The following is a 57,671-nucleotide window of genomic DNA, read 5'->3' as shown; positions in this document are numbered from 1 at the left end:
CTCTGTTTATATAGGTCACATTGGAACGATACATGTTAAAGCCACAAGACATCGTGATACTGTTAAAAATATTAGCTAGTGAGCGACCTGAGCAATTACTTCAAAAAGATTTGGCAACTTATCTTTGCATGAGTGCTTCTGAAGTTCATGAAGGGATGAAGCGATTGGAATTATCTGGATTGATTGCACCTGTATATCGCAAATCTGAAGATTCTAATTCAAGTAAAACTATTCGGATGCCCATACAAGCCGCTTGTGAGGAATGCTTGATTTACGGTGTAAAATACTTCTTTCCGGTGCAACTAGGAGTATATACACGGGGTATTCCTACAAGCTATGCAGCCCCCTCATTTAAAAAACATATCGTGTTAGGAGATGATCCCATACCTGTATGGCCTTATGCTGAGGGCGATCAGCGAGGGTTAGCTTTGGAACCATTGTATCGATCGGTGCCGGAGGCGTTAGCAAAACACCCGGATCAATCTTTTTACGAGCTACTGGTTCTCATTGATGCGATTCGTTCAGGGCGAGCAAGAGAGCGTAAGATAGCAATAGAGTTATTAAGGGAGTTTTATGCATCAAAGAAACGAAAGAGCGACATCCAATTTAAGAATGCTGGAGTTGGTTGCGAGGAAACTCGGGGAATTGAACGATGAAGTGGTCTATCTTGGTGGCTGTACCACGGCTTTGTTTATCAATGATCCATTATCATTAGATGTTCGCACAACATTGGATGTGGACTGCATCATCGATGTTTTGTCGTTAGGCCAGTATTATAAGTTTGAGGAAAAACTAAAAGAGAAAGGCTTTTATCGTTCGATGCAAGATGAGATCACTTGTCGTTGGCATCTTGATGACATCATATTGGATGTAATGCCTACAGATCAAAAAATTTTGGGTTGGGGAAATGAGTGGTATAAAGAAGCAATCAAACATGCTGTTGATCATCAGATTACAGAGGACATTACCATCAAATCTGTAACAGCCCCCTATTTTTTAGTGACAAAAATAGAGGCTTTTAAATCAAGAGGGAACTATGATTTTCTTGGAAGTCATGACTTTGAAGACATGATTACGGTGATCGCAGGATGTATTGATATTGCGGAGCAAGTGTACACTTCAAGTGAAGATTTAAAGAAGCACTTAAGGTTGGTATTCAATGATTTCTTAAAAAATGATGAATTCATGCAGTCACTCCCTGGCCATCTTAATGATGGGCCAGTGACAGCGCAACGAGTTCAAACTGTCATAAAACGAATAGAACAATTTGCTCAAAAAGAATAGGGTACATACAAATGAAACTGGCTTGGTTAACGGATATCCACCTCAATTTTCTAGAGGTTGAGTCTCGCCAAAAATACTATAAGGACATTCTAGCTACTGGCTGCGATGCAACATTGATTAGTGGTGACATCGCCGAAGCTCCTTCTCTAATCAATCTTTTAAATGAAATGGTTGGGCAAATCAAAATGCCCATATATTTTATTGTCGGAAACCATGATTATTATCGTGGAATTATTTCGGATGTACGTAAGGCATTGACTGAATTAAGCGCGGCTCATGCTGACTTATTTTGGTTGCCTGCGACCGGTTTGCAACACCTTCCTAATAACACAATTGTACTAGGTCAAGACGGATGGGCAGATGGACGATTAGGTGATTATCAAAACAGTCCAGTTTCACTTAATGACAGCCGAATGATTGCGGATTTGTTTCAGGAAAAAATGCTAAGTCGACAGCATCTGCTACAAAAAATGCAAGAGTTAGCCGATCTGGACGCTAATGCATTGGAAAATGACTTATTACAAGGAGTAAGGCTACAACCCAGAAAAATAATAGTTTTAACTCATGTTCCGCCCTTCAAGGAGGCTTGTCAGCATATGGGGCAGGTCAGTGATGATAATTATCTACCTTATTTCAGCTCTAAAGCGATCGGTGATGTACTGATGCCTTTTGCTCTTGAGAATCCTTTAATCGATTTTTTGGTGCTTTGTGGGCACACGCATAGTGATGCTGAATATCAGCCTACAAATAACTTAATAGTAAAGGCTGGCGCAGCAGAATACTACAAACCTACGATACAAGAATTAATAACACTTTAGCATCTTGAAGGCGGTAGTTCTATTTGGCTTCGTCCAATATGGATTATAAGTTCGTCTATTATGGATTATAGAAATGAGAAGGACGAAAGGGACAAGTGGGGCATCCGCGTTAATACTGGGCTAGACACGTCCCTACCTTATTTTTCAACCATGGGACGCATGGGACACCTTCATTTTTAAAGAGATTTTTAGTATCAATCAATATCATTTGATAACACCTCTTTTAATTCGAGCTTTTTTGCTTGACAGAGTTTTAGCCAACCAGCAATACTCTGGTCGAGCTTTAAGTTAAAGCCAGACCTGCTAACCATTCCTAATGGGCAGGAAATAGTCGCAAGCATCGCTCAACTGTTTAATACAGTGTGCTGTGTTTGTTAAATAATATTAATCAAAGGATTGCATAATGAAAAATACATTAAAAAGTCAGCTTTATGCTGAATGTATTATGAAACGGAGGTATTCATGTCTTCACCAAAAACATCTCGGTTACACCTATTAAATGAATTTGAGTTAGCCCCCCAATCAGCTCTCTTTAATCAACACACCATTGCCGCAGTTCTTAGTTGTTCTACTCACTTGCTTGAACGTAATCGTTGGGCTGGTGGCGGTGTCCCCTACATCAAAATTGGTCGTAAAGTTCTATATCGCAAAAGCGATGTACTCGAATATATTCAACAGAAAATTTATAGCTCAACAAGTCAACAAAGCTATTCATAGCACACATCAACTTGTCTGGAAGTAAATATCAGCAAAGGTTGCCTTGTGTCGTCTTTGCAAGCATATGTTGGAGAATATTATGAGCAACAATCAAATCATCGCCTTTGATGTAAAAGTCAAACAAGCCGACCACCAATCGCAAATAACCTACTGTGACTATGCCGGTGGCAAGTTTCAGATAAACAATAAAGGCGTATTTTATTTGGGTAGGGATAAAGATAGCAATGAACTTGCACCACGGTGGATCTGTTCGCCACTGCACGTAACTGCAAAAACGCGTGATGCGCATAATGGCGAATGGGGTCGCTTATTAGAATGGCAGGATGATGATGGTATAACACACCAATGGGCAATGCCACTGGCCTTATTGCAAGGGGATGCCTCAGAAGTACGGCGAGAGTTAGTTCGATTAGGTTTAACCATTTCGCCAGGTCATCATGCACGGGATTTATTAACATCATATGTGCAAGTCTTTCCTGTAGAAGCGCGAGCACGTTGTGTAGATAAGCTAGGTTGGCATAACAAAGTATTCGTTACACCTAAGCAGGCTATTGGCCAATCGGAAGAAAAAATTGTTTTTCAAAATACCAATGCAATTGAATCATCACTATCAACATCAGGAAGTGCCGAAGAATGGAAAAACTCTATCGCCAAGCTTGCCATAGGTAATTCAAGACTGGTATTTGCTATTGCCAGTGCCTTTGCTCCAACCATTGCACGACTTGCTGGTGAAGACTCTGGTGGTTTTCATTTTCGGGGTGCTTCATCTTCTGGCAAAAGCACGGCACTGAATGTGGCTGCATCGGTATGGGGTAAACCTAATTCATATATACGCTTATGGCGTGCCACTGCTAATGGCTTAGAGGGATTGGCAGCAATGCATAACGATGGTTTATTGATTCTTGATGAGCTTAGTCAGCTCGATCCTCGTGAGGCGGGTGAAGCGGCTTATCTGCTTGCAAATGGCCAAGGTAAAAATAGAGCTTCAAAGTTAGGTATGATCAAAGCAGCGAATAAATGGGCTTTGATATTTCTATCAGCAGGTGAAGAGTCTCTTGCTACCTTAATGGCACGAATTGGCCAGCGTTGTAATGCAGGGCAAGAAATTCGCTTAGCGGATATTGAAGCTGACGCGGGTTGCGGCATGGGATTATTTGAAACCTTACATCAACAACTAAGCCCAGCTAGCCTTGCGCTAACGCTTAAGAATTATTCAAGCAAGTATTACGGGGCAGTTGGGGATGCATGGCTACAGCAAGTAGTCACAAACCAAGATGTTCTTGCTCGGTTGCTTAACCAAGGGATTCAGCAGTTTGTCGATACGGTTATTGATTCGGATGTAACCGGTCAAGTTATCCGCGTTGCTAGACGTTTTGCTTTGGTGGGCGCGGCAGGTGAGCTTGCTACTCAATTTAATCTGACTGGTTGGCAGAAAGGTGAATCCTACGCCGCGGCAAAGAAATGCTTTAAAGCATGGTTGCTTGCTTTTGGTGATAAGGGTAATCGAGAAGACCGTGCCATTAAAGCGCAGGTAAGGGCATTCTTTGAGCTACATGGTGCCAGCCGGTTTGATAACGCTAACGCTCCTAATAATGAGAAAGTAGTTAATCGAGCAGGCTTTTATAGAACTGATGATGAAGGTTTTCGCCGCTTTATGGTATTGACTGAAGTGTATAAAAATGAGCTTTGTCAGGGCTTTGATCAACGCACAGTAACCAAAATATTATTAGAGTGTGGTTGGCTGATTCCAACCAATGATGGTAAGGCATCCCACAAACCAAGAATCAAAGGGGTAGGTACGCCACGATTGTACGTCTTTTCTAAAAAAGTATTGGATGCTGAATAGTTAATTATATGGGCACTTTTTGGGAGGATTTTATGTTTTATACATTGAGAACCGCAGGTGCGAATAAGCTAAGTGAATTAGGTAACTTGCTTGCAGGTTAGCTAACTTCACCTATCTTGCCCGGTATTTTGAAAATTATTTTGGAACACGATTTGGTAATTATTCGTAATTGTTCGTTATATAACGATTAGTCACGAAAATAATCAAGAATAAACAGAAATAAATAATAAATTACCAAAAGTTACCAAAAAGGGCGTTACATATGACCTAAAAAGTCGAAAATAAATAGAAATAAACGATAAAACTCAAAGGATTGGACAACCAGCAATATGGAGACAACGCCATGAAAAAATCCTTAACAGAAAACATAATGATTTCTAAACAGAGCCAACAAAGAACGAACGCCAGAAAAAATAAAGTGGCATTCCTGGCTATGCGCGAAGACATTTCCGAAGCCTTGGAAAAGGGGTGGTCGATTACTATCATATGGGAAACGCTTAGAGATGAGGGTAGCTTCACAGCAACGTACAATACATTCAGGTTATACGTATTGAAATATTTGAATGGTCAAAAGCCTGGGTATTCACAAAAGGATGCCAACGTTCAGCAACCGAAGAGGCTGGCCGAAAATCAGGATAAAGAGAAAAAGCCAACCATCATGCCTTCATTTAATTTTAATCCTATACCCAATTTAAAGGAATTATTATGATGAAATGCATTTTTATTGGTAGATATAGTATTCAATAAGTCCCACATGCCCCACCTTAATTGCAAGGGGTGGGGACGGCTAAAACCTAGTAGTGACGCTCCTGCCCCAAATGTCCCCTTTGTCCCCGAGATATTGGACAACATGCTTATGTGAATTTACGTTCAAAAATTATATATGATTTCAATCGAGACCCCATTGGTTACACTCTCAGCTAATTCATTCCAAAATCCTACAGTAACCATGGAGTTGAGATGGCATTGCTCCGATAATTGGAGCATAAATGTGACGAGAGGTGACCGCAATATAGGCTTTTTGAAAAAGAAATGTATCTTTTTGAGGTTCAGAATTAATTTTTTTATCACCCAAATATGATGGGAAAACAGTTGTGTATATAAAATTTCCTGTATCAGTAACTTCAATAAAAGTAATTCCAGATGGTGACATAAAAGCTCGAACATCCGTAGCACCTAACTTCGCTATCATCCTAGCTTGTTTTTTATTAGAAGTATCAATATTGTCAAAATGAATCGCATTCGACATATGATCTTCTTCAAGTTTCATTGATTGTCCTCGCCAATTTGCAAACGAGCCTTGAGGGAAATAGCATTCTATACTTTTTGCAGATTTGAGTTCATAGAAGGCTGCGTCGTTTTCTATGGATTGTTTCCCAAGACCAGGTTCCTCAGCTATAGCTAATACTGGTGCAATTAAAATAAAAAATAGAATACTCAATGCGGGCTTAATCACAAGCTCTCCTTAGCTTTAATACTTTTAAATATAGCATAAGAGCATAAGGATCGGGGCTTGAGTTGTGAGTTAATGGAACCAATGCGCGCTAATTCACAATTAAAGCCCTGACCCATCCCTGTTAATAAATAATTAGAAAGAATTAGGCAGTTTAAAGTTGCCCCATCTGTCCCATCTTGATTTTTTAGGGTGGGGGCGCTTTTAGACCAGTAATGATGAGGGTGCTCACTTGGTCCCCTATGTCCCAGTCATTTTATAAGTTTGTAAACAATCAATTTTGTCGTTTAGGAATTACGAGTTAGGTAAGCAGCCGGGCAGTATAATTTAGCAGTGGCTAAGAAAAATAGAGACTTATTCTATACTTAAATAACGTGTTATGGATAGATAGGAAGATAAGATGGAAAATAAAACACGAAACCCATTTGAGCTGGTTATTGCGCTTGTTGGAGGAGTCGGGACTGATTTTCAAATGGTATTTCATGAGCTTCAGTCATCCTTTAAATTAGCTGGATGTAATGTAGAGAAAGTCAAAATTACGGAATATTTGAAACGAGAAAAAAAAACTGATTTTTTGTCGGACTTAGATGAAAAAATTCATAAAATGAATGGAGCCAGAGAAAATGGTAATAAGGGTATTGCGGCATTTTTCTCAATGATGTTTATATTTAACAAAAGAATAAAGATTGTAGGTAATAAAGCATTGTGCCCAACAGTATACATTATCGATTCATTAAAAAGTCCTTATGAATGCGATGTATTACGTAATGTTTATGGAAGAAATTTTATATTGCTATCGATTTACGATACAAAAGACTCAAGAAAAAGTAATTTGTTGTCACTTCAATTAAACTCTCTTACATCTTGTGAAAACTTAACTGCCCCTGAAAGAAAACATATTGATGAGATAATGGATACAGATGAGAATGAAGGAAAAAGTCATGGGAGAGACACAAAAGGAACATATCATAAAGCTCACTATTTTATCAATATGGTTTCGTTAAAAGATGAAGTTAGAAGGTTAGTAAATTTATTATTTAATGAGCCTTTTGCTACTCCGACAAGAGATGAAACTGGTATGTTATATGCCTATTTTTCTTCTTTACGGTCAAGTGATCCCTCTAGACAAGTAGGTGCTGTTATTATGGATAATGATGGTAATATTCTTTCATCAGGATGTAATGAAGTTCCAAAATTTGGAGGTGGTCTTCATTGGCATGATACACACCCGGATCTTCGAGAGTATAAAACGATTGATGAAAATCGTATCCCACTTGGCGAACAAATAAAAATTAATCGAATAGAAGAGGAGAAAATTAATATTCTGGAAGATTCTTTAGAATTTATCCGTGCTGTACATGCAGAGGAGGCAGCAATTTGTGATGCTGCACGGAGAGGAATTTCTACACAAGACGCAATTCTATATTGTACGACTTTTCCTTGTCATCTGTGTATTAAACATATTATTGCAGCGGGGATAAAAGAAGTTGTTTATATTGAGCCTTATATTAAAAGCATGGCAAAGGAGTTATTTAATGGTCTTATAAAAGATAAGGCTACTTCTGATGATTCAAGAATAGTTAAACTAAGACCGTTTACCGGGGTATCACCTAAAAGATATAGATATGTTTTTGCTAAATCAAAACAAGATAGAAAGGACAAAATTTGTAAGTCAAGGATAATTAACTGGTGCTTACAAAATTCTTCCCCAGTCTATCTTAGTCATTCAACACCTATTTCATATTTCTGGACTGAATTTTATATTTTTGAAAAATTTAAAAATTCCTTAGAAAGATATTTTAATATTAGTGAGTTTACTAATATTAGTTATGATCAAGATAAAAACAATCATCATTTTTCGAAACTTGTTGATAAATACAAGGAATATTTAGTCAATGAAGAGTAATTTTGAAATTATAGGAAAAGAATTAGTGCGTTATTTCCTTCAATAGTATTCTTTTAATATCATTAGAATTTTTATTGTTGAATGATGAAGGATGAGTTTCAATTTAGCTTTGTGACTTATAATTGTATGGATTATGTTGTTAGAATAGTTTTTAGACGTTTAAAGAGCTCATTACTTAGCTCTCGATAACCTTCTTCATTAGGGAGATATTTCAATGCTCGATGATGACCCAAGTCTGAAGGTATATCATCAAGAGATTGTATAATTGGAATTACTATTTTCCCTAAGGTATGTGCAATTCCTGTTTCATACATGACATTTGAATTTCTGCCTGTAAAGTCAACTATTACAACCTTTGCACAAAATATAAGATCGAATATATCCTGTATGAATGTTGAATTATCCCAGATATCATCTGCTCGTAAACAATCGAGTTTTCATATCCAGCTGTGCGCTTAATTGCATTATATGTTTCAGAAAATGCTGTATTGAAAGGCATCATTACTGAAATTAATTTTTCATTTAAAGGCTTATTTGGCACTTGAAAGATACTAGGTGTAAAAGTAATTAATTTTTCAGTAGGTGGAATAATTTCATGTGATGTTGATACAAATTCTCCATGAATCGGGCGCATTTCCACTTGACCTTTTTCATTTCAATTAAAGTAAGGTTATTATTTTTTAAAAGAGTTCGTATGGTATCCAGGGCGCGGTTGCGATCCGATTTATCGGTTTGTATAAAATGATCAGGATGAAGCAAATATTCTACAACTTTGATTACTTGTGGAGAAGGCATTTGTGGCGTAAGAGGTGGATTATTATTTAATTCTTTTAAAACCTCAAATACCCAATAGCGCCTTGTAGAACCATCATGAACATAATCAAGATCAAGATCGACAAAAAAATTTGTTAGGTTTGATGAGCTTCTATAAGGGAAGAATGAAAAAGGCTCATCTCCACATATCATTTGAGAAAGCTTTGTTAATCCAGCTGTACCAATTTGCATTCTCTATACCTCAAGAACTATTACTATCATTGATGATAGCCGAAGATACTGTCTACATTGCGTCTACATGACTTTTTCGATTTTTCTGAAAACTACCGTAACTACTTGATTTTATTGGTGGGCCCACTAGGACTTGAACCTAGGACCAACGGATTATGAGTCCGCTGCTCTGACCAACTGAGCTATGGGCCCGGAGAGGTGGTCATTTTAAACTTAATTGGTTTAATGTGCTAGTTTTTTTTGTTTTTTTTTAGAGATTTTTATCTGTGTTTGAGGAAAAGGGGAGGAAATTCTTTTATCTTTGGGGATAGGAAGAAACCCGCATTATGCATTGCGCAAATGCGGGCTTTGTTTCGTGATAGGCTTTTAGCCTTCATCGCCTTCTAAGAAGCTTCTCAGTTTCTCTGAGCGAGAAGGGTGTCGCAGTTTGCGGAGCGCTTTGGCTTCGATCTGACGAATTCTCTCGCGAGTTACGTCAAATTGTTTGCCCACTTCTTCCAGGGTATGGTCGGTATTCATTTCGATACCAAAACGCATACGCAGTACCTTGGCTTCTCTTGGGGTTAAAGTTTCCAAGATTTCCAGAGTTGCTTCGCGTAAACCTTCAGCGGTTGCCATATCAATTGGCGATTCGATGTTGTTGTCTTCAATAAAGTCACCTAAGTGCGAATCGTCATCGTCACCGACTGGGGTTTCCATGGAAATAGGTTCTTTGGCTATTTTTAAAACTTTGCGAATCTTGTCTTCGCTCAATTCCATCTTTTCCGCGAGTTCTTCAGGGGTGGCTTCACGGCCAGTTTCTTGAAGAATTTGTCTGGAAATGCGGTTGAGCTTATTGATCGTTTCGATCATGTGTACCGGAATACGGATGGTACGTGCTTGATCGGCGATGGAGCGGGTAATTGCCTGTCTAATCCACCAGGTTGCATAGGTAGAGAATTTGTAACCACGACGGTATTCAAATTTGTCTACTGCTTTCATGAGACCGATGTTACCTTCCTGAATCAAATCAAGGAATTGTAAACCACGGTTGGTGTATTTTTTCGCGATGGAAATAACCAAACGTAAGTTGGCTTCAACCATTTCCTTTTTGGCGCGACGTGCTTTGGCTTCACCAATAGACATTTTGCGATTGATGTCTTTAATTTCTCCGATCGTCAAACCATATTCCACTTCGAATGCGACCAAACGAGATTGGATGCGCAAAATTTCGTCGGTGTTTTCCTGGATACGAACCAAATCGAGTTTTTTGCCGTGTTTGGCAATAATGCCATTGAGCCACTCCATGTCGGTTTCTTGACCTGGGAATGTATCAATAAACAGTTTACGTGGGATACGCGCTCTTTCAATACAAAGACGCATAATACCGCGCTCGAATTCTCTAATGTGGTTACGCAATTGACGGAAATGACGCGTTAAGCGATCAACTTGTCTGGAGGTGAGCTTAAGCTTTAAGAACGATTCAGACATTTTCTCCATAGCTTTAAGCGTTTTGGCATGTTCTCTCCCATGCTCTTTTAAGGCCGCAATGGCCTCTTCAAACGTATCGCGTAAGTCATCAAAATAAATTTTGGCTTGCTCTGGATTGGGACCATCATCGACTTCGCCAATACCGCCTTCGCCATCTTCATCTTCTTCATCAGACAACAGTAAGTCATCGATTTGTTGCTCTTCCAGCATGGAGCCAATGCTTGCAGCGGGAGCTACTTCATCTTCAACGTCAGAGAAGCCACTAATAATTTCATTGAGGCGAATTTCTTGGGCATTAAAGCGCTCGTAATCATCAAGTACTAATTGAATCGTCTCTGGGTAACTTGCCAAAGATTTAAGTACTTGGTAAATCCCTTCTTCAATGCGTTTCGCAATGCGGATTTCACCTTCGCGGGTTAACAGCTCTACTGTACCCATTTCACGCATATACATGCGAACTGGATCCGTTGTGCGTCCAGTTTCTTTGTCCACAGAAGCAAGTACCATTGCGGCTTCTTCGATATCAGGTACTTCTTCTGTATTAAGCAGAAGTGCCAGTTCATCATCACCGGGGGGTAACTCAAATACCTTGATGTTCATGCCTTCCAGCATGCTGATAATGACATCAAAATGTTCTGTGTCGACTATATTAGGCAATAGGTCATTGATTTGGCTGTAAGTCAAGTAACCCTGCTCTTTTCCCAAGCTAATGACTTTGGTTATCTGTGAGCTTTGCTGTTCTTGATCGTTCATGGTCATAGGCACTTCTCTAGGGACAATTAGACACAATCCTAAAAAACAAACAAACCATGTAGTATTTAAAACACCAGTTTGAAATGATTGCTTCTTTAGGATTACAAAATCTTACAATTATAGACCGGTAGTTTGCAACATACTAGTAATTTTTCACTGCTTTTTTTAGAACATCCTATTTATGGGGCTTGGGTTCATTATGATCAAGCGTCGCATTATCATATTTTATACAAAATGCGCAATAAAATCCATTTCGGTGGTTGTTGACAGATCAATTGTCAGCATTTAGAACCCAGGTGCAAGAGAGAAGATAGCGAAATATTTACACGCCTCTGTTTCAAATATGTCGTTCTTTTAACATCTCTTGCAATTGTATTTTTTCTTCCTCATTTAACCCTTGCTGGCGTGATTTATTAATTAGCTGGCGGATGGTTAATTCACGATTTTGTTTTTGTAGAAACAGGATAATATCAATGAATTCTTTGACTAATTCTTGTTCGGGAACCAGATGATCCCAGGCCGCAAGTTTGTTCATGGACTCAAAATAAGGATGATTACGCCACGATTCAATTAATGTTGCCGTAGTGGCTTGCGGGTTTGCTTCCAGTTGTTCTAACACGCTCAGTAAAATTTCATGTTCTTTAGCATCGAAAAGCTCAAGGTTGATTTGTTGTTTAATCTGGGTATAAATTTCCGGATGTTGTAGGAGGAGGGCAACTGCAATACGCATCGGTGTACGGGCAATGGTCATGGCCTGTTCTTGCAGGGGTGTTTTAGACTCCTCAGTAACTAACTGAGTTAATCGGTGGGTTTCGATATGAGTTAAACGCGCCAGATCTTCAATGAGGAGTTGTTTATATGAACCCTCATCCATTTTTTGTAAAAATGGTTTGGCCAAATTAATGAGCTGGGTTTTGCCTGCGGGTCGTAGCAAATTGAGGTCTTTGGCTAAGTTATCAAAAAGAAATCGATGCAATGGGGTAGCTTGCTTGAGTCGTTTTAAAAAATTATCTTTACCTTCCTCACGAACCAAACTGTCCGGATCATGCCCATCGGGTAAAAACATAAAACTGGCATCCAGCCCTAAATTTAAATGCGGCAAGCTGCTTTCAAGGGCACGCCATGCTGCTTGTCTTCCGGCATTATCGCCATCAAAACAAAAAATTAATGACTTGGTATGTTTGGCAAGCAGTTGAATGTGATAGGTACTGGTCGCAGTACCTAAGGTGGCTACCGCATTCATAATTCCATGTTGGGCTAATGCAATCACATCCATGTAGCCTTCAACCACAATAATGTACTCTACTGCTTTTTGTTGGCTTAGAATTTGATGTAAGCCATACAATTCTCTGCTTTTTTGAAAAATGACGGTTTCAGGAGAGTTAAGGTATTTGGGTTTTTGTTCCTTATCCAGCACCCGTCCACCAAAGCCTATAATGCGCCCATGGCGGTCATGAATAGGGAACATGACGCGGTTACGGTACCGATCATAGATTTTTCCGTCTTCATTTTTAATCAACATTCCTGTGGCAAGCAATTCACGTTGATTACGGGGGAAAGCTTTTTCAAGATGGTGCCATCCTTCGCTTGCATAACCTAATTGATACAGTTTGGCGATTTCTCCGCTTAAGCCTCTACCACGCAAATAATCAACGGCAGGTTGCCCCTCATGCTTTAATTTTTTTTGATAATGCAGGCTTACTGCCGACAAGAGCTTATAAAGATCCTGAGAGGGATTATTTTTCTCAGTTTGTTTGTCCCGCGGAATTGTTAAGCCTGCCCGAGTAGCCAGAGTGTCCACTGCATCAACAAATCCCAGATTGAGGTAGTTCATAACAAAACTGATGGCATTTCCTGAGGCACCGCAACCAAAGCAGTGATAAAATTGCTTTTTGGCAACCACATTAAATGAAGGGGATTTTTCATTATGAAAAGGACAGCAAGCAAGATGGCTGTTCCCTCGTTTTTTCAAGGGAACATAGCTGTCAATTAATTCAACCAGATCCGTGCGGTGGAGAAGATCATCAATGAATGGCTGCGGGATTAAGCCAGACATAGGGATCCTTAGCTTAGCTTAGCCTTAATCATGGCACTGACTTGCGCCATATCAGCACGTCCTTGCAAGCTGGGCTTTAATATTGCCATAACTTTTCCCATGTCTGCCATCTTTTCAGCGCCAGTTGAAGCAATCGCCTCTTGCACCATATTGTCAATTTCTGCAGCAGATAAAGGCTCAGGCAAATATTTCTTCAGGATATCCAGTTCAAATTGTTCTTGGGCAACCAGATCATCACGGTTGGCTTTTTCATATTGCGCAATCGATTCTTTACGTTGCTTACTCATTTTATCTAAAATAACCAACATACGCTCATCATCTACTTCAATACGTTCATCGACTTCAACTTGTTTGACGGCAGCAGTAATTAAACGAAGTGCGGCTAACAATTCTTTTTCTTTAGCTCGCATTGCATCTTTAACATCATTATTGAGACGTTCTTTAATAGTCATTTTTTATTCCTTAAAATCGAATGAGCGGCTCGGCCCTATGTAAGGAAACCTCTCTCCTCACTACAATGAGTTTTGGAAGAAGTTTAATCTATTCTAAAAAGCGAAAGGCCACTAAATACAACATCATAATCATCTATCAAATTGTGACTATGCGAAGTACATGTGGCCTAGTAAAAAATACAGGACAGGCAAAAATCCTATTTACGTCGGCGTTTGCCGCCTTGTTGTTTTGCTGTCATATCACGAGAAATTTTCTTCAGATGACGTTTTACTGCAGCAGCTTGCTTGCGCTTACGTTCAGCAGTTGGTTTTTCATAAAATTCACGACGGCGTAACTCGGTTAAAATACCGGCTTTTTCACAAGAGCGCTTAAAACGGCGCAGTGCGTATTCTGGATTTTCGCCTTCTTTGACGCGAACTGTAGGCATTAAATAGTCCTCTGGTTATTTGATCTTAATAGGTGGGCAATTCTAGTGCTAGTTGAAGCACTCGTCAAGTTTTAAATCAACAATTTTATTTTTTAATAAGTACAGCTTGAATATTGGGTAATCTGACGAAAGCACCGCTCTTAGGCTACCCCCCGGTAAGCGCGGACATAGAAGATTCGGGAGAAGTCAGCTGCAACGAGTATCGAGCAGTGAATTTCCGTCTCCGCTGCGTTTCACCCAGTCTCTATGATATATGGTACAATGACTGAATTTTTTTATCAGGTTCTTTTTATGTTGGTTTTGGGTATTGAATCCTCTTGTGATGAAACGGGAGTAGCGATTTATGATTCCGATGCTGGTTTGTTAGCGCATGCGTTGCATTCGCAAATTGATACCCATCGAGTTCATGGTGGTGTGGTACCTGAGCTGGCTTCCCGGGATCACATTAATTATTTGGTGCCTTTACTCGATAAAGTATTACAACAGGCAGGTCTTGATAAAAAAGCATTGGATGGAATTGCTTATACAGCAGGACCAGGGCTAATTGGCGCATTACTGGTTGGTTCCTGTTTTGCCAAAAGCCTGGCCTATGCATTACAAATTCCTGCGTTAGCCATTCATCATTTGGAAGCCCATCTTTTGGCGGCAAAAATGGAAACTCCTTCACTAGAATTTCCTTTTATTGCGCTTTTGGTATCCGGTGGCCATTGCCAATTAGTTGAAGTCAGCGATTTGGGGAAATACAGTATACTCGGCGATACTCTCGATGATGCTGTGGGTGAGGCGTTTGATAAAACCGCCAAGTTAATGGGAATACCCTATCCTGGAGGTCCGGTACTCGCAGCGCTTGCAGATCAATGTGAATCAACTCCATATCGCTTTCCACGTCCTATGACCGACCGCCCCGGCCTTGAGTTTAGCTTTAGCGGCTTAAAAACATTTGCCTTAAATACTTGGAATCAAAGCGCAAAAGATGAACGGGCACGCGCTGAAATTGCCAAGGCATTTCAGCAAGCTGTTGTAGACACCTTAATGATTAAATGCAAGCGCGCGGTACAAGAATCTGGGTGTAAGCAATTGGTGGTTGCAGGGGGAGTTGGAGCGAACAAAGCGTTACGTTCAGGCTTAAGTGAATGGATTCAGAGTATTGGCGGGACGATTTATTTTCCAGCTTTGGAATATTGTACCGATAATGGTGCGATGATTGCTTATGCCGGGTGTTTGCGGATGTTAAGGGGGGAAAAGGATTCAAGTACTGGAGTAGAAGTTAAGGCACGATGGCCTTTGGCTTAATTTGTTTTTCTATTTTCCAATTGGGTTCGTCCATTCTTTAATCTCATGGACGAACTTTAATGAGCATTTCTTTATTATTCGTCTTTTGGCGTCTTGGTTTTTGTTTTGGACGCAGTTGCTTTTTTAGTCGTCTTGGTTTTCTTTTCAGGTGACTCGGCCTTTTTGCTGGTTGTTTTTGTAGTTTTAGGTGTTTTTGTTGCTTTAGGTGGAGTCACTACGGTTTCGGTAATGGTGATGGTTTCTACTTCAATCTCTACTTCTGGGGCAGATGGCTCTGCTGTTCTAGCTGGTGTCGCAGCCTCTGGCGGCTCATCCTGCATAATCTCGTTAATCACATTATTCTTTAATTTAATTTTTGGTTCTTTTTTATCAATAAGTCGCACAATATTGTCTTTGTGCTTGTAGAGAACTAAGAGGGCCATGATGAAAATAGGGGGGAAAATATCCAAACGTTGGATAAGTAACAGCGAATAAAATGGAGAAAAGCCTATAGCTGTAATGGATGCTAAAGAGGAATAGCGGGAGAATTTAGCAACCAACAACCAAGTTGCTGCGACTAAAACACCGACAAGAAAATGAAAACCCAAGAGCGCTCCAATTGCCGTTGCAACCCCTTTTCCTCCTTTGAAGTCGAAGAAAACCGGGTACATATGGCCGATAACTGCTGCTAAAGCAGTAAACCCTACTGTAGCAGGGCTGGCATCCAAGAGTTTGGCGATGAGTACGGGGATAGTACCTTTGAGTATATCGGTAACCATAACCAAGGCTGCATATTTTTTTCCTGCAAGCCGCAAAACATTGGTGGCGCCAGGATTTTTTGAACCCTCAATCCGTGGGTCAGGTAAAGAAAACGTTTTACTCACTATGACTGCAGAGCAAAAAGATCCCATTAAATAAGCAAGAACTACCAAGAATATGAACAATATCACCGATTGCTCCTTTTTCGGAAAGTCACTTATTATTGAATAATCTTTATTTTCAAGCAAGTGGCTGCGTTATAGTATGAGTGTAATTCGTGGAGTTATGAGTTTAGAGTACAGTTGCCCTCACCCCTGTCCCTCTCCCAAAAGAGGGACAGGGGTGAGGGCAACTTGAGTTAAAGAATATCTTCTCTCTACCAGGGAGAGGGTGCCCGTAGGAGGGATGAGTGAACTTATGCGGGATATACTCTTTATAAGTACAGAGCCTGTAAATCATTGGTGTAACGTCTTCCTAAAGCAGTTACTTGCCAGTGGGTGTCTGTTAACGTGATGAGTTTCTTATTTGCCGCAATTTGGAGTTTAGGGAGCAGATGACTCAGTGGCAACCCCGTGGTTTGAGTAAAGAGTGCTAAAGGAATGGCTTGTTCCAAACGCGTTGTGTTGAGCATAAATTCAAAAAGAAGATCGGGAGTGTTCACTTCTTCTAGACTGGCTAAAAAGGGTTTTTCAGAGTCGAGATACTCTCTGGGTTGACGGTGCTTGCGCGTTCTTATTATTTGCTCTTTCGTAGTGATTTTGCCGTGGGCTCCGGCACCTATGCCTAAGTAATCGCCAAATAACCAATAATTTAAATTATGTCGGGCTTGTCGATCTGGTTTAGCAAAGGCAGAAATTTCATAGCGTGAAAAACCAGATTCTTTAAGTAAAGCGAGTCCTTCTTCCTCGAGAAGCCACGCTTCATCTTCAGAAGGTAATGGAGGTTTTACTTTGTAAAATACCGTATTTGGTTCTATGGTTAATTGATACCAGGATAAATGTTCGGGTTGATGCGCGATTGCCGTACGTAAATCATCGATTCCTTGAGCTACACTTTGTTTGGGCAAACCGTGCATAATGTCTAAATTGATATTATTGAAGCCGGCATTACGGGCGGATTCAATTGCACGATGAGCTTGTTGGGCATCATGAATCCGGCCTAAGGCGTGTAGATGCTCTGGGTTGAAGCTTTGAATGCCCAAGGAAAGCCGATTAATACCAATTTGTCGGTATTCAGTAAAGCGTTGTTGCTCTACAGTACCTGGATTGGCTTCCATGGTGATTTCTATGTCCTTGGCAAACGACAAAAGACGCCTCAATTCACTAAATAAGATGTCGTAGGCTTGAGCAGAAAAAAGGCTCGGGGTGCCACCGCCAATGAAAATAGAGTAAATCTCACGTGCTTGAATGTGTTGCAAATCAGTTTCTAAGTCAGCAATAAGCGCTTGAATATAATTTTGTTCTGGCAAAGTTTCAGGACTTTTGTGGGAATTAAAATCACAATAAGGGCATTTGCGGATACACCATGGAATGTGAATGTACAACGATAAAGGGATCATTACTCTTTTATACTGGCTTGTTTGGGAATGCAATAGTATCATGTTGCGAGTTTTGTAACAAAAAATGTAATCATGCATTGAGCTTTCTTTCCCGCTTCGTAAGAAAGACTGTGCAGCGGTTACCTAAAAAATAAGAGGAAATCACATGGCAAATAAACGAGTTAGAGTTGCTATTACTGGGGCAGCTGGACAAATTGGTTATGCATTATTGTTTCGTATTGCTTCCGGACAAATGTTTGGTGCAAACACGGAAGTAGAATTAAATCTGCTTGAGCTTGAAGCAGCGCTTCCTTCTCTGGAAGGAGTTGCAATGGAGCTTGATGATTGTGCCTTTCCTTTATTGAAGCGTGTTGTGTGTACTGCAGATATGAATAAGGCAATGGACGGCGTGAACTGGGCATTACTGGTTGGTTCTGTGCCACGTAAACAAGGGATGGAGCGCGCTGATTTATTGGAAATTAACGGCGGCATATTCACCAAACAAGGCCAGGCAATTAATGATCATGCAAGCGATGATGTGCGCGTTTTTGTAGTAGGTAATCCTTGCAATACAAACTGCTTGATTGCAATGCATCATGCCAAAGATGTACCTAATGATCGTTTTTATGCCATGACTACTTTAGATGAATTAAGATCACGTACTCAGTTGGCTAAAAAAGCAGGTGTTGATATCACTGCAGTCACTCAAATGACCATTTGGGGGAACCATTCTTCGACTCAATATCCTGATTTTTATAATGCGAAGATTAATGGCGTTTCTGCAGCTCAAGTGATTGATGAGTCTTGGTTGCAAGATACTTTTGTTTCTACGGTACAACAACGCGGTGCAGCAGTAATCAAAGCACGTGGTTCTTCATCTGCTGCTTCAGCAGCTAATGCCATCATCACCGGTGTGAATCATTTGGTTAATGATACTCCTGCAGGTGAATCATTCTCTATGTGTCGTAGTTCTCAAGGTGAATATGGTGTGGATGAAGGGTTAATCTTCTCATTCCCTTGCCGCCGCGAACACGGAGAGTTAAGTGTCGTTGAGGGATTACCTTTTAATGCGTACGGTCGTGAGATGTTTGACAAGACATTGCATGAGTTGAGACAAGAGCGTGATACCGTTAAGTCTTTAGGGTTGTTGGATTAAGGATCATTTCCTTTCTGTATGTTTTGCCCTCACCCCTGGCCCCTCTCCCGATAACGGGAGAAGGAATTTTAAAATGCTCCCTCTTTAGAAAAGGGATAGGCTTTTTTCTTTTTCAAAGGGGTAGATACTTTTGAATCCCTTCTCCCCTGGCGGAGAAGGTGCCTGTAGGGCGGATGAGGGTCACTTCGGTATATTTGTCATACTGATCGAATTAAAATCATTTTCTGCAAACGAAGAATGTTCTTGACGATTTTTATATTCTTCACTCTGATATATTCTAAAAAATTCTGAAAATTCTGATCGAGTCAAAATCTTTTCGGCTACCGAATTGCGTAAAAGTGCAGAAATAGAGCGTCCATTAGATAATATTCCATTGAGTTTATCCATGAGTTGCTCTACTTGGACTAGGGGATCTGGATGGTTTTGCAGCAAGTCAGGTATGTACTTAACTATTGCTTTGGCAAGTTGTTCGTCGGTTAAGTAGAGAATTAAACGTGTGCCAGCAATCTGAATAAAATTTTCTTTAGATTCCATAATCAAACGTGATAAAAATTCCGGATCTTTTTTCAAATGAGAATTTAGTCTTTTGCTAAACCCCAGAAAATTCCTATGCGCAATTAACATTGCGGGTAATTCAGGCTCTTGTTGAGGGGAAGTTCTTTCAGATATGGTGTTTAGCCAGGGGATAAGCTCCACATCATGTTGAGGATTTTGCAAAGCATAAAAATGGAGTCTGGATGAAATTTTAGGACGGTGAAGGAGGTATTTATTCCAGTCAACAATGTCCTTATGTTGCTCAGCCAGCGAATCAACGGATTTTTTTATAGGCTCAAAATTAATTCCCCACTTTTCAAAATGGGGTAAAGCAGATCCTAAAGCTTTTACCAATTTACGGAAGCTTGTTTTTTCATTAGCCTCATAGTTATCCATCGCATCTTTGAGCTGTTGAATTTCATCATAGGTGTATTTTCCATTTCTCATGGGGATCAAATGAAAAACGGCTTCAATGGCTTCGTTTAAAGAAGCAAAAGGGTCATCCATAGATTCATCCTCAATAGGAGCAGGCCCTTCTTTAAAAGTAGTTTATAAAAAATGAAAATGCCAAGCTTTTTTACATATTGCACTTAATAAATTGTTATTTCGTAAAAAAAAGTCTTAAAATCAATGATTTTGTGCTGCAACGCAGCATTTGCACGCTTTAAATTAACAGTGAAAATCAGCGGTTTGGGCGTGCTTGAATTATCCTAAAGCGACGTGATTGTATAGGATAATTCAGGTACAATAAGTCCATTATTTTTTCCCAAGCCAGGTGCGCAACATGCGGTCGTTCAAGGTAAGCTGTGTCATTATTATTGCCATTGTTTTTTGGGCTTCAGCATTCGTTGGAATACGTATTGGTTTAGCGGGCTACTCTCCAGGAGCGCTTGCTCTTTTACGATTTATTGTTGCATCACTGTGTATGTTGGTCATTTACTATAGTTTAGGAATTAAGAAACGAGTGGTATGGAAGGATCGTATTCAACTGCTGCTTGCGGGGATGGCAGGGATAGGTATTTATAATATTTGTTTGAATTATGGGGAGTTGAGCGTCTCTGCAGGCATAGCCAGTTTTGTTATTGGTTTAATGCCGGTGATGACCGTACTTTTATCACTGGTTTTTTTACGGGAAAAACTGACGCGCGGTGTTTGGTTCGGTATCTTCATCAGTATATTGGGTCTGGCTTTATTGGCGATTGGAGAGAGTTCAGAGCCTGGAATGCAACAGGGAATTCTGGCGATTTTGGTATCTGCATTAATGGGTGCGATCTTAACTATCATTCAAAAGCAATTTGTGAGTGTCTATCATCCTGTGGCAATCATTGCTTGGGTTATGTGGGGTGGCACTTTATTGTTAGCCCTATTTTTGCCTGACATGCTCCAGCAAATTCAAAGTGCTGATTTTCAAACTACCGCCGCTGTTATTTATATGGGTATATTCCCAGCCGCTCTTGCTTATTTGGCATGGGGCTACGTGTTGAAATATTTATCTGCTTCCAATGCATCCATAACACTTTATGCGCTGCCTATCGTATCCACCTTAATGGGTGTTTTTTTCTTAGATGAACACATTTCACTACGCTCCCTTGCTGGATGCACGATTACTCTGCTAGGTGCTTTTGTTGCCAATCACTTCCAGATGCGTCGAAAAGCCAATTTGGGCACACAAAGCTGAATTTTCCTCTAGATTTTCTGCATCGATGATGCCATAAGTTTGTTACTTATTCTCTGTGAAAAGATGCCAACAGGGTTTATACTTTTATTTTTCGTTTTGATGTCTTTTTGTGAGAGCACTCATGGAATTGAGAATTGATAATACCCCGTTTAAGGCCTTATTTCAGCCTTTAGATTTAGGTTTTACCCAATTAAAAAATCGTTTGTTGATGGGCTCTATGCATACTGGCCTTGAAGAAGATAAAGAAAGTTTAAATCGTTTGGCACAGTTTTATCGAGAAAGGGCACTTGGCGGGGTAGGATTAATTACCACAGGTGGCTTTGCACCCGATCGCGCAGGACGTTTAGCACCATTTGCGGCTAAATTGACGAACAGTAAAGAACAACATCGACATGAATTAATTACCCACACAGTCCATGAAGCCGGAGGCAAAATTATTCTGCAAGCCTTGCATGCAGGTCGTTATGGCTATCATCCATTTATTGTGGCTCCCAGCGGTATCAAATCGCCCATAAGCCCTTTTAAGCCTTGGGTAATGAGCCAGTATCGTATTAAAAAAACCATTAAACACTTTGCGCGTTGCGCTCGTCTTGCTCAATTTGCTGGTTATGATGGTATTGAAATCATGGGCAGCGAGGGATATCTGCTGAATCAATTTATCGTCACCCATACCAACCAACGTCAGGATGAATGGGGTGGCAGTTATGAAAATCGTATCCGCTTTCCCATTGAAGTGGTTCGCAGCGTGCGCGAAGCCGTAGGTGAGAAGTTTATTATTATTTTTCGTTTGTCGTTGCTTGATTTGATTGCGGATGGCAGCAGTTGGGAGGAAGTAGTGATTCTCGCTAAAGCGATTGAAGCAGCGGGGGCGACGCTCATTAATACGGGGATTGGGTGGCATGAGGCGCGAATTCCAACAATAGCAACCATGGTTCCTGCTGCAGCGTTTACTCATCTTACCCAACATTTAAAGCCGGAAGTTAAAATTCCAGTCATCACTTCCAACCGGATCAATACCCCTGAATTAGCGAATGAATTAATTGAGTCTGGAGTTGCGGATATGGTTTCCATGGCTAGACCCTTTTTAGCCGATCCATTATTTGCTGAGAAGGCTAAAAGAGGAGAAAGTGAAGCGATTAATGTGTGTATTGCGTGCAATCAGGCGTGTCTTGATCGCGTTTTTGTCAACAAAACCGCTTCTTGCTTAGTGAATCCCCGTGCTTGCAATGAAACAGAATTGATTTATGAGGTCACTGCACAACCCAAATCGATTGCAGTTGTGGGCTCGGGCCCAGCGGGGCTAGCATTTGCAACAGTTGCTGCAGAGCGAGGTCATCAGGTGACCTTATTTGAAAAAAACGATCAAATCGGCGGTCAATTTAATTTGGCAAAACGAATTCCAGGAAAGGAAATTTTTCAACATACACTGGATTATTTTAATTATCAGCTGCAGAAATTTAAGGTTACTATTCGTCTAAATACCGAAGCAACATTAGAGCAATTGCAGGATTTTGATGAGATTGTTATAGCCAGTGGGATTAAACCACGTATGCCCATGATTCCTGGGATTGATCATCCCAAAGTGGCGAGTTATATCGATGTGATTACGGGGAAAAAAGAGGTTGGCCAACGTGTAGCGATTATTGGTGCAGGCGGAATTGGTTTCGATGTGGCTGAATTTTTAACGCACCAACACCCAGTTCCCAGGGAGCAGTTTTACAATGAATGGGGAATTGATATTTATGGAACATTTCGAGGTGGACTTAAACCTGCTGAAATTACTCCAAGTCCTCGCGAAGTTTATTTGTTACAACGTAAAAAGGAAAAAATGGGCAAACGCTTGGGTAAAACCACGGGATGGATTCATCGTGCCAGCTTAAAGCATAAACAAGTCAAAATGATTTCTGGGGTACAGTATGATGCCATTGATGATGAAGGCCTACATGTACACATTAATGAGCAATCTCAGATTTTACCTGTAGATACAGTAGTGATTTGTGCTGGACAAGTCGAATTGGCTGAATTGTTCGCCCCCTTAAAAGAGGCAGGAAAAGTCGTACATTTGGTCGGTGGCGCTTATAAAGCATTAGAGTTGGATGCGCGTCATGCAATTGATCAGGCATGCCGTTTGGCGGCTTTGATTTGAGGGACCTTTCATCTGATTAATTTTAGAATCCCCTCTCTCACTGGTGAAAGAGGGGAGGAGGGAAAGTCTTTCACTTTAATGGCAGTTACCCTAACGGGATTATGATTTCTCAGCTCATTTTTTTGAGAAGCAAAATATTGCGTCGTTGCATTAATATTCGAAATAAATGGTTAGGTGATGCAGGCGCTAATCTAGGCTATCACTCTTTAAAATTACGGTTGAGTTTCTTTGATAATTTTATAAATATAGTGCATTATTTTGTTTATTTTGTTATTATACTGTTCAATTTTTATATCACTTAGCCTTTTGTAGGTTATGTTTTAATCGATCAGGATTTTTATGTCTCAAGAAATAACAAGCTTCGCGTCCTTTAATTTTTCAGATGCTTTAAATAAAGCACTAGAGGATATGAAGTTTACTACTCCTTCTCCAATTCAAGTACAAACGATACCTTTACTGATGGAAGGTCGAGATGCGATTGCTTTGGCGCAAACAGGAACAGGAAAAACGGCTGCTTTTGCTTTGCCTATATTGCAAAATTTATCTCCTAATGTGCAAGGTACTCAAGCTTTAATTTTGGCTCCAACTCGCGAATTAGCGATTCAAGTTGCCGAGCAGTTTGAATTATTAAGTGCTAAACAACGGGGTGTTACTGTTGCTGTTTTATGTGGTGGGCAAGATTACGGCCGTCAATTAAAACAATTAAAAGCAGGTGCTCATGTTGTGGTAGGAACTCCTGGTCGTATTTTAGATCATATCGACAGACGTACTTTGAATCTCGATAATTTGCGTACATTCATTCTTGATGAAGCGGATGAAATGTTGCGTATGGGCTTTATTGAAGATATTGAAACCATCATGGCAAAACTGCCTGAAAAGAAACAAATAGGTCTGTTTTCAGCAACTATGCCTTATCGTATTCGACAAATTGCCAACACTTATCTGCATGATCCTGTGTCCATCGAAATACGAGCAGAAACCGCTACTGTGAAAAGTATCGAACAACGATTTTTATTTGCTTCTGGACACCAAAAACCTGATGCCCTATTACGTGTATTGGCTGTAGAAGAATATCAAGGAGTGATTGTATTCGTACGTACTAAAAGCAGTACTGAAGAAGTTGCCGAAATCTTGCAACAACAAGGTCTGCGGGCGATGGCCATACATGGTGATATTACCCAAGCATTACGTGAGCGTATTATTGCGCAATTCAGACAAGGAGCTATTGATATCCTGGTCGCTACTGATGTGGCTGCTCGCGGTCTGGATGTGGAGCGCGTAACCCATGTAATAAACTATGATTTACCCCATGATAATGAAACCTATGTTCATCGCATTGGAAGAACAGGTAGAGCAGGGCGCTCTGGGGTAGCTGTTTTATTTGTAACCCCTAAAGAATCCCGTTTAATTAGCAGTATTGAGCGTCATACGCGTCAACGTATTACCAAAGTGGCAGTGCCCAATGACCATATGATTCAAACTGCACGTCAACAACGTTTCATGGCAAATATCACAGAACGTTTAGAACATGCAAACTTGCCTTCATACAAACGAATTATTGAAGAATACATTAAAGAAAATGATGTTTCTGCAGTAGATGTTGCGGCAACACTTGCTCTATTGTTAAACAAGGATTTGCCTTGGCAAAAAGAGCAAGTATTACCTAAATCTCCCCGTCCGGCTAAAGAAGGTCGTGCTGAGCGTGGTGGCAAATTTGAACGTTCTCGAACAGAGGAGCGAAAAGGTTTTGCTGCGGACAAGAAAGGTTCACGTGATGGACGTAAAAAATTTAATGATGAAGTAGCAGGACAGGATTTATTCCGAATCGATGTCGGTAAAATTCACGGTGTAAAACCAGGTAATATTGTAGGCGCCATTGCGAATGAGGCGGGTTTACAAAGTAAACAAATTACTGGTCTTAAAATTCATGACGATCATTCAACGGTGCGCCTGCCTAAAGGCATGCCTAAAGAGGTAATGAGTGATTTAACCAAAGCTTGGGTCTGTGGACGTCAGCTAAAAATTACTTTAATTGGCAGTGCATAATCTGTAACCTGGGTGCTTGAGCCCAGGCTCTCTATGCTTTATAAGCGAATAAAGCTGCTGTTGTCGCTGCAGCAGCTAGAACGACCAAGCCTGCGGTGACCGGGGTAAAAAAAGCATGAGGATTTTCAGCGTGTTCTATTTCCTTTTTCAGATTAGTTTTCATACGTACAATCTTTTCTTTCACGGAATCAATTCGTTTGTCAGGATCAGTATTTTCAGTCAGGGCCGGTAAAAAATGTTCTTGAAATGCTGTATTGGCTGAATGTATTTCATAGGCTCGTTCCTCGTTTGTTGCGTAAAAAGATAAAGAAGTACGGGCAATCGCTTCAAAAAGAGCAGCGCTTAAGCACAACTTATCGTGTTCGTTCCATTGTGAGGAGTCAGTAATTTTAGAGTTTAATTGATAGCGCCAATTATCTGCTTTATTTTCGGTAAAATGACTAATCGCTTCTGTTAATTCTTTTTCATCAGAAAGAATTTGCTCCATATAATCAAGACATTTGAGGATAAAATTTTGTTCAAAAGCCATTGTACGCGCCTCCTTGGCAAAAAATATTAATATAAATATCTTTTGCTTAGGGTGCAATCGAAAGACCTTAAAGTCTCTTTTTTGTGCATGAAATAAGCATATTTGCATTATTGTATTGTTTCCAAGAAGGGTTATATTGCATTTAACTATTTGATAAATAATTAAAAAATACAAAAAATGCGTACACTTAAAAAAATTGCTTATAAAGGATCTTTCATACTATAATGCGGAAGGCTTTTGTTTTTAAAATAACCAGATAAACTCTTCAAAATTCAGTGCGGTAGTCCTCTTTAATCAAGATGACGCTGCTTTTTTTAGGATTAGAACTTAAGGGTATTCATGAAACTGTTAGCAACTATAGGGGCTTTTTTATTCTCTGGGATTGTATGGGCTACACCTCTTCATAATATAGTTGTATTTGGTGATAGTTTGTCTGATAACGGTAATTTATATAAGTTTATGAAATATCAATTACCTCCATCTCCTCCTTATTATGATGGTCGTTTTTCTAATGGACCCGTGTGGATCGAACATGTAATCGCTTCTTACTTTCCTAAAAATGCTGGCGCTCATTTATTAGATTATGCTTTTGGTGGCGCGGGTGTATCTGAGGAAGAAGGGGCTGACGATGTTTTATTTACCCTAAGAAGAGAAGTGAACAATTATTTATCAGAACATCATGATAAAGCAAGTGAAAACAGTCTTTTTGTTATATGGATAGGTTCAAATAATTATCTTGCATTTCCTTCTGAGGTTGAGCAAACATTACACGATGTACATACAGGAATTATCCACAGCGTACAACGTTTAGTTGAAAAAGGTGCGAAACATATTTTAGTCGTTAATTTGCCTGATTTAGGAAGAACTCCTGCAGCAATTGAATTTGGTTCCGTGAATGAGATGACTTATTTTGCCAGAGAACATAATAACATGCTCAGTAAGTCGATTGATGAGCTAAAACAAGCGCATCCTGATGTACAGTGGTTGTATTATGATCTGCATCAAGCTTTTGAAGAGTTGATGTCTCATCCACAAGATTATGGGTTTACCAATTTAACGGGTACTTGTGTTAATTCAGTAGTTGAAGACATCACCAAAACATCCATTTTGAAAATGGTCGCATCAGTCAAACCTAACGCACCTCAGGATGCATGTACAGGTTATTTGTTTTTTGATTTAGTACATCCCACTGCATTGGCACATAAAATTCTTGGCGATAAAGCCAGAGAAATGTTGGATCAGGCGGGTATCGAGTTAGCGGACTAGATGCAGTAGATCATCAATACAGTCTGGATTTGCTGAAGTGCCTATAATTTGCCGTTAGCGCGAGCCAAGTCATCCTGAGCATAGTGAGGGATGACGGCCCGCTTCGCTTAACGAAGCGAATTGAGTTCATTTTTAATCGATCAGGATCAAATTTATCAGGATGATATGAAATATATTACAAGGATAGTTTTAATATTTTTCTGTTTATTTTCCATGGCTTTTGCTGACAAACTCCAAATTAAAGTTGATGGCAAAAACATTGATTTACCTTATTGGCCCGCAAAAAAGGATAAATATGGAGCCGTCTTGCTCATTAATGGTGGTGAGCAGGCACAAGCCACCGCATTGCTCGATAATTTGGCCAATCAATTGGCGGAAAATGGATGGCAGGTTGTATTACTCAATAATGACACTAGTATTACTGTGCCTTGGATCAAACAATTCCCAGAAGTGATTACTGCTTTACGAAAACAAAAAAACGTGCGTGTTGTACTTTTACATTATGGGGAGCAATTAAAACAAACATTTGATTTCTTAGGCAAATCTCCTGTACCCGAAATTGAAGGCTTGGTCCTGTTGTCTGCTTACGATGTCCCTCCTCCAAATAATACAGATAAAAAAACCGAATTAAAGATGCCTGTTTTTGATATTGTTGGGCAGTTTGATTATGATATGACCAAACAAGAAATGGCGGCCAGAAAAAAAGAATTTGGACCGAATAAAGATAATTATCTAGCTCTAGAGATACCTGGCGCCCACCATGATTATGAATATTCGCGGCAGCTACTTTTTTCCTTTATCCATGGGTGGATGGTAAAGCTTCCTGAGTTTCAACCTAAACCTCCTCCGGTTATGTACTCTTATTTGGCTCCAATTAAATTGTTTTTTAAGGAGCAAGTAGCAAAAAATCAGGAGTCTGATTGGAGCGGATATTTTGAGCATCCTCTTGAGATCGACTAAAATGGGTATTCATCTAAAAAATAAGTTGTTTTTAGTTGGCTTTGCATTCTAACAACATGCAAGCTCTTATTTCGTGTATAAAGGACATTGATAAGTGGCAATACAACGATGAACTTCGCTCGAATTTTTTAAATTATATTTATCAGCATTATCTACTGCAAAGCAATTTGAACAATATGAATGAGCAGTTCATCGAGAATATTCGACGCAGAATAAGAAAGACTGATACGCATTAACAGTTTATATCTTATTTTGAAAAAGAAGCGGAATTACCACCCTTTACTGGTGCAAATTAATTCATAAGCTTTCACAATCTTTTGGGTTTTTTCATTTGCCATTTTAATCATTTCCTGCGGTAAGCCTTGTGCAATTAATTTGTCGGGATGGTTGCGACTTAATAAACGTCGATACGCTTTTTTCACTTCTTGCTTGCTGGCATCCGGTGACACTTCCAAAAGAGCATAAGCATAATCCATGTTGGTTTTAGTCGGTTGATAATTATATCGGCTGTAGGATGAGTATGAATGGGATGAGGAATACGATTGTTGCGATTGTTCTGATTGTTGCTTGCTGTTATTTTGTGACTCGGATGAATAATTTGTGCCAAAATCTTCATAAAAGCGATATTGATTGTGAAGGGGGGCAAAGCCGAGCCTGGAAAAAATTTTATCCAGTACTTGGATTTTCTTGGCATCAAGCCCATCTGCTTGTGCTGCACGATATTGAATATCAATAAATAACCGTAATAAGTCACGGTTATCCTTACAGGTTTTTTTTAACTCTTCAAGCATTGCATCGAGATTGAACTTGGGTTGTTTGCCCTCATTAAATAAATGCTTTGCCCGGTTTTTTTGTTCGTTGTTCAAACGCATTTCGTCCATGAATAAACGCGCCATATCCAGTTCTTGTTGTGTAACGCGACCATCGGCTTTGGCTAAATGCCCCATAATCGAAAAGGTGGCGTCAAAAAAGATTTTTTGGATTACTTTGCGTTTTTCAGCGTAATACAGCCAATGAGGATTGGAAAAATAGTTGTATAAACCGCGATCAAAAAAGTTACCCACCAAGAGGCCGAAAATTGCTCCTGTAGAACCGGCGATTAAATAGCCGAAAAATGCGCCAATGATCTTTCCCCACCAGGTTGAGATGATAAAGAAGTCCCGAAGAGACATTAAAATGATTCCTTAAGTTCGTTCATTAAACTGATTTTATCGCTTTATACCACATTTTAAGTATATACTGTCGCCTTTTGGGTTTGGTTTTATATGCGATTTTTTTACTCTTTTTTGATGTATTTGCTCACTCCTTTTATTCTAGTCCGTTTATGGTGGAAAGGAAGAAGCTTACCTGCCTATAGGGAACGTATATTAGAACGTTTTTTTCTTGCAAAACAGGAATATAAACCGGTTGACGTCTGGATTCACGCCGTCTCTTTGGGGGAGGTTATTGCTGCTATTCCATTGATTGATGCGATGTTGGAAAAAAATTGGTCTTTATTTGTTACCACGATGACGCCAACAGGTTCTGAGCGTGTACAGGCACGTTTTGGTAACAAGGTAACGCATCAATACCTCCCCTATGATCTTCCCGGCATACTGAAACGCTTCTTTAAACAAATTCAGCCTCGGGTTGGGGTGATTATGGAGACTGAGTTATGGCCGAATTTAATTTATCAAGCACGGGCAGCAAAAGTACCGTTACTGCTCGCTAATGCACGGATTTCAGATGATTCATTAAATGGCTATAAAAAGATCAAATTTTTAATTAAACCGATTTTGAATCAATTCTCTGCTATTTTGGCGCAAGGAGAAGAGGATGCGCGACGTTATATCACCTTAGGAGCAAGAAAGGAGATAGTGCATGTTTTAGGAAATATGAAATTTGACCTGCAAACTAATACAATCGACAGCAAACGTTTTAGTGATTTGAAAAGTCATTGGGGAGCTGAGCGGGTTGCGGTGATTGCAGCAAGTACTCATGAGAATGAAGAGGCACAACTTTTAGCTCATCTAAAACGATTGCAACAAGCAATTCCTGGCGTGATTTTTTTAATAGCTCCGCGTCATCCAGAACGTTTTCAAACCGTATATCAATTGTGCCTTCAATCGGGATTTAAGACTGGGTTACGTTCTGATTTAAATACCTTAAGCCCGGAAAATGAAATTGTGGTGTTAGACAGCCTGGGTGAGCTTTTAGGCTTATATCAAATCAGTGATTACGCTTTTGTCGGTGGTAGCTTGGTTCCGGTTGGTGGACATAATGTATTAGAACCCATCGCGATGAATGTCCCGGTGTTAAGTGGCAGCCAGGTTCATAATTTTAAAGCCATTTGCCATGATCTAAAGTCAGCCCAGGGTATTTTATTAGTACAACAAGCAAATGAAGTAATTGACGGAATCATTAAGTTGCATACGGATCCCACCTTTCGTCAGCAGATGATTAAAAATGCTAATGCGGTTTTTGAAAAAAATAAGGGATCGGTCATGCGGCATTTACAGCAAATTGAAGGGGTGATTTAGGGCAGATGTTCGTGCCCTATTCACCGAGCGGCTGCACCTGGCGCATCTTGCGCGCAAAAGATACTCCAAACACCTCACACACAAAATACTGTCGGTTTCCGGATAAGAAATTATGGTTCTACACCCCGGATTTCGCTTCGCTCCACCCAGGGCTACATCAATTAAAAAATTGTAGGTTGGTGCTAAGCGTAGTGCAGCCCCCAAAATGGCTGCTTCGCGTTTACTCTGACTAACGTTTGATTTGAGAATGATTTAAATAAGAGGAGTAGAAGAGACCTCTTCCCGGCTTGCGGGAGAGGTACACATGATTAGGAGCCTTGATTTTGTTTTTCTTTAATCTCAGACAAAGTTTTACAATCGATACATAAAGTCGCAGTGGGTCTTGCTTCCAAACGTTTAAGGCCGATTTCGATACCACATGCTTCGCAATAACCAAAATCTTCATTTCGCAAGCGCTCTAATGCATCTTCAATTTTCTTAATCAGTTTGCGTTCACGATCACGAGTACGCAATTCAATACTGAATTCTTCTTCTTGGCTCGCTCTGTCTGAAGGATCAGGGAAATTAGCCGCTTCATCTTTCATGTGCGTTACTGTACGGTCAACTTCTTCCATCAATGATTGACGCCAAGCGAGCAATATTTTTTCAATATGTGCTAACTGGTTTTCATTCATATATTCTTCACCTGGGGTTTCCTTGTAGGGGGTGATACCCATACTACCTATTGCGTCGTTTTTCACGTTGTGTCGTCTCTCATTGTTTTTATCAATTAATTGTTCGATCATTTTAGCCTCCGTACCCAACTCGTACAACCTGGGTTTACAGAAAGCGGTTAGGTATACCAAAAAACTATTCTATCATCAATAAAATTATCGCCAACCCCCACTTACTCTGTCATTGCCCTCAATGTCTTGCCAGCAGGTTACGTTCTTATATTGTAATTCATTAAGTATAGCTTGTACTTTTAATTTTTGATCGTACCCATGTTCCAGCAAGATCAAGCCACCAGGTAAAAGGTACTCATGACCTTCTTTAATAATACATTGTAGATCACCTAAGCCTTCTTGACTACTCACCAAAGCATTTCGTGGTTCAAAACGTAGATCACCTTGTTGTAAGTGCGGATCATGTTCTGCAATGTAAGGAGGGTTAGCAACAAGGGCATGATAGGGTCTTTGTGGAATGTTATCAAACCAGTTCGATAAATGAAAACTGACATTCTGAATTTTATGATTTTGTGCATTTTCTTTAGCGATATTCAAGGCCTCTTGACTGATATCTCCAGCAACAATATTCCAATTGGGCCTTTCTTTGGCAAGCGCCAAAGCAATTGCTCCGCTTCCTGTACCCAATTCAAGCACATAGGTATTGGGTTGATTGGGAATGAGCGCTAAGGCTAATTCAACTAATCGCTCTGTTTCATGTCGCGGAATTAACGTGTGTGGGGTGACTTTTAAATTGAGCGACCAAAACTCACGCTCTCCTGTGAGATAGGCAATGGGGATCCCTTGGGCTCTTTGAGCCATTAAATTTTGAAAGGTCTCCCATTGTAACGAGGTTAATAATTGCTCAGGATGGGCATAGAGATAAGTTCTGGTTTTATTTAATACGTGACAGAGTAAAATCTCTGTTTCCAGATCCGAAGTTTTTCCCAGAGCTGTACGGATGTTAATCATTTCGTCCCAGCTCTGCGAGTAATTCGGCATGGTACTCACGTTTTAATGGATCGATGACCAAAGTTAAATTACCTTCCATTACGTCACCGAGTTGATAAATTGTCAAATTAATGCGGTGATCGGTCAATCGTCCTTGTGGGTAGTTATAAGTACGAATTCGTTCGGAACGATCACCTGTACCTACCAGCGATTTACGGGTTTGCGCCTGTTCTTTCTTCTGTTTGCTTTGTTCTGCATCCAGTAAGCGGGTTTTAAGTAATGACATTGCTTTAGCACGGTTTTTGTGCTGAGAACGCTCGTCTTGGCATTCTACTACGACACCGGTTGGAATATGGGTGATGCGTATGGCCGAATCGGTTTTATTGACATGCTGGCCCCCAGCGCCTGATGAGCGATACGTATCAATACGTAAATCATCAGGATTAATTTGGATGTCATCAATTTCATCAACCTCAGGCATAATCGCAACCGTACATGCAGAGGTATGGACACGACCTTGAGATTCAGTCTCAGGAACACGTTGAACTCGATGTGCACCGGATTCAAATTTAAGTTGTGAATAAACCGAATGACCACTAATTCGTGTGATAATTTCCTTATATCCACCATGCTCACCATGATTGGCGCTGATTAACTCTTGTTGCCAACCTTGAGTTTCCGCATATCGACTGTACATCCGATAAAGATCGCCAGCAAAAATTGCGGCTTCATCGCCACCGGTTCCGGCCCTAATTTCGAGGTAAACGTTTCGTTCATCATCTGGATCTTTGGGAATAAGATGCCATTGTAGCTGCTCGTCAAGTTCTTCCACTTGTTTTTGGGCGCTTTCCAATTCTTCTGCCGCCATTGACGCTAATTCTTTATCGTCACCTTCGAGCATTTCGCGCAGTGATGATAAATTATTTTGGGCTTCAATATAGGTTTCATAACAGGTCGCAACAGGCTCGAGTTGGGCGTATTCTTTTGAAAGCGTTTTAAATTGATTCTGATCCGCAATTATGGAAGCTTCCGATAGTAAACGACCCACTTCCTGATATCGCTCCAGCATTTGCTGTAGTTTGAGTTCAAGAGATTTCTTCATAGGATGATTGATGTGTTGTTGTATTAAAAAGATATTGCGCTAAAGTAAATAAATCTTCTCGCCCATCTTTGGCTATTTGTCGTAAACCCGCAGTAGGGTTATGCGTCAGTTTATTTACCAGGCGTTCACTAAACTCATTTAAAACGACTTGCTGACATTGTCCTGCGGAAAGTTTTTTTAAAGCGCGCTGCAGTTCCTTTTGTGCCAAATCGTGCATTTGACTGCGGTAATCACAAATGACTTTTTTGGCTTTAAGCGAACGATGTTTGCGGATGTACTTATTCAATTCCTCATCGATTAATTGCTCTGCATGTAATGCAGCATGGCGTCTTTCTTCCATTCCCTTATCGATCATGGTTTGTAGGTCATCGATATTATAAAGATGAACGTGTTCTAATTCTTTAATGCTGTCTTCAACATCTCTAGGAACCGATAAATCCAAAAAGAACATGGGGGCATTATTTCTTTGATTTAGTGCCTGCTCAACCCAAATTTTATTAATAAAATGGATGGGACAATTTGTTGCCGACACAATAACGTCTGCTTGTGGTAGATATTCGGCAATGTGGGTGAGCGGTATGGTTTGTCCATTAAATGAGTTGGCAAGTTTCTCAGCATTTTCTAATGTTCTGCTTGCGATCATAAAACGCTCAACGCCTTGTTGGCGTAAGTATTTAGCAACTAATGAGGCCGTTTCCCCTGAGCCAATTAAAAATACATTCAATGATTTATAGTTTGTAAAAAGTTGACCTATTAATTGTGTTGCTGCATAGGCAACTGATACGGGGTTTGTCCCGACGCCACTTTGAGTGCGTACTCGTTTCGACGCACTAAATACATATTCAAAAATTGGTCTTAATTCGGTTTTTATGGCGCCAAGATTGCATGCCTGTTGGTATGCTTGTTTCATTTGTCCAAGGATTTGAGGTTCACCGATCATCATCGAATCCAAACCACTGGCAACGCGTAAAAGATGTTTGATTCCCTGATGTCCTTTATGCATATAGATAAATGGAGACAGTGATTCTGCGGGTAATTGATGTTCTTGGGTAAGCCAGTGAGTGATGATTTGTGGATCTTCAGTATCACAATAAATTTCTGTACGATTACAGGTAGATAAAATAGCGGCTTCATTGACCTCAGGAAGACACAACAAACTATCGAGTACGGAATCCTGGGTAGCAGGAGATAATGCGACTTTTTCACGCACGTTTATTGGAGCAGTTTTATGATTTAGTCCGCAAGCAACAAACACCATAGAATATAAATTATTAGAATATGAATTATTGAGTTAATCGTGGGATTGTAAACGATTAGCCACTAAATTTGTAGTGTACGCTGCCTTATTTCTTTCTTCTGGCCCACGAAATTGCGTTCTGCGGCTGAGAAAAGTGCCCTGATCATCCCAAGTGCAGCGAAGAGTTGCTACTTCATATTCCGGGCAAGTAAAACCGGAGCTCCTCGCTGCACCCAGGTTGATGAAAAAAACTTCTTGTAAAATTAAAGTACATCTTTATTCAGCCGCTAACAAGAGTAGAGGGTTTTATACAAAAATCCCAAAGTTATGGGGAGTCGATCATGGACATAATCCTACAAGGTGCTCACAGTGGCGAAGAGGCAGCAGAAAGTTTGGCGCGTGTATTAGAATTGTTTAAAGAACGATATCATATCGCTGGATTTCGTGAAATTCATTTAACGGTTACGTTAGTTGATGAACAAGGCGATGATGTTGAATTAGTTGATAGTGAGTCGAATCAAGCATATCGGATTTTTGAAGTATATCGTAAAGGTTATGAATTAGGTGGTAGAAAAGGAACACCAGTACTAGAATTGATCGTAGATAACACTCGCCCTCGGTGAAGGAGTAACTTATGTTTTTGGCAATTATCGCCATCATACTGACATTAATTTTGGTAGTAGGCATTCATGAAGGGGGACATGCATTAGTAGCACGCATTTTTTCAGTAAAAATTAAAAAAATTTCTATAGGCTTTGGTAAACCCTTATTGCGCTGGCAAAGCCGAAGCGGTTGTGAATGGGTATGGGCATTTTTTCCTTTGGGAGGGTATGTCCAATTGGAAAATACACGCATTAGTCCCGTGGAGCCTGCACAATATTCCGAATGTTTTGATAAAAAACCTGTTTGGCAGCGTATCCTCATTTTATTAGCTGGGGCTGCCGCAAATTTGATTATTGCTTGGTTTGCTTTTGTTTTAGTGTACAGCATTGGTTTGACGTACACTTTGCCTGAAATTAAAGAAGTACTCCCTAAAAGTACCGCAGCCCAGGCAGGAATGCTTCCAGGAGATAAATTCATCTCCATTGATGGCAGGGCTACTCCAACATGGAGTGATGTGGGTATGCGCTTAGTGATTCTATGGGGGAAAAAAAATATTCCAGTAACTCTGAGTCGCGCGGATGGGAAAGAATCCATCGTTGTGCTTGATTTAAGTCAAGAACACTTTCGAGGGGTAAAATTATCTTTATTGACTCAGCTAGGGATTCAACCCAATCTGGCTGCCGCCAAAAGTACACTACAGGCTCCATCACTCTTAGATGCAGTCCATCAAGCCAATGAGTTTATGGGGAATATGGTTTATTTTTTTATAATGACCTTAAAGCAATTATTCACTGGGGTAATCCCTTTTTCTGTGTTGTTAGGACCAATAGGCATCTTTGCCGCCTCGGTGTCATCCCTGATGCAAGGAACCATTGTATTCCTGTTTTTTATAGCCAGCTTAAGTCTTGCCGTTGCGGTGATTAACCTCTTTCCTATCCCTGGCTTGGATGGAGGTTCAATTGTTTATGCACTTATTGAAAAAGTTCGTGGTAAAGCGGTCTCTGTGCCCATGGAGCTCTTATTGCATCGACTGGTTATTATTGTGTTCTGTGTACTCTTGGTGCACTTATTGATGAATGATCTGCAACGACTGTGATCTTCAAGGTGCGGCATTTGTTGCTGCACTCATAATAATTGCATAATGCGAAATTTTGAGTTATTATTGCACAGTTTAGTCAATAAAAAGGACCTTCTATGATAAATCAAATGCCTATCCATACACCAAAATTTTTTAATTTTAAAATTAATAATGATAATAAAAATAAGGAAAAAATTCAGCCTTTACAAAATGATATGATTCGAATTGTATTTTTTGGTAGAAACTTTGATATTAAGAAAGGTGCATTTGAAGGCAGTTTAGAGCTCGCGCAAAAAGCTATTCAAGCTTTTGTAGATGATAAGCTATTACCCGTTCTGCAAGGAATGACCCTTCAAACGTTGATTAACGAGCACCCCCTAGGGGACACTATTTTTTCCCTCGATAAAATTGATATTCCTACGGTGTTGGAGATTTTTGGGATTGATGAGTCTACACTGACGCATCAGCTAGGTATGAAGTAGTATAGGGGCCTGCCTTTAAAGAAGAGTAAAGAAACAAACCTGGAATCAGAACCATGATTCCCATTTGCTCAGATAGTTAGGCCTAAGAGGTAAATTCATCTCTATTGAGGGCACAATTTAGTAAAAAAGGATGTTCCATGAAATTGCAACTATATAAAACCACGGCAAAAATAGAAAAATTATTTTCTACAGAACAGCCGATAGAAGAAAATTTAATACAAGATGATACGATTCGCATCGCGGTAAAAAATACTTATTTAAACGTCGAGAAAGGTCAATTTGAAGGGAGCTTAGAGCTTGCTCAAGAAGCAATTCAGGCTTTTTTAGATAAGAATGTGGCAACTTATACCGCGTACGGACAAGGTTTTGGTCTTTTACAAATTAACGACGCGACGCATGATATTACTCCCTATGGAATTGATATTCCGATGATGTTGGAGTTTTGTGGGATTGACCAGTCAACACTCAGTAAGCAAATGGGGATGAAGTAAGGTCGTATCCTTGGCTGCACGGAAACAGACGACAAAGCTGCCAAAGTATAATTTCCCTCCATTACTCCTGATGCAACGAGGAATCTCCCAGTGTGCAAACTGTTCTACAACGAGGAGATTCCTCAATTGTTAATGTGTCTACAATTTACCTACGGTTCGTGCACAACACCAAATATCCACCTGTTTCACCCCTGATTTTTTTAAAGTGAATGCCAGTTCATTTGCTGTGCTTCCTGTTGTTAAGAGATCATCAATAATCGCAACATGCTGCCAAGGAAGTTTTTTACTTTTGAAGGCATGGCGCAAATTTTTTTGTCTTTGTTCTCCATCAAGACTTGCTTGAGGCTCAGTGTTGCGAATTTTTTGGCAACTGGTTAAGTCGTAAGGTAAATCTAATTTTTTTGCCAATAAACGAACTAAAACTGCAGCCTGATTGAACCCACGTAATTTAATTCGTTGTGGATGCATAGGAACTGGGATTAAACATTGAGGTAGATTTTCAAATTTTGACAGTGAATTAATCATTAAATGACTTAAAAAAGAGCCTAGATAAAGTCCCTCATGATATTTAAATTGATGTAAAAGATTGCGTAGCGGTTCTTCAAAGGTGTAATTAATATAGGCTCGATCAAAGTGAGGTGGTTTTTTAATACAACGGCCACAGATTTGCAGATGGGTATCCGGTAAAGGATAAGCACACTGTCGGCACGCAGGGCCTAGATAAGGCATGAATTCAATGCAAGGGGTACAAACTGCCATTTTATTATTATGAAATTGATTGCATAAAGTACATATTGAGTATAAGCGTAAACTTTGTGTTAAACTCCATATTTTCTGGCGCACAAGTGTTGGATTCCTTTAATTTTTCCTGGTTTTATAATGGCTGTTATCTACGAAATTAGCAAGACATTTAATCAACATGCTTCTGAATATGAATTTGCTGCCAAAGTACAACAAGAAATTGGGGTGCGTTTATTAGAGCGTTTGCAGTATTTGAACATTAAGCCACAGCGTATCCTGGATCTTGGATGTGGACCTGGCTTTTTTTCTTATGAATTGACCAAGATCTATCCGAAAGCACAGATCGTAGGTTTGGATTTAGCACAGTTCATGTTGATTCAGGCGCAAAAAAAGCAAGGCTGGCGGCGAAAGTGGCCTTTAGTGGCTGCAGATATGCGAAGTATGCCTTTTGTTACAGGTACGTTTGATTTAATTTTTGCCAATCAAGTGATTCACTGGGGTGGTTCTTTGACACCTGTTTTTCGTGAATTGAATCGAGTCATGAAAGCCAATGGCTGTTTGATGTTCACTACTTTGGGGCCTGATACATTCAAAGAATTGAAGCAGGCTTGGGCGGGAGTGAATCATTACGCTCATGTCAATGAATTTGCTGACATGCATGACGTGGGTGATTGCTTGATGGCAGAGCATTTTTTAGAACCAGTAATGGATATGGAATTATTGTCGGTGCATTATGAAACGCTGCCTAAGCTGTTGCAGGCTTTGAAAGCTCAGGGAGTAAAAAACATTAATCCGCAGAGAAATCAGGGGTTAACGGGTAAAACGGCTTGGCGACATTTTGAGCAAAATTATGCTACCCTGCAAACGGATAGAGGAAAATATCCGCTGACTTATGAAGTGGTATACGGTCATGCCTGGAAAGGGGAGCAAAGAAAAACCGAACTTGGAATCGAAACCATGATTCCCATTTCCCAGATAGTCAGGCCAAAGAGATAAATACCTAGCGGTTTACTGGTGCATTGGATTTCGATACTTAGAATCCGCAGTTGCACCAGGTTACCTATCCAACTTACTACGTTCTTGTAATTTTTTGGTTAAGTCAATCAAGGTCGATGCTTTTTGATCAAATATTTTTAATGCGTCCAGAGCAATTTGATAATGTTTGCTGATTTCTTCTTCTAATTTATTTTGAGTATAAAGCGCTGCAAAGGTGGTTTTTTGATTCGCCAAATCAGAGGAGCGCCCTTTACCCAATACCTCAGCAGGTGCATAACGATCGAGATAATCATCTTGCATTTGAAAAACTATGCCTAGATGACTGGCATAAGTGCGTAAAGCGGCCTTATCGGTCTCAGAGATGGAAGAATGGGCATTAAGCACCATTTCAATACACGCTAAAATAAGTCGTCCGGTTTTAAGATAGTGAATTTCTCTCAGTTGTTCTTCACTAATCGATGATTTGGATAACTCCGATAAATCCAAACTTTGCCCACTCACCATGCCACTAATGCCGCTGGCTTTAACCAGCTCCAGCGTAATGGCAATCACTTGTTTGGGTTGCAGCAGAAGAGAAAGATGATTTAATAATACTTCAATGGCTAAGGCTTGCATGCCATCACCCACTAAAATGGCAGTTGCCTCATCAAAGGCCTTATGACAACTCGGCTTGCCCCGACGGAGATCGTCATTGTCCATAGCTGGAAGATCATCATGAATTAAAGAATAGCAATGAGTCAATTCTATAGCCGCAGCAATCACATCCAGAATTTTCAGATCCAGATCAAGCAGGCTCCCGGTTAAATAGACCAGGATGGGGCGGATTCTCTTTCCGCCAGGGAAAAGAGAGTAATTGATTGCAGAACGTATTGTTGCTGCTGGTACCGAAGATTCATTAATGATTTGACTAAGAAACTCTTCATGCCGTTGTATGTAATTACTGATCACTTAATTGTTCATCCGAGCTGGGTTCAGCAGAGGTTAATATTTCTATTTTTTGTTCGGCCTTTTGTAACACATCTTGACATCGTCTGGCCAGACTAATTCCTTTTTCAAATTGTTTGAGCGAATCTTCTAGGGAAAGCTCTCCTTTTTCGAGTTGCCTGACAATTTCTTCTAGCTCCATGATCGATTGTTCAAAATGCATGTCCTGGCTCATAGATTTTGTCCTGATTGTTCAAAATGTACTGATTATACTGAGTTGTTCTCAGGATTCAATGTACGTGAATTAATTTTAATGAAAATTGGAAATCTTGACGAAGGCAAAGCCGCAACCGAAGCTCTTTTTTGCTTTTAGATAAATCGTGTATATTAGCGCCAACAGAATTTGATGGAATAAGCATGAAAACAAAAAACCAATTTGTATGCAGTCAATGTGCTGCGATTTCTAAACAATGGGCGGGACAATGCACCCATTGTGGCGCATGGAATTCGATTGCGGAAGAAGGTATCCCGGTGAATCGTAACTCACGCAGCGGGTCTTGGGTGAATCAACGCTCTGTAATTACTGCAGTAGAAGATGTCGTTATGGATAAAGAAGTACGTATGGATTGCGGTTTATCAGAGCTAAACCGAGTTCTTGGGGGTGGTTTGGTTTATGGTTCAGTGGTTCTTATCGGAGGCGATCCAGGTATTGGTAAGTCTACTTTGTTATTGCAAACCTTGGCTAATCTTTCCATGCAGGAAACTGTTTTATATGTCACGGGTGAGGAATCCCTACAACAAGTAGCCATGCGAGCCAAACGTCTTGGATTACCTTTAGCGGGATTAAGGCTTTTAGCAGAAACACAGGTTGAATCGATTATTGCACACGCACAAAAAGAAAATCCTAAGGTGATTGTGATTGATTCCATCCAAACTATCTTTACAGAGACGATAAGCTCTGCTCCGGGTGGGGTAAGTCAGGTACGGGAATCGGCAGCTCAATTAGTTCGTTTTGCTAAACTCACCCAGACTGCAGTGTTTTTAGTCGGTCATGTGACTAAAGAGGGAGCTTTAGCCGGGCCCCGCGTTTTAGAGCATATGGTGGACAGTGTTCTCTATTTTGAAGGCCAAAGCGATAGCCGTTTCAGAGTGATTCGCGCCATTAAAAACCGTTTTGGCGCAGTCAACGAACTGGGGGTATTTGCGATGACCGACAAAGGATTAAAAGAAGTAGCAAATCCGTCAGCAATTTTTTTATCGCGCCAACCAGAACCTACTTCAGGGAGTGCCGTGATGGTAACTTGGGAAGGGTCACGCCCGATGTTAGTCGAGGTACAAGCTTTGGTTGATGAGGCACATGGGCAACAATCCAAACGGGTGACCGTGGGTCTTGAATCCAATCGTTTAGCCATTTTACTTGCTGTCCTACATCGACATGGAGGAATTGCTACTTATGATCAAGATATTTTCATCAATGTAGTCGGCGGTGTGAAAGTGACAGAAACTGGCTCAGATCTTGCATTGTTAGCTGCGGTAGTATCCAGTTTGCGTAATCGGATTTTTGACAGGGAAACGATTATTTTTGGTGAAGTGGGTCTTGCTGGTGAAATCAGACCAGTACAAAGTGGGCAGGAACGCTTAAAAGAAGCAGCAAAACATGGATTTAAACGAGCGATAGTCCCTTTTGCTAATGCGCCCAAGCAACAACACGATTCTTCAATGGTTATCGAACCCGTCAAATATTTACATGAAGTGTTGGAAAAAATGTAAGTCCTATCTGCAGCTGGTATTAAAGCGAAACGAATAATCCACTGTGATTCCAAGTGCAACCAAGGATTCCTACTGCAGCACCACGCTAGGATGAGGAGATTTCTCCTTTGCACTCGGATGACGGAGGCATTCATCGTACCCAGGTTACACAAGCAGTCTTCGTTGTAAACGTTTTAAGAGTTTTAGACACAGTCTTTATCGTATTGAAACTAACCAACATAGGAGCAATGATGACTTTTCCCACCCAGCTAAAACGTGACTTTATGGATATGTTAACTCGCAACAAAATTTCTCACAGTCAAGGTTGGTCCAATTTTATGGGGAATGTGAGGAATCCCGCTGCGGTGGTTGTTGATGTTGAGAGTGAAGCGCAAGTTCAACTCATCATGAAAGAAGTTAAGAAGATGAATGAAAAACGGACGCCACAGAATAAGATTACCTTAAGAGCGAGTGCCGGTTGGGAGGATAAGAAGAATGCAGATTGTTGTTTATTTCCTTGGTCTAAAGTTCAGGATGAAGAATATGGAGGCAGTTTTTCTTTCTCGGAAGTAGTAGGGGGGCGAGCATCGCCGCAAAGCGAAGGGACGGACATTATTATTCGTTTTAAAAAGAAATATCATAAAGCCAAAGTATTAGGTCCTCTTGATACCAAGCCGTCATGGATTAATCCTGACAATCCGATTCATCAACTTCCAGCCATGCTCGTGGAAGTAAACGCAGGAACTCAGATCGCTGAATACGCAGAATTTTTACGAAAGAATAATTTATCTTCATCGACACTCAGTATGCTGAGTTGGGCGAGTCTTGTAGGATTATCTATTCCTGGTGGGCATGGAACGGGGCGTGATGAACCTGCTGTAAGTGGCCTGATTGAATCAATCAGAGTGTGCGATCTGGACGGAACCATTCGTGAACTGACCCCCGAGCATCCCGATTTTGAGACCTTACGTGCGGCAAACAGTGGTTTTTTAGGGGTTGTTCTGAGTGTGAAGTTGCGTGCTGTGAAGGCCTTTAATTTACGTGAAACGGTAGAGCTGTTTCATAACACAGAAGAAACGAAAGGCAAACTGGGAGACATATTAAAAAACAATCAATATGTGAGTTTTATAGGAATGCCCAGTTCTGCTGATTCTGAACTGAGTGAACACATTCACCAATGGCAAGTTCGCAAGTGGAATTTTACTACAGAGAAACCAACCCAATCCAGCAAAGCGACTTATGCGCCCTCAATCACTTCCTTTGTTCAAGAATTGGAGTTAAGGCTGGGAGCGGATTTGATGAATTTTTTAGTGAATTCAGAATTAAGAAGTTTATTACCCCAATTCATGTTAATTGCTGCCGCTGAATCGATTGAAAGTCGTGGCACCAAGCCCATAGTTGATTTTGAAAACCATATTACCCATCCACAAGTCGCTTTTCCAAAGGTATTACGTGATGTGGATTATTTTATCCCTGTACAGGATGACAAGGCCGGCGAACAGTTGGAAGAAATACTGCAGCAAATTGAGCGTCAGATAAAAAGTGCAGCAAAACAAGGTGAGAATCCGGTAACTTATGCGATTTACGTTCGCTATTTGAAAGGTACCAATGGAGGATTGTCTCCCACGAGTACTCAGGCACCTGATGAACGGATTATTGCTTTGGATGTGGTAACTCACCCGCAGGCGAGAGGAATTGCTCGTTTTGAAACGACGTTTATGGGCACATTAAAAGAAAAAGGATTTGAAGTCAGAAATCATTTAGGAAAAGAGTTTCCCGCGGGAGTAGTTCGTTATGCTCAGTTTTTAGATCCTAAAAAGATAAAGGAATTTATTGAAGCAGCAGAGCGTTGGAATGCAACGCCAGGTGAGAGTGATGGGGCAGAGCGTTTGGCCATGGCTCCTTATTATACGAATTACTTTCAAGACATGCTTGATCTGAGTCCTAAATTGGCAAGTGAGGAAGAGAAGAGTACAAAAGAGGAAATTCTTCCACCCAAACAGACATCTATAGAATATACTAAAGAGGAGCATACAAAATTTTTGACTCGCTTTTGTGAGATCGTTAAGTTAATGCCCGTGCATCATGAAGCCGCAAAAAATGCGAAGGCGGCTTTTTTACAGGCATGTGAAAGTGAGTTGGAAAATCGAAGAATACGTGATTTGGTGATTAGTTAAATGGATTGATGGAGCCTGGGTGCAGGACAGTCGTATTGCCTATAAGTTAAGAAGAATCCCCCTTATTCCATAAATGGGTGAGGGGTGGGGTGAAGGTTCATTCGCTGTAGTCAAAACCCTCATCCGCCCTGACGGGCACCTTCTCCCCATGGGAAGAAGGGAATACAACAGTGTTCCCCTTACACCCAGGCTACGTTTCTAATGATACAAAGGTGATATATGGACATAACTCCTTTTTTTAAATTAATGGTCGATCGAGGGGCTTCAGACTTGTTTTTTAGTGTGGGTGCACCACCTAATATTAAAATTGAAGGAGTTATTTCTCCGGTGGGGCAGGCACCTCTCAAGTCGCAACAAATGGCTGAAATTGCTTTATCGCTGATGAATGATGATCAGCGTAAAGAATTTGAGGCCACTATGGAGCTGAACATGGGGCTTTCTATTAACCAGGTTGGACGCTTCAGAATCAATCTATTTCGTCAGCGTGGTGATATTTCAATGGTGGTGCGCTACATCAAGAATAAAATCCCTTCAATTGAGCAGTTAAATTTACCTCTTATTTTAAAAACAATCGTGTTGGAGTTACGTGGGCTAGTTCTTGTAGTGGGTGCTACCGGTTCGGGAAAATCAACCACTTTGGCCGCCATGATCGATTATCGGAATGAAAATCAAAGCGGTCATATTTTAACGATTGAAGATCCAATAGAGTTTATTCATCAACATAAAAAATCTATAGTGGATCAACGTGAAGTGGGCATTGATACGATGAGTTATGATAATGCTTTAGTCAATGCAATGCGGGAGGCTCCAGACGTGATTTTAATCGGTGAAATACGAGAACGTAATGCCATGAAACATGCCATTGCCTATGCAGAGACAGGGCATTTATGTATTTCAACTTTGCATGCCAATAATGCGAACCAAGCGATGGATCGTATCATTAATTTTTTTCCAGAAGACGCACGAAAACAAGTCTTGATGGATTTATCCCTTAATTTGCGAGCTGTTATATCGATGCGGCTGGTCCCCGGGGTGAATAATCAGCGTGTGGCAGCTGTGGAGCTCTTATTAAACACTCCTTATGTATCTGATTTAATCGAGAAAGGCAAAATAGATGACATTAAGGAAGCGATGGAGCGTAGTACGGAGCAAGGTATGCAGACGTTCGATCAGGCTTTATTAAAATTATATCGAACTGGGGCAATTTCCAAGGAAAATGCGATCAAATATGCCGACTCGAAAAATAATGTAGGTTTACAAATTCGTTTGAATAGTGCTGGAGATTTTGATTCACAGGATGACAGTCTAAGCATCGAAGATAATTGATATTTTTTGGACTTATGTTAAAATTTCACACAATTTGATTTCCTTATGTGATCCTTTGGCTTCCTTTGATGTATGGCAGAATTTTTTCATATAAAAGACATAAATAAAGGTCCAGCGACACAAGCAACCGCGCATGTGGCGTTTCTCAATGCCATATATACTCCTCCCGATAACAAAAATTTGCCCTACAGAATTATTTATAAAAAGAATAAGTACGGGTTACCCGAATTGTCGCGTCTTGAAGTAATGTTTGGCCAATTGGCTCGTCTTTTTCTATTACCTGAACTCACTCCTGCTAATAATCTAGTGGTTAATGAAGACCATCGTATTCTAGGTTTGGCAGTCCAGCATCTGTGTTATGTCATCGCCAATAGAGAAGGCTTAGAGCATCATTTTTATACCTTAAAAAAAACGGATGATGGGTGTGATTGCTCTCCTAAGAAAGTGGAAGACTCCACCAAAATACCTATTTATTTCCTGGATAAGCTCCCGCAAGGCTTTTTTGCAGACTTAGTGAACGCCGAGGAGGCTGAGCAATTAACCATTGATTATGAATCACTGGCCAGTATCTTTGCGACTTCTTATACCCTGGAAGAGGATGATTTACATAAAGGAAATTATGGTTTTTATTTGGTAGAGCGTGCGGGTAGCCCCCATGCGGTATTTTTCAAAATTGATCATGATTTAATGTTTGTAGACAGCATCATGGGATTTAAAACCAGAAGACCTTTCCATTTATTCCATGGTCCTCATGCGTTTGATATCACTGTGAATGATCTTGAGTCGCTCATGTGTTTAAGCACCTCATGCAACGCCTATTGGCCTACGAAATTTGGTTATCTTGCTAATCCTTTTGATAATAAGGAGTACCGTAGTTATGCTGAAATCAATGCTTTTTCTCAATTAGGGGGTAAGCCTAATTTTATCAGGGCGAAATGGAAATCCTTTTTTAAACATATTCTCATGCCTAAAGAGCTTATTCAGCAGACCTTATCTGACTGTGCTGATATGAACAAAGCCTCGGAGCGCGCACAAGTTGCCTTAATGATCCAGGCCACTACTGCCAGGCTTGCGCGTTTGCGCGCTGTATTGTTTTCCAGCCAAGAATTTCGTAATTATGTGAGTCAATTAGATGAACAACAAACACTTGCTTTAGTAAACGAAATCGTTCCCCCGCGTTGGGCAACAGAAAGGGTCCTGCAGCAAGTCCGGGACTCAATTGTTCGTTTTAAAGAGTTATCTCAAAATGAAGATGGATTTGATCCTGAAGATACGCCGCTACATGTTGCAATTAAGCTTGGCGAATACCGGTATGAAGAAACCTTGGAGATGTTTGGCCAATTCCTCAATGTGCGAAACAGAGCGGGCAAGACTCCTCTTGATCTTGCACTGGAACGTGTGCAAGCGGAACAGATAGATCACGACACGGTACAAAACAATGGGGTGTTAATCGCCAAACATTTATTGATACACGAGGGGCAACACGCAAAAGAATACAAAAGTGAGTTCTTGTTAACCATTAGATCGTATCATTTTAAAAACCCATATTTAGAAGGAATTAGAGAGAATATGGATTATGGAGATTTTAAACAGATTTTGAGGGATATAGGTGAAGATCATCAGTTTGGTTTGAAATTTAAAAAGGATTTGGCGCTTGGATGCATGAAACATTTTATTAAGTTGAATGAGGGACGCCCTGATTTTAATGACCAATTACAACAATTAAAGGACGATATAAATGGAAACTCCTCTGAAGAAGAGGCTGCTGGCGTGAAATACATCCGCCAGTTACGTAGCAGATTATGGATTATTCGCCAATTACGCGGATTATATGGTTGGACTTCAACCCAATGGGAAGCCAATACCATGATTAACCAGGCTATGGCGCAAAATAAGCCCAAGGAGCACAGTTTATTTTCATTCTTTTCTTGTTCTTCTGATAGCGAGAGAGAACGGCGCATGCGTTTTGAAGAGCAAGAGCTATGTTGCGCAGGCACCACTCCGGTTCGCTAAAAACGATGAAGCTTAAGCCTTAGGCTCAAACTACATCGAAAGCAGATGTGTAGTCCGACTTTTTGCTAATGAGTTTGCATTTCCCCCAAGTGGAAGGGGTAATCATGACGGCAACGGGCATATGCGGCGCCAATTTTGGCGGGGTTAGGGTAAAAGGCGTAATGGGTGGCCTTATAGGCACAACAGGGGACGGCGCTGACAAAACAGCCTCTTTTCGCGTTCCAGCGGTAATGACCGTCTTCTGCAAGTTGCAATGTTCTGCCATCAAAACACACATAACGCGGTTGGGAGGGAATTTCACCAATGACACAACCTTGAGCATAAACACCATTTATTACTGCAAATAATAGTCCAGTTAGTATGATTTTCACACTTAATCCTTTAATCTTGCTATAATAATGTTATAACGTTAGTCCATCTTACCGCCTTTATTCAAGCAAGATATGCTTGGGCGATGAAATTTAAGGTTATTTTAATAAAATAAGTTTAAAATAAAAACATAATGGTTTGCGGAGTGTGTAATTATGCCAATGAAGAACAAAGAGTTTTTAGCCGCGTTAAACAATACCTCAGCGTTACGAACTGCAACACCGAGTGATAGAGATAGTGCATTAGAAGCGATATTGTTAGCCGATGAAACGAGTCAAACAGCTTTTGAAAAGGCGGCGGTTGATCATAAAACATTTTGGGGCACAATCGATACGCCAAACCTTGCAGCTCTGGTTGCGAGACCAAAACTCATGGGCGGCGACTATTTAGAATTGAACCCCAAAACTCCAGATACTTTTAAAAGCATGAGACAAGCCGCTGCTGAACAACGTGTCAAATTTGCATTAGCCAGTACAACACCCGATGTTTTAATTGGTCTTTTAACATCTGATTACAGCGATAATGGAACAATACTTAGAACCTATTTAGAATCAAGACAAAATGATCTTAACCTTAATCTCAGCGGGAAAACCGGATGGAATACAGCCAATGAAGACATCCTGACTAAAGAGGCCGTGCTTAGAATTAGAAAAGAAGCAGCAAACCAGCTATTAATTCAATTAATGGCCAAACCCGGACTTACTGATCCTAAATTATTTGATGATTTAGTCAAGGCAAAAGATAATCTAGCAAATTTCAAAGCGGCTGCGGACAAGATTATTACTGCTGCAGGAGGGCTTCCTCCTCTCCCTCCAGGAAAAACAGTAGATGACGTTCTTCAGGGGTTGGCATTAGACTCAATTGATGTAGTTGTTGAGGCAGCTAAACAACGCCATAAGGACTTGCTTGATGCACCGGCTATAGTTGAGTTTGAGAGACAACTGCAAAAATTTCGAAGTAGTGTTACAGATGCACAGCTTTTGGGAATGCAAGATACCCTCAAAAAAGATGAAAAACTTTTGATAGAGGGATTAGCTGGGCATGCCAATTTAAAAGAGGATCCTCAGAACCCATATAAGTCCAGAATAGCGAACTTGCCTGAGGACAAAAAAAAGGCCCTTGCAACGAGTCATAAACAACCATTATGTGAACAATATCTGAAAGCAAGGATATTAACTATAAATAAAGGTGTCGGCGATGCACAGTTAGTCGCTGCATTGAATGATACAACTTCGGCTAACTTAACAGGACACTTAAAAACCTTTATCAACATTGCTGATGATAATGGCATCATCGAAAAAGCTGTAACAGATGCTAACCTAGCCGAGTTTAAAGTAGCTTTAACGAAGAATGCTATTAAAGCAATAGGAGCAGGAGGTACCCCGGCTGATCTTACTTCTTTAAAAGAACTTGAAACAGCTGCTAAAGATCTAGAGAGTTTCCGGAAAGAGCTCGCGAAAAAGGTACCTGGAGTTGCTTCTTTTGATTTTGTTAAGGAAAAGGATCTACCTGAGTTAAGAAAAGCACTGGGTGAGCAGTTAGGGAATTATGCTCGAGCTAAACGCGAACTGGATTTTGCAGCAGAAGTTAAAAAAACTCGTTTAGGCGAAGTTGCACATCAGAAATTAATTGCAGTTTTTAACGATTTACCCAATGAAAAACAAGAAGAGATAGTTAAAACATTACCCGATGGATCCAATGTAGTAGATACCCAAAAACTTGAGGTGCTAATCCAAGCAAAAACTGAAACGGAGCTCAAGTTCCATTTGGGAAGTAAAAATGTCAAGGGCGAGGTACTTGGTGGACTTGTCGATTTAGTCGCTGAAAATGCTCGGGCTGCTGCGTTTAAGCAAATCCATAATCCCACAATTGCGAAGGTTATGGCCGGGTTTACTCCTCGCATAGCCCTTACCCCCGTTATGATTGATACCATAAATACAGCACTAAGAACTAATCCGATATTGCCATTGGATATATCTACTAAAGCCAATTTTAAAACTGTTGTTGATGCAATTAGTACAGCATGTTTTGCCAGAGCGAACGACCCTCAGGAGGCTGCTTTTTATCAAGCTTTTGGTTTTACAGATCATAACGCTAATGCTTTCACTACTGACCCTAATGCTCATCCTATTGCTGTTGCTGCTCAAGACGAACATACACGCAATAAAGCAGCACTTGAATATTATGCAAAAGCAACCACTGGAGCCAGAGCGAAAAGGTTCTTAGATGCTTTTTTAAGAGTGGCACCTGCGGGAATGGTAGATACCAGCAAAAAACTCGAGACTGCTGGAGAAGCTTTTGTTGAAAGTAAAAATGTTCAAGACTTTCTTGATAAATTAATTCCAGAAACAGCAGCGAATGCGGATCCAGTAAAGCGAAATCAAAAAGACGCACTAAGCAGAGAGTTTACATCTGATGTATACAGTGATATAGAAATTTTAGGTATTAAATCTGATTTAGCTGGAGATGAGGATGCGCAAAAGCGAGGTAGAAGTTCTATTGATAGAAAATTAGAGCAAGTACAAGAAACAAAATCTACAATTGAAAAACATAAAGGATATTTAAAAAGTCTTAATGCAGAGCTTGCGGCGTTACCCGCTTTATTTAGCGGAGCAAATGATGTAAAAGCGAAGAACAAAGCTCATGAAGTGAAAGAGAAGTATCAGGATTTGTCAAGACAATCTAGGCTGATCGTAGAGCATTTACATACCACAAAACATGATCTTCAGAAATACTTAGCAGCAATACCTTCGCCTGCTACGGCAAAGTCAGAAAAACAACGTAAAGCGTTAGACGCGGAAATAAAGGCAATTGATCAGCAATTGGAATTTTATAAAGGACTACAAAAACAAATCAATGGAGAGGATGGCGCCATAGCAAACATTGATAAAGTGATGAAAGGTAAGGCTACTGTTCAGGTGGAGAAAGCAACTGTTACTTATTCAGTAATTCCCATAGGCCAGGAAAAAACAGCAATACTTCAATCAAAAAGCAGCGCAAATGTAGGCACAACGAGCGTCACCACTAACGTTGATGAAAGTTCTCCTAACTATAAAGTTCACGAAATACCTGAAAAAGGTAATGTCTTCAGTGCTGATTTAGTTCACAAAAAAGACAACCCCGCTCGCGGTCAACCTGGTCAACCTGATGAGATAGAAGACCCCAATGGTAAAGCTCGTGTTACTGTAAATTATCATCCAGAGGGTAAACCTAGCACCACCGGTTCTAAGCCTATAAGTGTCAGCCTGCCAATAGTCGCTAAGGATAAAAACTATCGGGCAGAACAATGTATGGAAGCAGCAAAACAGCTGTTAAAAGACTGGGATGGTAAAAGCCCTATTAAATTAAGAGGGGTGCATGGAAAGGAGACAGAATTAGCCTATTTATGGACCGCGGTGTGCGTTCTAGGAGAGCATCACCCAAAATTTTCAATGGATAAGATAGAATTTAGAGGTTCTTGTGCGTGGAGACCTGATCAGGGTAAGGATAAGCAGTTAGGGGGGATACGCGGCAAAAGTTTTGCTAAAGACTCTCTTTATAATACAGTATTCAAAGGTTCAGCCAGAGGGCTTGTTGAGGAGATTGAAAACGAGTTTAAGGCTATGGTTAATCCAAAGAAAAGAGATCAAGTCGATAAAGGTGTGGTAAGTGCCACCAGTCTCTTTAGAGATAAAATGAGTACAGGCAGGCAGGGTATTGCAGACCAAGCGGAGCGGAATATTAAAGCGCGAGGAGAGATGGAAGCTACTATTACTCCCGTTCCTGGTGGAAATAACAACCCGTAACAGCTAAAATAAGGGGGATTCAATTGAATTCAAGCCAACTGGCGATTGGTGTATTTGACTCAGGGATGGGCGGATTAACGGTTCTGCGGGCATTGCGAGAGGGCTTGCCGCAAGAATCGTTTATCTATTTAGGGGATACAGCCCGGCTGCCTTACGGTACTAAAAGCCCGGATACTGTAAAACAATATGCAATGCAAATGGCAAAATTGCTGGTAGAGCGGCAGATTAAGGCTTTAGTTATCGCCTGTAATACTGCAACTACTGCGGCATTGCCGTACTTGCAGGAAATGCTACCCGATATGCCGGTGCTTGGTGTGGTGGCTCCAGGTGCTGCAGCAGCTGTTGCGGCAACTGAAAACAAACGTATTATTGTTTTAGCGACTGAAACCACGATTGCATCCAACGCATACCAGAAGCTCATCATCCAAAAACTACCGCAGGCAGTAATTAATACGCGTGCGTGCAGTGTTTTGGTTGCCCTGGCTGAGGAAGGTATGGTGGATAATCAGGTTGCACGTGAAGCGTTAAAACATTATCTTGATGGATTTACTAACGAAGATACGGTTTTGTTGGGATGCACCCACTTCCCGGTATTTAAGCCTTTGCTGCGCACTTTATTGCCGCAAGGGGTAACTATAGTGGATTCAGCACATGCCACATCGCGGGCATTGCATCAGTTGCTTGAAAAGCAGGATTTACTGAATGATACCCCTTCCTTGAATCGCAAAGTCAATTATTTAGTAACCGATTCCATCAAACGTTTCCAGATTGTAGGCGAGATATTTTTGGGTGAGCAGTTGGCATCGGAAGATATTGAGCTTGTGGATGTTAAGAGTTAAATAGAACGTATCCCTCATCCGCCTTGACGGGCATCTTTTCCCCCTTGAGGAGAAGGGAAATTAGTGAGGCCATTACAAAAATCCCCTCTCCCGTTTCGGAAGAGGGGCAAGGGGTGAGGGAATTAAAAAAGAATTATTCTTCCTTCGGTGGACGACTCATTAGATTTTGCACTACCTGTTTTGGAGTAATTTTTCCTTGTAACAGCGCGTTAATTTGTTCACATATTGGCATTTCCACTTGATATTGATTGGCGATGAAGCAGACTTGTGATGCATTATATTTTCCTTCCACAACTTGGCCAATTTGCTTTTCTGCATCGTTGATGCTGATATTTTGCCCTAAAAGTAAACCAAAGCGACGGTTTCGTGATTGATCATCGGTGCAGGTCAATACTAAATCGCCAACGCCAGCCAAACCAAGAAAAGTCTCTGCACGTGCACCTAAAGCAAGCCCAAGACGCTCCATTTCTGCCAGACCACGCGTTATTAATGCCGCTTTGGCATTAGCCCCATAACCTAAACCATCACTGATTCCACAGCCAATAGCCAAGACGTTTTTTATCGCACCACAAATTTGCACTCCGATCAGATCATCGCTCAGATAAACACGTAGGTTGTGATGATGAAGTAGTTCGCGGATATCTTTTTGATATTGCAGATCGTTGGAGGCTAAAGTGACTGCTGTAGGTAAAAAATGAGCCACTTCTTTGGCAAACGATGGACCTGAAATAATTGCTTGTGGAAAAGTAGAACCAAAAGTTTGACTCACCAGATCACTTAATAATTGATGGCTTTGTGGGTCGATACCTTTAGTTAGCCATGCTAAACCTTGGGGTGATTTTTTAATTTTTGCAATAATTTCTGCAAATGCATGGGAAGGAACAGCAATAATGACGTAATTGGCTTCATTGATACATTGATCCAAATCAGCCAAGGGTTCCAAAGTATCAGGAAAAGCGATATCCGGTAAATAATTTGGATTTGATCTTTTTCCCTTCATCAGGGCAACGTGCTGTGGATCATGCCCCCACAACAAAACACGATGACCCGCTTTGGCTAGGTGAATTGCAACGGCAGTGCCCCACGAGCCGGCACCTAATATAGCAATGGTTTTTTGGTTCATTTTATGTTCTTGAATAGGGGTTAAATAGAGCTGGAAGCAGGGTTTTGACTATCATTAAATTAAGGAATCCCCTCTCCCGAAGCGGGAGAGGGGCAGGGTGAGGGTTAATTATACCTCATCTGCCCGCATAGCCCCCTTCTCCTCTTTGTCCTCGTTATCCCTCGTTGAACTGGGGATGACTGGGGCAGGGGAAGAAGGGAAATTCCTTACTTATGTTATACAATTTCGCCTGCACCCTGTTTATCTTATTAGTGCACTTGTAATTTTACGCTTTGCCTTCTTTTTGTTTTTCTGCAAGTTGTTGCATGTACAGCGCATCAAAATTAATGGGTGCCAGTACCAGTTGTGGGAAACTACCACGAATTACTTGAGATGTAATTGCTTCACGAGCATAAGGGAATAAAATATTGGGGCAGAAACTGTTTAACAAATGATCCAGTTGATTCGCTGGAGCGCCTTGAATGGTGAAAATACCCGCTTGTTTTACTTCAACAAGGAACGCAGTTGTTTTGTTATTGGTTACTGTGGCAGTAACGGTTAATACCACTTCAAAAACACCTTCTTCCAGTTTTGTATTGGTAGTATTGAGTTCAAGATTAAGTTCAGGTTCCCATTGTTGCTGAAATACAGCCGGGGTATTAGGCGTTTCAAAAGATAAATCTTTAGTATAAATCCTTTGAATCATGAATTGTGTTTCATTTTGATTTTGTTGCGCCTGGTTAGCTTGATCGTTCATGTTATTATTATCCTCTTAGTAATTTATCGAGTTTCCCCTGACCATCCAGGGCATATAAATCATCGCAGCCACCCACATGTTGGCCATTAATGAAAATCTGCGGAACAGTACGTCTGCCACTTTTGCTTATCATTTCATCACGTAATTCGGGTTGCACATCAACACGAATTTCGGTGAATGAAACCTGTTTTTGTTGTAATAACTCTTTGGCTCGGACACAGTAAGGACAATATCCGGTACTGTAAATAATGACTTCAGCCATAATTTATTTTCCTTTAACCAAGGGTAACTCGGCATTTTGCCAAGCAGCGATTCCACCACCTAATACATGAGGCTGGTAGCCCTGAGCACGAATTTTATTGGCAACAGTCTGAGCATCAAAAGCTCGTGAGGCGATTAGAATAAGGGGTTTATTTTTATATTTATCCATTTTCTGTTGTTCAAAATCTTCGCTTTTAGCATGGATCGAATCAATTATGTGTCCTTTCGAAAAGGCTTCTTTGTCACGCAAGTCAATGACCACCGCATTTTCATGATTGATTAAATCGACAGCGGCTTGAGGGGTTAATTCCTTTGCTTTCCTTTTTTGGGTGATTAATTCGTTGATAAAAGTTAATAATAAAATCACGATAAAGGCCAGCCATAGCTGCCAATGATGAATGATAAATTGACTAAAGTGTTCCATGTTCTCTCTTGGATATTTTATTAATGTGGGAATTATCACCAGAATGAGGCATTAACGCAAGTCACAGAACTATTTTCTATGTACCCGGGGGCGCCATGTAGCGAAACCCGGAATCTTTTACGGTTATCTCGAGAGAAGCGAGAGATCGCTTCATGGCAATAGGGTGCTGCATGGGGGGCTTTCGGCGGGCTTGGGATGACGTAATTATCTGTTTCTCTTAAGCAGCACATAAACTGCACCACTTCCTCCATCCCTGGGTAGGGCACTGTGAAAAGCCAAGACCTCGTCTAACTGGGGTAGCCAACGATTGAGTAAATTTTTAATCACCGGGGGTGCACCTTGGTAACCGCCCTTACCGTGAATAATTAAAATGCATCTGCTGTTGTTTTCTGCCTGGGTTTGAATAAATTGGCATAAGGTATCGCGGGCATTTTCACTTTTTAGTCCATGCAAATCCAAGCGGGCTTCCCATGGGATTTGCCCATGCCTTAATGCTTTAAATCTTTGGCTGGCAAGGCTGGGATGAGAATAGGATAAAATGGTTTCTGAAAGAACCGTGTCCACAATCATATCGGATAAGTAATACTTCTTTTTTTCCTGTGTTACTTGGGGTGTATTTTTTTTAGGTGGAACTGAAGGCTTGGGTTGAGCCACTTTGACCTGGTTTGTTTGTTTCTTCAAAGGTTTTACAGAACGCATATGTTCGCGAAACAAGGCTTTGTCTTCATCGGACAAAAAATCGTCAGCCATAGTTTAGTAAAAATAATAAATGATATTTGAAGTATAACCCGGGTTCCGCTGTGCTGCACCCCTGGCTATGAAATATAAAGTTTATGAAAGAACCCGCCATCCCTGATGAAGCGAGGGATAATGGTAAAAGAATCTCGTTTCGACTGTGTTGCATTCAAATCTGAGTTTTCATCAAGGCAAACATACAACTACTTTTGTTGATTAACATAGGGTACAATTTGTACTTTTTCTGGATGAGAATTGACCCCCTATGAGCAATTATATACTTAAGGAAACGGAAGAATTAGTCACGATTTTGGATTTTTTACGTTTTAGTGTGTCCTGTGCAACTCATGCGAATTTATATTATGGCCATGGCACCGATAATGCTTGGGATGATATGCATTCATTAATCCTGAGAAGCTTGTCTTTGCCTTATGATTTAGACCCCAATTGGCTTAATGCACGTTTGACTACCAGTGAAAAAAAATATTTACACCATCAATTGGAAAAGCGAATTAATCAACGCGTACCAGTGCCTTATTTAATCAAAGAAGCTTATTTTTGTGATATTCCCTTTTATGTGGATGAACGAGTTCTTATCCCTCGTTCACCAATGGCAGAACTGATTAAAAATGAATTTTCTCCCTGGGTCGATGCGGAAAAAGTCCATCGTATTTTGGATTTGTGTACGGGCAGCGGATGCATTGCGATTGCCTGTTGTTATGCGTTTCCTGAGGCAGAGGTTGATGCAGTTGATATTTCTAGTGAAGCGCTTGCTGTTGCTGCGCGAAATCGCGAACAGTTGGGGGTTGAAGACCAACTAACGTTGATTGAGTCTGATTGTTTTTCCAAAGTACCAAAGGTAGGCTATGATTTAATTGTCAGTAATCCTCCCTATGTGGGTAAGGAAGAGATGCAGACTTTACCTGATGAATTCCGTCATGAACCTGTTTTAGCTTTGGAAACTGGTAATAATGGATTAGCTATCGTTGAAACAATTCTGCAAAATGCATCTGAGTATTTAAATGAAGCGGGTGTCCTGATTGTAGAAGTAGGGAATAGTGAGGAGGCTCTATGCGAGGCCTATCCCGATGTTCCTTTTACTTGGCTTGAAATGAGTCATGGTGGACAAGGTATATTTTTATTAACCAAGCAGCAGCTAGACGAGTATTTTAATGTCCGGTAATACATTTGGAACTTTATTTACGGTAACAACATTTGGTGAAAGCCATGGCCCAGCTATTGGCTGTGTGGTCGATGGTTGCCCACCCGGATTAATGTTGCAGGAAGAAGACATCCAACCATTTCTGGACAAACGTAAGCCAGGCCAATCCAAATATACAACACAGCGCCGTGAGGAAGACAAAGTACAAATTCTTTCTGGTGTATTTGAAGGTAAAACGACAGGTGCGCCTATTGCCTTATTGATTCATAATACCGATCAACGATCTCGGGACTATGAAGAAATCAAAAATTTATTTCGGCCAGGCCACGCAGATTTTACTTATCATCATAAATACGGACATCGAGATTATCGCGGTGGCGGACGTTCTTCAGCGCGAGAGACTGCGGCACGCGTAGCAGCTGGGGCGATTGCGCGTTTGTATTTGCAACGTCATTTAAATTTGGTAATCGTGGGTTACTTACAGCAAATGGGCGATTTGATTCTGGACTTTGTTGATGAGGCGGAGATCCCTAATAATCCTTTTTTCTGCCCAAATAATACTCAAATCCAGGATCTTGAGGAGGCAATTGAGCACTTAAGACGTCGAGGCGATTCAGTGGGCGCCCGGGTTAAAGTGATCGCAAAAAATATGCCTGTAGGATTAGGTGACCCTGTATTTGATAGACTGGATGCAACATTAGCCTATGCTATGATGTCAATTAACGCAGTTAAAGGCGTCGAAGTGGGTGCAGGGTTTGCGGCGGTTAATCAGTTAGGTTCTGTACATCGAGATGAAATGACTCGTCAGGGCTTTCTTAGCAATAATGCTGGTGGAATTTTGGGGGGTATTTCTACAGGACAAAATGTCGAAGTAAGTATTGCATTAAAGCCTACTTCAAGCATTATTACCCCAGGAAAGACGATCAATACTTCTGGGGAAGAAGTGACTGTAGTGACTAAGGGACGACATGATCCTTGTGTAGGAATTAGGGCTGTGCCTATAGCTGAGGCAATGATGGCTTTGGTGCTGATGGATCACTATTTGAGAAATAAGGCATTATCCTAAACTCCCC

52 protein-coding genes and 1 tRNA gene are annotated in these 57,671 nt (G+C 40.6%); 28 read left to right on the top strand and 25 right to left on the bottom strand.

Going from position 1 to position 57,671, the window contains the following annotated elements:
- The first annotated feature begins 32 nt into the window (after window positions 1-32).
- From ACF8MK_RS01895 to ACF8MK_RS01870, 6 genes are all read left to right on the top strand, one after another.
- Window positions 33-656: a hypothetical protein gene (locus ACF8MK_RS01895; RefSeq protein ID WP_392537947.1), complete on the top strand. Its 624-nt coding sequence runs from the start codon at window positions 33-35 to the stop codon at window positions 654-656.
- A complete protein-coding gene (locus tag ACF8MK_RS01890) occupies window positions 574-1,284 on the top strand; it encodes a hypothetical protein (protein ID WP_392537946.1) in 711 nt (236 codons plus the stop codon). Before ACF8MK_RS01895 ends, ACF8MK_RS01890 begins: the two co-directional genes overlap by 83 nt.
- Window positions 1,285-1,295: 11 nt before the next feature.
- Window positions 1,296-2,102: a metallophosphoesterase family protein gene (locus ACF8MK_RS01885; protein ID WP_392537945.1), complete on the top strand. Its 807-nt coding sequence runs from the start codon at window positions 1,296-1,298 to the stop codon at window positions 2,100-2,102.
- A 462-nt stretch (window positions 2,103-2,564) separates the two neighbouring features.
- Window positions 2,565-2,819: a DNA-binding protein gene (locus tag ACF8MK_RS01880; protein ID WP_275089194.1), complete on the top strand. Its 255-nt coding sequence runs from the start codon at window positions 2,565-2,567 to the stop codon at window positions 2,817-2,819.
- Window positions 2,820-2,898: 79 nt separating this feature from the next.
- Window positions 2,899-4,665 (top strand): DUF927 domain-containing protein, encoded by a 1,767-nt coding sequence (locus ACF8MK_RS01875; protein WP_392537944.1) that lies wholly within the window; start codon window positions 2,899-2,901, stop codon window positions 4,663-4,665.
- A 343-nt stretch (window positions 4,666-5,008) separates the two neighbouring features.
- Entirely contained in the window at window positions 5,009-5,374 is a 366-nt protein-coding gene (locus ACF8MK_RS01870) for a TraK family protein (protein WP_392537943.1), read from the top strand.
- A 216-nt stretch (window positions 5,375-5,590) separates the two neighbouring features.
- Here the strand turns inward: ACF8MK_RS01870 and ACF8MK_RS01865 are convergent, their stop codons facing one another.
- Entirely contained in the window at window positions 5,591-6,121 is a 531-nt protein-coding gene (locus tag ACF8MK_RS01865; RefSeq protein WP_392537942.1) for a hypothetical protein, read from the bottom strand.
- A 397-nt stretch (window positions 6,122-6,518) separates the two neighbouring features.
- Between ACF8MK_RS01865 and ACF8MK_RS01860 the strand changes: the two genes are divergently transcribed.
- Window positions 6,519-8,024: a deaminase gene (locus ACF8MK_RS01860; protein ID WP_392537941.1), complete on the top strand. Its 1,506-nt coding sequence runs from the start codon at window positions 6,519-6,521 to the stop codon at window positions 8,022-8,024.
- A 567-nt stretch (window positions 8,025-8,591) separates the two neighbouring features.
- On the opposite strand, the gene ACF8MK_RS01855 is transcribed toward ACF8MK_RS01860, so the two are convergent.
- The 6 genes from ACF8MK_RS01855 to rpsU all read right to left on the bottom strand — a co-directional run bounded on the left by ACF8MK_RS01855 (window position 8,592) and on the right by rpsU (window position 14,188).
- Window positions 8,592-9,029 carry a hypothetical protein gene (locus ACF8MK_RS01855; RefSeq protein WP_392537940.1) on the bottom strand — a complete coding sequence of 146 codons (438 nt, stop codon included), beginning with the start codon at window positions 9,027-9,029 and terminating at the stop codon, window positions 8,592-8,594.
- Between the two features lie 115 nt (window positions 9,030-9,144).
- Window positions 9,145-9,221 (bottom strand) — tRNA-Ile (locus tag ACF8MK_RS01850).
- Window positions 9,222-9,395: 174 nt separating this feature from the next.
- A complete protein-coding gene (gene rpoD / locus ACF8MK_RS01845; RefSeq protein WP_265704197.1) occupies window positions 9,396-11,258 on the bottom strand; it encodes an RNA polymerase sigma factor RpoD in 1,863 nt (620 codons plus the stop codon).
- 331 nt (window positions 11,259-11,589) lie between these two features.
- Window positions 11,590-13,308, bottom strand: coding sequence for a DNA primase (dnaG, locus tag ACF8MK_RS01840; RefSeq protein ID WP_392537939.1), 1,719 nt, complete (start codon window positions 13,306-13,308; stop codon window positions 11,590-11,592).
- An 8-nt stretch (window positions 13,309-13,316) separates the two neighbouring features.
- Entirely contained in the window at window positions 13,317-13,760 is a 444-nt protein-coding gene (locus ACF8MK_RS01835; protein ID WP_392537938.1) for a GatB/YqeY domain-containing protein, read from the bottom strand.
- 197 nt (window positions 13,761-13,957) lie between these two features.
- Window positions 13,958-14,188, bottom strand: a complete 231-nt coding sequence (gene rpsU, locus ACF8MK_RS01830) for a 30S ribosomal protein S21 (RefSeq protein WP_010652681.1) — start codon at window positions 14,186-14,188, stop codon at window positions 13,958-13,960.
- A 291-nt stretch (window positions 14,189-14,479) separates the two neighbouring features.
- On the opposite strand from rpsU, the gene tsaD reads away from it, so the two are divergent.
- Window positions 14,480-15,481: a tRNA (adenosine(37)-N6)-threonylcarbamoyltransferase complex transferase subunit TsaD gene (tsaD, locus tag ACF8MK_RS01825; RefSeq protein WP_392538992.1), complete on the top strand. Its 1,002-nt coding sequence runs from the start codon at window positions 14,480-14,482 to the stop codon at window positions 15,479-15,481.
- 74 nt (window positions 15,482-15,555) lie between these two features.
- Here the strand turns inward: tsaD and plsY are convergent, their stop codons facing one another.
- Window positions 15,556-16,410, bottom strand: coding sequence for a glycerol-3-phosphate 1-O-acyltransferase PlsY (gene plsY / locus ACF8MK_RS01820; RefSeq protein WP_392537937.1), 855 nt, complete (start codon window positions 16,408-16,410; stop codon window positions 15,556-15,558).
- A gap of 242 nt (window positions 16,411-16,652) precedes the next feature.
- Entirely contained in the window at window positions 16,653-17,777 is a 1,125-nt protein-coding gene (gene hemW, locus ACF8MK_RS01815; RefSeq protein WP_392537936.1) for a radical SAM family heme chaperone HemW, read from the bottom strand.
- Between the two features lie 145 nt (window positions 17,778-17,922).
- Between hemW and ACF8MK_RS01810 the strand changes: the two genes are divergently transcribed.
- Window positions 17,923-18,912 (top strand): malate dehydrogenase, encoded by a 990-nt coding sequence (locus ACF8MK_RS01810; RefSeq protein ID WP_265704202.1) that lies wholly within the window; start codon window positions 17,923-17,925, stop codon window positions 18,910-18,912.
- A gap of 180 nt (window positions 18,913-19,092) precedes the next feature.
- On the opposite strand, the gene ACF8MK_RS01805 is transcribed toward ACF8MK_RS01810, so the two are convergent.
- On the bottom strand, window positions 19,093-19,953 hold the full coding sequence (locus tag ACF8MK_RS01805) for a hypothetical protein (RefSeq protein ID WP_392537935.1): 861 nt from the start codon (window positions 19,951-19,953) through the stop codon (window positions 19,093-19,095).
- Window positions 19,954-20,230: 277 nt separating this feature from the next.
- Here ACF8MK_RS01805 and ACF8MK_RS01800 point away from each other — a divergent pair, with 277 nt between their 5' ends.
- From ACF8MK_RS01800 to ACF8MK_RS01790, 3 genes are all read left to right on the top strand, one after another.
- Window positions 20,231-21,124, top strand: coding sequence for a DMT family transporter (locus tag ACF8MK_RS01800; RefSeq protein ID WP_392537934.1), 894 nt, complete (start codon window positions 20,231-20,233; stop codon window positions 21,122-21,124).
- Between the two features lie 121 nt (window positions 21,125-21,245).
- Window positions 21,246-23,270 carry an FAD-dependent oxidoreductase gene (locus ACF8MK_RS01795; protein ID WP_392537933.1) on the top strand — a complete coding sequence of 675 codons (2,025 nt, stop codon included), beginning with the start codon at window positions 21,246-21,248 and terminating at the stop codon, window positions 23,268-23,270.
- Between the two features lie 339 nt (window positions 23,271-23,609).
- Window positions 23,610-25,316, top strand: a complete 1,707-nt coding sequence (locus ACF8MK_RS01790; protein ID WP_392537932.1) for a DEAD/DEAH box helicase — start codon at window positions 23,610-23,612, stop codon at window positions 25,314-25,316.
- Window positions 25,317-25,347: 31 nt separating this feature from the next.
- Here ACF8MK_RS01790 and ACF8MK_RS01785 read toward each other — a convergent pair whose 3' ends face one another.
- Window positions 25,348-25,845, bottom strand: coding sequence for a hypothetical protein (locus ACF8MK_RS01785; RefSeq protein WP_392537931.1), 498 nt, complete (start codon window positions 25,843-25,845; stop codon window positions 25,348-25,350).
- Between the two features lie 339 nt (window positions 25,846-26,184).
- Here ACF8MK_RS01785 and plaA point away from each other — a divergent pair, with 339 nt between their 5' ends.
- Both plaA and ACF8MK_RS01775 read left to right on the top strand, forming a co-directional pair.
- Entirely contained in the window at window positions 26,185-27,111 is a 927-nt protein-coding gene (gene plaA / locus ACF8MK_RS01780; protein WP_392537930.1) for a GDSL family lysophospholipase PlaA, read from the top strand.
- Between the two features lie 165 nt (window positions 27,112-27,276).
- The gene (locus ACF8MK_RS01775; protein ID WP_392537929.1) at window positions 27,277-28,071 is read left to right on the top strand and encodes an alpha/beta hydrolase; all 795 of its coding nucleotides are present in this window, start codon (window positions 27,277-27,279) and stop codon (window positions 28,069-28,071) included.
- 269 nt (window positions 28,072-28,340) lie between these two features.
- Here the strand turns inward: ACF8MK_RS01775 and djlA are convergent, their stop codons facing one another.
- Window positions 28,341-29,243 carry a co-chaperone DjlA gene (gene djlA / locus ACF8MK_RS01770; protein WP_392537928.1) on the bottom strand — a complete coding sequence of 301 codons (903 nt, stop codon included), beginning with the start codon at window positions 29,241-29,243 and terminating at the stop codon, window positions 28,341-28,343.
- Between the two features lie 93 nt (window positions 29,244-29,336).
- On the opposite strand from djlA, the gene waaA reads away from it, so the two are divergent.
- A complete protein-coding gene (gene waaA, locus ACF8MK_RS01765; RefSeq protein WP_392537927.1) occupies window positions 29,337-30,590 on the top strand; it encodes a lipid IV(A) 3-deoxy-D-manno-octulosonic acid transferase in 1,254 nt (417 codons plus the stop codon).
- Between the two features lie 308 nt (window positions 30,591-30,898).
- Here the strand turns inward: waaA and dksA are convergent, their stop codons facing one another.
- The 4 genes from dksA to hemA form a co-directional block, all read right to left on the bottom strand.
- Window positions 30,899-31,375 carry an RNA polymerase-binding protein DksA gene (gene dksA, locus ACF8MK_RS01760; protein ID WP_265704212.1) on the bottom strand — a complete coding sequence of 159 codons (477 nt, stop codon included), beginning with the start codon at window positions 31,373-31,375 and terminating at the stop codon, window positions 30,899-30,901.
- A gap of 84 nt (window positions 31,376-31,459) precedes the next feature.
- Window positions 31,460-32,266, bottom strand: a complete 807-nt coding sequence (gene prmC / locus ACF8MK_RS01755) for a peptide chain release factor N(5)-glutamine methyltransferase (RefSeq protein ID WP_392537926.1) — start codon at window positions 32,264-32,266, stop codon at window positions 31,460-31,462.
- On the bottom strand, window positions 32,259-33,347 hold the full coding sequence (prfA, locus tag ACF8MK_RS01750; protein ID WP_392537925.1) for a peptide chain release factor 1: 1,089 nt from the start codon (window positions 33,345-33,347) through the stop codon (window positions 32,259-32,261). Before prfA ends, prmC begins: the two co-directional genes overlap by 8 nt.
- Window positions 33,331-34,605, bottom strand: a complete 1,275-nt coding sequence (gene hemA, locus ACF8MK_RS01745; protein ID WP_392537924.1) for a glutamyl-tRNA reductase — start codon at window positions 34,603-34,605, stop codon at window positions 33,331-33,333. The genes prfA and hemA overlap by 17 nt, the downstream gene beginning before the upstream one ends.
- A gap of 320 nt (window positions 34,606-34,925) precedes the next feature.
- On the opposite strand from hemA, the gene ACF8MK_RS01740 reads away from it, so the two are divergent.
- The 4 genes from ACF8MK_RS01740 to ACF8MK_RS01725 all read left to right on the top strand — a co-directional run bounded on the left by ACF8MK_RS01740 (window position 34,926) and on the right by ACF8MK_RS01725 (window position 37,238).
- The gene (locus ACF8MK_RS01740; RefSeq protein ID WP_265704215.1) at window positions 34,926-35,207 is read left to right on the top strand and encodes a hypothetical protein; all 282 of its coding nucleotides are present in this window, start codon (window positions 34,926-34,928) and stop codon (window positions 35,205-35,207) included.
- 11 nt (window positions 35,208-35,218) lie between these two features.
- Entirely contained in the window at window positions 35,219-36,283 is a 1,065-nt protein-coding gene (locus ACF8MK_RS01735) for a M50 family metallopeptidase (RefSeq protein ID WP_392537923.1), read from the top strand.
- A 98-nt stretch (window positions 36,284-36,381) separates the two neighbouring features.
- Window positions 36,382-36,747: a hypothetical protein gene (locus ACF8MK_RS01730; RefSeq protein ID WP_392537922.1), complete on the top strand. Its 366-nt coding sequence runs from the start codon at window positions 36,382-36,384 to the stop codon at window positions 36,745-36,747.
- Window positions 36,748-36,884: 137 nt separating this feature from the next.
- On the top strand, window positions 36,885-37,238 hold the full coding sequence (locus ACF8MK_RS01725; protein WP_392537921.1) for a hypothetical protein: 354 nt from the start codon (window positions 36,885-36,887) through the stop codon (window positions 37,236-37,238).
- Window positions 37,239-37,376: 138 nt separating this feature from the next.
- Here ACF8MK_RS01725 and ACF8MK_RS01720 read toward each other — a convergent pair whose 3' ends face one another.
- Window positions 37,377-38,081 carry a ComF family protein gene (locus ACF8MK_RS01720; protein WP_392537920.1) on the bottom strand — a complete coding sequence of 235 codons (705 nt, stop codon included), beginning with the start codon at window positions 38,079-38,081 and terminating at the stop codon, window positions 37,377-37,379.
- Window positions 38,082-38,117: 36 nt separating this feature from the next.
- Between ACF8MK_RS01720 and bioC the strand changes: the two genes are divergently transcribed.
- The gene (gene bioC / locus ACF8MK_RS01715) at window positions 38,118-38,975 is read left to right on the top strand and encodes a malonyl-ACP O-methyltransferase BioC (protein ID WP_392537919.1); all 858 of its coding nucleotides are present in this window, start codon (window positions 38,118-38,120) and stop codon (window positions 38,973-38,975) included.
- 60 nt (window positions 38,976-39,035) lie between these two features.
- Here the strand turns inward: bioC and ACF8MK_RS01710 are convergent, their stop codons facing one another.
- Together ACF8MK_RS01710 and ACF8MK_RS01705 are read right to left on the bottom strand one after the other, a co-directional pair.
- Complete coding sequence (locus ACF8MK_RS01710) at window positions 39,036-39,923, bottom strand: polyprenyl synthetase family protein (protein WP_265704221.1); 888 nt, start codon at window positions 39,921-39,923, stop codon at window positions 39,036-39,038.
- Window positions 39,913-40,134: an exodeoxyribonuclease VII small subunit gene (locus ACF8MK_RS01705; RefSeq protein WP_265704222.1), complete on the bottom strand. Its 222-nt coding sequence runs from the start codon at window positions 40,132-40,134 to the stop codon at window positions 39,913-39,915. The genes ACF8MK_RS01710 and ACF8MK_RS01705 overlap by 11 nt, the downstream gene beginning before the upstream one ends.
- Window positions 40,135-40,316: 182 nt before the next feature.
- On the opposite strand from ACF8MK_RS01705, the gene radA reads away from it, so the two are divergent.
- The 4 genes from radA (at window position 40,317) to ankK (ending at window position 47,164) form a co-directional block, all read left to right on the top strand.
- Window positions 40,317-41,669, top strand: a complete 1,353-nt coding sequence (radA, locus tag ACF8MK_RS01700) for a DNA repair protein RadA (RefSeq protein WP_392537918.1) — start codon at window positions 40,317-40,319, stop codon at window positions 41,667-41,669.
- Between the two features lie 227 nt (window positions 41,670-41,896).
- Entirely contained in the window at window positions 41,897-43,825 is a 1,929-nt protein-coding gene (locus ACF8MK_RS01695; RefSeq protein WP_392537917.1) for an L-gulono-gamma-lactone oxidase, read from the top strand.
- 219 nt (window positions 43,826-44,044) lie between these two features.
- Window positions 44,045-45,151 (top strand): PilT/PilU family type 4a pilus ATPase, encoded by a 1,107-nt coding sequence (locus ACF8MK_RS01690; protein WP_392537916.1) that lies wholly within the window; start codon window positions 44,045-44,047, stop codon window positions 45,149-45,151.
- Window positions 45,152-45,223: 72 nt separating this feature from the next.
- A complete protein-coding gene (gene ankK / locus ACF8MK_RS01685; protein WP_392537915.1) occupies window positions 45,224-47,164 on the top strand; it encodes a Dot/Icm T4SS effector AnkK/LegA5 in 1,941 nt (646 codons plus the stop codon).
- A gap of 65 nt (window positions 47,165-47,229) precedes the next feature.
- Here ankK and ACF8MK_RS01680 read toward each other — a convergent pair whose 3' ends face one another.
- A complete protein-coding gene (locus tag ACF8MK_RS01680; RefSeq protein WP_392537914.1) occupies window positions 47,230-47,535 on the bottom strand; it encodes a hypothetical protein in 306 nt (101 codons plus the stop codon).
- 153 nt (window positions 47,536-47,688) lie between these two features.
- On the opposite strand from ACF8MK_RS01680, the gene ACF8MK_RS01675 reads away from it, so the two are divergent.
- The gene (locus ACF8MK_RS01675; RefSeq protein WP_392537913.1) at window positions 47,689-51,318 is read left to right on the top strand and encodes an interaptin; all 3,630 of its coding nucleotides are present in this window, start codon (window positions 47,689-47,691) and stop codon (window positions 51,316-51,318) included.
- 23 nt (window positions 51,319-51,341) lie between these two features.
- A complete protein-coding gene (gene murI, locus ACF8MK_RS01670; RefSeq protein ID WP_392537912.1) occupies window positions 51,342-52,157 on the top strand; it encodes a glutamate racemase in 816 nt (271 codons plus the stop codon).
- Window positions 52,158-52,290: 133 nt separating this feature from the next.
- Here murI and ACF8MK_RS01665 read toward each other — a convergent pair whose 3' ends face one another.
- The 5 genes from ACF8MK_RS01665 to ACF8MK_RS01645 all read right to left on the bottom strand — a co-directional run bounded on the left by ACF8MK_RS01665 (window position 52,291) and on the right by ACF8MK_RS01645 (window position 55,451).
- Window positions 52,291-53,280, bottom strand: a complete 990-nt coding sequence (locus tag ACF8MK_RS01665) for an NAD(P)H-dependent glycerol-3-phosphate dehydrogenase (RefSeq protein WP_392537911.1) — start codon at window positions 53,278-53,280, stop codon at window positions 52,291-52,293.
- 265 nt (window positions 53,281-53,545) lie between these two features.
- A complete protein-coding gene (gene secB, locus ACF8MK_RS01660; protein WP_028381197.1) occupies window positions 53,546-54,016 on the bottom strand; it encodes a protein-export chaperone SecB in 471 nt (156 codons plus the stop codon).
- Between the two features lie 7 nt (window positions 54,017-54,023).
- Window positions 54,024-54,278 carry a glutaredoxin 3 gene (grxC, locus tag ACF8MK_RS01655; protein ID WP_392537910.1) on the bottom strand — a complete coding sequence of 85 codons (255 nt, stop codon included), beginning with the start codon at window positions 54,276-54,278 and terminating at the stop codon, window positions 54,024-54,026.
- A 3-nt stretch (window positions 54,279-54,281) separates the two neighbouring features.
- The gene (locus ACF8MK_RS01650; RefSeq protein WP_392537909.1) at window positions 54,282-54,701 is read right to left on the bottom strand and encodes a rhodanese-like domain-containing protein; all 420 of its coding nucleotides are present in this window, start codon (window positions 54,699-54,701) and stop codon (window positions 54,282-54,284) included.
- A gap of 204 nt (window positions 54,702-54,905) precedes the next feature.
- Window positions 54,906-55,451, bottom strand: a complete 546-nt coding sequence (locus ACF8MK_RS01645; protein ID WP_392537908.1) for a Smr/MutS family protein — start codon at window positions 55,449-55,451, stop codon at window positions 54,906-54,908.
- A 250-nt stretch (window positions 55,452-55,701) separates the two neighbouring features.
- Between ACF8MK_RS01645 and prmB the strand changes: the two genes are divergently transcribed.
- On the top strand, window positions 55,702-56,619 hold the full coding sequence (gene prmB / locus ACF8MK_RS01640) for a 50S ribosomal protein L3 N(5)-glutamine methyltransferase (protein WP_392537907.1): 918 nt from the start codon (window positions 55,702-55,704) through the stop codon (window positions 56,617-56,619).
- Complete coding sequence (gene aroC, locus ACF8MK_RS01635; RefSeq protein WP_392537906.1) at window positions 56,609-57,664, top strand: chorismate synthase; 1,056 nt, start codon at window positions 56,609-56,611, stop codon at window positions 57,662-57,664. Before prmB ends, aroC begins: the two co-directional genes overlap by 11 nt.
- The last annotated feature ends 7 nt before the right edge of the window (window positions 57,665-57,671 follow it).

The sequence above is a fragment of the Legionella sp. 227 genome (assembly GCF_043161935.1).
GTDB classification, from domain to species: domain Bacteria; phylum Pseudomonadota; class Gammaproteobacteria; order Legionellales; family Legionellaceae; genus Legionella; species Legionella sheltonii.
The sequence above is the reverse complement of the archived record's forward strand: the minus strand, read 5'-3'. Positions and strand labels throughout refer to the sequence as shown.

What these genes read in the sequence shown, in the direction of transcription:
- ACF8MK_RS01895 (WP_392537947.1), top strand. Translation starts at nt 33, where the DNA reads ATGTTAAAGCCACAAGACATCGTGATACTGTTAAAAATATTAGCTAGT.
- ACF8MK_RS01890 (WP_392537946.1), top strand. Translation starts at nt 574, where the DNA reads ATGCATCAAAGAAACGAAAGAGCGACATCCAATTTAAGAATGCTGGAG.
- ACF8MK_RS01885 (WP_392537945.1), top strand. Translation starts at nt 1,296, where the DNA reads ATGAAACTGGCTTGGTTAACGGATATCCACCTCAATTTTCTAGAGGTT.
- ACF8MK_RS01880 (WP_275089194.1), top strand. Translation starts at nt 2,565, where the DNA reads ATGTCTTCACCAAAAACATCTCGGTTACACCTATTAAATGAATTTGAG.
- ACF8MK_RS01875 (WP_392537944.1), top strand. Translation starts at nt 2,899, where the DNA reads ATGAGCAACAATCAAATCATCGCCTTTGATGTAAAAGTCAAACAAGCC.
- ACF8MK_RS01870 (WP_392537943.1), top strand. Translation starts at nt 5,009, where the DNA reads ATGAAAAAATCCTTAACAGAAAACATAATGATTTCTAAACAGAGCCAA.
- ACF8MK_RS01860 (WP_392537941.1), top strand. Translation starts at nt 6,519, where the DNA reads ATGGAAAATAAAACACGAAACCCATTTGAGCTGGTTATTGCGCTTGTT.
- ACF8MK_RS01855 (WP_392537940.1), bottom strand. Translation starts at nt 9,029, where the DNA reads ATGCAAATTGGTACAGCTGGATTAACAAAGCTTTCTCAAATGATATGT.
- rpoD (WP_265704197.1), bottom strand. Translation starts at nt 11,258, where the DNA reads ATGACCATGAACGATCAAGAACAGCAAAGCTCACAGATAACCAAAGTC.
- dnaG (WP_392537939.1), bottom strand. Translation starts at nt 13,308, where the DNA reads ATGTCTGGCTTAATCCCGCAGCCATTCATTGATGATCTTCTCCACCGC.
- ACF8MK_RS01835 (WP_392537938.1), bottom strand. Translation starts at nt 13,760, where the DNA reads ATGACTATTAAAGAACGTCTCAATAATGATGTTAAAGATGCAATGCGA.
- rpsU (WP_010652681.1), bottom strand. Translation starts at nt 14,188, where the DNA reads ATGCCTACAGTTCGCGTCAAAGAAGGCGAAAATCCAGAATACGCACTG.
- tsaD (WP_392538992.1), top strand. Translation starts at nt 14,480, where the DNA reads ATGTTGGTTTTGGGTATTGAATCCTCTTGTGATGAAACGGGAGTAGCG.
- hemW (WP_392537936.1), bottom strand. Translation starts at nt 17,777, where the DNA reads ATGATCCCTTTATCGTTGTACATTCACATTCCATGGTGTATCCGCAAA.
- ACF8MK_RS01810 (WP_265704202.1), top strand. Translation starts at nt 17,923, where the DNA reads ATGGCAAATAAACGAGTTAGAGTTGCTATTACTGGGGCAGCTGGACAA.
- ACF8MK_RS01805 (WP_392537935.1), bottom strand. Translation starts at nt 19,953, where the DNA reads ATGGATGACCCTTTTGCTTCTTTAAACGAAGCCATTGAAGCCGTTTTT.
- ACF8MK_RS01800 (WP_392537934.1), top strand. Translation starts at nt 20,231, where the DNA reads ATGCGGTCGTTCAAGGTAAGCTGTGTCATTATTATTGCCATTGTTTTT.
- ACF8MK_RS01795 (WP_392537933.1), top strand. Translation starts at nt 21,246, where the DNA reads ATGGAATTGAGAATTGATAATACCCCGTTTAAGGCCTTATTTCAGCCT.
- ACF8MK_RS01790 (WP_392537932.1), top strand. Translation starts at nt 23,610, where the DNA reads ATGTCTCAAGAAATAACAAGCTTCGCGTCCTTTAATTTTTCAGATGCT.
- ACF8MK_RS01785 (WP_392537931.1), bottom strand. Translation starts at nt 25,845, where the DNA reads ATGGCTTTTGAACAAAATTTTATCCTCAAATGTCTTGATTATATGGAG.
- plaA (WP_392537930.1), top strand. Translation starts at nt 26,185, where the DNA reads ATGAAACTGTTAGCAACTATAGGGGCTTTTTTATTCTCTGGGATTGTA.
- ACF8MK_RS01775 (WP_392537929.1), top strand. Translation starts at nt 27,277, where the DNA reads ATGAAATATATTACAAGGATAGTTTTAATATTTTTCTGTTTATTTTCC.
- djlA (WP_392537928.1), bottom strand. Translation starts at nt 29,243, where the DNA reads ATGTCTCTTCGGGACTTCTTTATCATCTCAACCTGGTGGGGAAAGATC.
- waaA (WP_392537927.1), top strand. Translation starts at nt 29,337, where the DNA reads ATGCGATTTTTTTACTCTTTTTTGATGTATTTGCTCACTCCTTTTATT.
- dksA (WP_265704212.1), bottom strand. Translation starts at nt 31,375, where the DNA reads ATGATCGAACAATTAATTGATAAAAACAATGAGAGACGACACAACGTG.
- prmC (WP_392537926.1), bottom strand. Translation starts at nt 32,266, where the DNA reads ATGATTAACATCCGTACAGCTCTGGGAAAAACTTCGGATCTGGAAACA.
- prfA (WP_392537925.1), bottom strand. Translation starts at nt 33,347, where the DNA reads ATGAAGAAATCTCTTGAACTCAAACTACAGCAAATGCTGGAGCGATAT.
- hemA (WP_392537924.1), bottom strand. Translation starts at nt 34,605, where the DNA reads ATGGTGTTTGTTGCTTGCGGACTAAATCATAAAACTGCTCCAATAAAC.
- ACF8MK_RS01740 (WP_265704215.1), top strand. Translation starts at nt 34,926, where the DNA reads ATGGACATAATCCTACAAGGTGCTCACAGTGGCGAAGAGGCAGCAGAA.
- ACF8MK_RS01735 (WP_392537923.1), top strand. Translation starts at nt 35,219, where the DNA reads ATGTTTTTGGCAATTATCGCCATCATACTGACATTAATTTTGGTAGTA.
- ACF8MK_RS01730 (WP_392537922.1), top strand. Translation starts at nt 36,382, where the DNA reads ATGATAAATCAAATGCCTATCCATACACCAAAATTTTTTAATTTTAAA.
- ACF8MK_RS01725 (WP_392537921.1), top strand. Translation starts at nt 36,885, where the DNA reads ATGAAATTGCAACTATATAAAACCACGGCAAAAATAGAAAAATTATTT.
- bioC (WP_392537919.1), top strand. Translation starts at nt 38,118, where the DNA reads ATGGCTGTTATCTACGAAATTAGCAAGACATTTAATCAACATGCTTCT.
- ACF8MK_RS01705 (WP_265704222.1), bottom strand. Translation starts at nt 40,134, where the DNA reads ATGAGCCAGGACATGCATTTTGAACAATCGATCATGGAGCTAGAAGAA.
- radA (WP_392537918.1), top strand. Translation starts at nt 40,317, where the DNA reads ATGAAAACAAAAAACCAATTTGTATGCAGTCAATGTGCTGCGATTTCT.
- ACF8MK_RS01695 (WP_392537917.1), top strand. Translation starts at nt 41,897, where the DNA reads ATGATGACTTTTCCCACCCAGCTAAAACGTGACTTTATGGATATGTTA.
- ACF8MK_RS01690 (WP_392537916.1), top strand. Translation starts at nt 44,045, where the DNA reads ATGGACATAACTCCTTTTTTTAAATTAATGGTCGATCGAGGGGCTTCA.
- ankK (WP_392537915.1), top strand. Translation starts at nt 45,224, where the DNA reads ATGGCAGAATTTTTTCATATAAAAGACATAAATAAAGGTCCAGCGACA.
- ACF8MK_RS01675 (WP_392537913.1), top strand. Translation starts at nt 47,689, where the DNA reads ATGCCAATGAAGAACAAAGAGTTTTTAGCCGCGTTAAACAATACCTCA.
- ACF8MK_RS01665 (WP_392537911.1), bottom strand. Translation starts at nt 53,280, where the DNA reads ATGAACCAAAAAACCATTGCTATATTAGGTGCCGGCTCGTGGGGCACT.
- secB (WP_028381197.1), bottom strand. Translation starts at nt 54,016, where the DNA reads ATGAACGATCAAGCTAACCAGGCGCAACAAAATCAAAATGAAACACAA.
- grxC (WP_392537910.1), bottom strand. Translation starts at nt 54,278, where the DNA reads ATGGCTGAAGTCATTATTTACAGTACCGGATATTGTCCTTACTGTGTC.
- ACF8MK_RS01650 (WP_392537909.1), bottom strand. Translation starts at nt 54,701, where the DNA reads ATGGAACACTTTAGTCAATTTATCATTCATCATTGGCAGCTATGGCTG.
- ACF8MK_RS01645 (WP_392537908.1), bottom strand. Translation starts at nt 55,451, where the DNA reads ATGGCTGACGATTTTTTGTCCGATGAAGACAAAGCCTTGTTTCGCGAA.
- prmB (WP_392537907.1), top strand. Translation starts at nt 55,702, where the DNA reads ATGAGCAATTATATACTTAAGGAAACGGAAGAATTAGTCACGATTTTG.
- aroC (WP_392537906.1), top strand. Translation starts at nt 56,609, where the DNA reads ATGTCCGGTAATACATTTGGAACTTTATTTACGGTAACAACATTTGGT.